62 protein-coding genes and 1 other RNA gene (2 of these 63 running past the window's edge) are annotated in these 53,453 nt (G+C 62.9%); 27 read left to right on the forward strand and 36 right to left on the reverse strand.

All coding sequences use genetic code 11. The features are described 5' to 3' along the window. From nhaA to ABMA32_RS02795, 7 genes are all read right to left on the reverse strand, one after another. A protein-coding gene (nhaA, locus tag ABMA32_RS02765; RefSeq protein ID WP_349012194.1) for a Na+/H+ antiporter NhaA crosses the window boundary here: on the reverse strand, nucleotides 1–699 show its 5' portion. The gene continues 516 nt to the left of window position 1, outside the view; 699 of the gene's 1,215 nt are visible here — the first part of the coding sequence; its start codon is at nucleotides 697–699; its stop codon lies off the left edge, out of view. Nucleotides 700–863: 164 nt separating this feature from the next. Further along, nucleotides 864–1,274 (reverse strand): phage holin family protein, encoded by a 411-nt coding sequence (locus ABMA32_RS02770; RefSeq protein ID WP_349012195.1) that lies wholly within the window; start codon nucleotides 1,272–1,274, stop codon nucleotides 864–866. Between the two features lie 110 nt (nucleotides 1,275–1,384). Further along, nucleotides 1,385–2,128, reverse strand: coding sequence for an MBL fold metallo-hydrolase (locus tag ABMA32_RS02775; protein WP_349012196.1), 744 nt, complete (start codon nucleotides 2,126–2,128; stop codon nucleotides 1,385–1,387). Continuing rightward, nucleotides 2,125–3,216, reverse strand: coding sequence for an ABC transporter ATP-binding protein (locus ABMA32_RS02780; protein ID WP_349012197.1), 1,092 nt, complete (start codon nucleotides 3,214–3,216; stop codon nucleotides 2,125–2,127). The genes ABMA32_RS02775 and ABMA32_RS02780 overlap by 4 nt, the downstream gene beginning before the upstream one ends. Next, a complete protein-coding gene (locus ABMA32_RS02785; RefSeq protein WP_349013313.1) occupies nucleotides 3,213–3,995 on the reverse strand; it encodes an ABC transporter permease in 783 nt (260 codons plus the stop codon). Before ABMA32_RS02785 ends, ABMA32_RS02780 begins: the two co-directional genes overlap by 4 nt. Continuing rightward, complete coding sequence (locus tag ABMA32_RS02790; protein WP_425475491.1) at nucleotides 3,995–4,846, reverse strand: ABC transporter permease; 852 nt, start codon at nucleotides 4,844–4,846, stop codon at nucleotides 3,995–3,997. The genes ABMA32_RS02785 and ABMA32_RS02790 overlap by 1 nt, the downstream gene beginning before the upstream one ends. Continuing rightward, nucleotides 4,846–5,913 (reverse strand): polyamine ABC transporter substrate-binding protein, encoded by a 1,068-nt coding sequence (locus ABMA32_RS02795; protein WP_349012199.1) that lies wholly within the window; start codon nucleotides 5,911–5,913, stop codon nucleotides 4,846–4,848. Before ABMA32_RS02795 ends, ABMA32_RS02790 begins: the two co-directional genes overlap by 1 nt. A 91-nt stretch (nucleotides 5,914–6,004) precedes the next feature. Here ABMA32_RS02795 and ABMA32_RS02800 point away from each other — a divergent pair, with 91 nt between their 5' ends. After that, nucleotides 6,005–6,628: a TetR/AcrR family transcriptional regulator gene (locus ABMA32_RS02800; protein WP_349012200.1), complete on the forward strand. Its 624-nt coding sequence runs from the start codon at nucleotides 6,005–6,007 to the stop codon at nucleotides 6,626–6,628. Nucleotides 6,629–6,635: 7 nt separating this feature from the next. Here ABMA32_RS02800 and ABMA32_RS02805 read toward each other — a convergent pair whose 3' ends face one another. From ABMA32_RS02805 to ABMA32_RS02820, 4 genes are all read right to left on the reverse strand, one after another. Further along, nucleotides 6,636–7,124, reverse strand: coding sequence for an SRPBCC family protein (locus tag ABMA32_RS02805; protein ID WP_349012201.1), 489 nt, complete (start codon nucleotides 7,122–7,124; stop codon nucleotides 6,636–6,638). Nucleotides 7,125–7,149: 25 nt separating this feature from the next. Next, nucleotides 7,150–7,683 carry an SRPBCC family protein gene (locus tag ABMA32_RS02810; RefSeq protein WP_349012202.1) on the reverse strand — a complete coding sequence of 178 codons (534 nt, stop codon included), beginning with the start codon at nucleotides 7,681–7,683 and terminating at the stop codon, nucleotides 7,150–7,152. Beyond that, entirely contained in the window at nucleotides 7,680–8,048 is a 369-nt protein-coding gene (locus tag ABMA32_RS02815) for an ArsR/SmtB family transcription factor (RefSeq protein ID WP_349012203.1), read from the reverse strand. The genes ABMA32_RS02810 and ABMA32_RS02815 overlap by 4 nt, the downstream gene beginning before the upstream one ends. 77 nt (nucleotides 8,049–8,125) lie before the next feature. Further along, the gene (locus tag ABMA32_RS02820) at nucleotides 8,126–8,644 is read right to left on the reverse strand and encodes a GNAT family N-acetyltransferase (protein ID WP_349012204.1); all 519 of its coding nucleotides are present in this window, start codon (nucleotides 8,642–8,644) and stop codon (nucleotides 8,126–8,128) included. 46 nt (nucleotides 8,645–8,690) lie between these two features. Between ABMA32_RS02820 and ABMA32_RS02825 the strand changes: the two genes are divergently transcribed. After that, nucleotides 8,691–9,257 (forward strand): DUF2214 family protein, encoded by a 567-nt coding sequence (locus ABMA32_RS02825; RefSeq protein ID WP_349012205.1) that lies wholly within the window; start codon nucleotides 8,691–8,693, stop codon nucleotides 9,255–9,257. Between the two features lie 56 nt (nucleotides 9,258–9,313). On the opposite strand, the gene nth is transcribed toward ABMA32_RS02825, so the two are convergent. Then, entirely contained in the window at nucleotides 9,314–10,084 is a 771-nt protein-coding gene (gene nth / locus ABMA32_RS02830) for an endonuclease III (protein ID WP_349012206.1), read from the reverse strand. Between the two features lie 22 nt (nucleotides 10,085–10,106). Here nth and ABMA32_RS02835 point away from each other — a divergent pair, with 22 nt between their 5' ends. The 4 genes from ABMA32_RS02835 to ABMA32_RS02850 all read left to right on the forward strand — a co-directional run bounded on the left by ABMA32_RS02835 (nucleotide 10,107) and on the right by ABMA32_RS02850 (nucleotide 13,153). After that, a complete protein-coding gene (locus ABMA32_RS02835; RefSeq protein ID WP_349012207.1) occupies nucleotides 10,107–10,598 on the forward strand; it encodes a DUF2244 domain-containing protein in 492 nt (163 codons plus the stop codon). Nucleotides 10,599–10,668: 70 nt separating this feature from the next. Continuing rightward, the gene (locus ABMA32_RS02840) at nucleotides 10,669–11,562 is read left to right on the forward strand and encodes a methylated-DNA--[protein]-cysteine S-methyltransferase (protein WP_349012208.1); all 894 of its coding nucleotides are present in this window, start codon (nucleotides 10,669–10,671) and stop codon (nucleotides 11,560–11,562) included. Between the two features lie 68 nt (nucleotides 11,563–11,630). After that, a complete protein-coding gene (locus ABMA32_RS02845; RefSeq protein ID WP_349012209.1) occupies nucleotides 11,631–12,533 on the forward strand; it encodes a ribokinase in 903 nt (300 codons plus the stop codon). Then, nucleotides 12,530–13,153 carry a DUF922 domain-containing Zn-dependent protease gene (locus tag ABMA32_RS02850; protein ID WP_349012210.1) on the forward strand — a complete coding sequence of 208 codons (624 nt, stop codon included), beginning with the start codon at nucleotides 12,530–12,532 and terminating at the stop codon, nucleotides 13,151–13,153. Before ABMA32_RS02845 ends, ABMA32_RS02850 begins: the two co-directional genes overlap by 4 nt. Before the next feature lies 1 nt (nucleotide 13,154). Here ABMA32_RS02850 and fabI read toward each other — a convergent pair whose 3' ends face one another. Genes fabI through fabA form a run of 3 tightly spaced genes read right to left on the reverse strand, consistent with a single transcriptional unit; the run spans nucleotide 13,155 to nucleotide 15,751 of the window. Continuing rightward, complete coding sequence (fabI, locus tag ABMA32_RS02855; RefSeq protein WP_349012211.1) at nucleotides 13,155–13,967, reverse strand: enoyl-ACP reductase FabI; 813 nt, start codon at nucleotides 13,965–13,967, stop codon at nucleotides 13,155–13,157. Between the two features lie 11 nt (nucleotides 13,968–13,978). Then, nucleotides 13,979–15,202, reverse strand: coding sequence for a beta-ketoacyl-ACP synthase I (gene fabB / locus ABMA32_RS02860; protein WP_349012212.1), 1,224 nt, complete (start codon nucleotides 15,200–15,202; stop codon nucleotides 13,979–13,981). Nucleotides 15,203–15,232: 30 nt separating this feature from the next. Beyond that, nucleotides 15,233–15,751, reverse strand: a complete 519-nt coding sequence (gene fabA / locus ABMA32_RS02865; RefSeq protein WP_349012213.1) for a 3-hydroxyacyl-[acyl-carrier-protein] dehydratase FabA — start codon at nucleotides 15,749–15,751, stop codon at nucleotides 15,233–15,235. 250 nt (nucleotides 15,752–16,001) lie between these two features. Between fabA and irrA the strand changes: the two genes are divergently transcribed. Continuing rightward, nucleotides 16,002–16,430, forward strand: a complete 429-nt coding sequence (irrA, locus tag ABMA32_RS02870; RefSeq protein ID WP_349012214.1) for an iron response transcriptional regulator IrrA — start codon at nucleotides 16,002–16,004, stop codon at nucleotides 16,428–16,430. A gap of 18 nt (nucleotides 16,431–16,448) precedes the next feature. Here the strand turns inward: irrA and ABMA32_RS02875 are convergent, their stop codons facing one another. Continuing rightward, the gene (locus ABMA32_RS02875) at nucleotides 16,449–17,021 is read right to left on the reverse strand and encodes an SH3 domain-containing protein (protein ID WP_349012215.1); all 573 of its coding nucleotides are present in this window, start codon (nucleotides 17,019–17,021) and stop codon (nucleotides 16,449–16,451) included. Between the two features lie 167 nt (nucleotides 17,022–17,188). Here ABMA32_RS02875 and ABMA32_RS02880 point away from each other — a divergent pair, with 167 nt between their 5' ends. From ABMA32_RS02880 to ABMA32_RS02890, 3 genes are all read left to right on the forward strand, one after another. Further along, entirely contained in the window at nucleotides 17,189–18,190 is a 1,002-nt protein-coding gene (locus ABMA32_RS02880; protein ID WP_349012216.1) for a 2-hydroxyacid dehydrogenase, read from the forward strand. A gap of 13 nt (nucleotides 18,191–18,203) precedes the next feature. Next, nucleotides 18,204–18,461, forward strand: coding sequence for a hypothetical protein (locus ABMA32_RS02885; protein ID WP_349012217.1), 258 nt, complete (start codon nucleotides 18,204–18,206; stop codon nucleotides 18,459–18,461). Nucleotides 18,462–18,528: 67 nt separating this feature from the next. Beyond that, nucleotides 18,529–19,527, forward strand: a complete 999-nt coding sequence (locus tag ABMA32_RS02890; protein WP_349012218.1) for an MBL fold metallo-hydrolase — start codon at nucleotides 18,529–18,531, stop codon at nucleotides 19,525–19,527. A gap of 9 nt (nucleotides 19,528–19,536) precedes the next feature. Here the strand turns inward: ABMA32_RS02890 and ABMA32_RS02895 are convergent, their stop codons facing one another. The 11 genes from ABMA32_RS02895 to ABMA32_RS02940 form a co-directional block, all read right to left on the reverse strand. Further along, entirely contained in the window at nucleotides 19,537–19,944 is a 408-nt protein-coding gene (locus ABMA32_RS02895; protein WP_349012219.1) for an aconitase X swivel domain-containing protein, read from the reverse strand. Further along, entirely contained in the window at nucleotides 19,941–21,197 is a 1,257-nt protein-coding gene (locus ABMA32_RS02900) for an aconitase X (protein ID WP_349012220.1), read from the reverse strand. The genes ABMA32_RS02895 and ABMA32_RS02900 overlap by 4 nt, the downstream gene beginning before the upstream one ends. Continuing rightward, nucleotides 21,194–21,946 carry a molybdopterin-synthase adenylyltransferase MoeB gene (locus ABMA32_RS02905; RefSeq protein ID WP_349012221.1) on the reverse strand — a complete coding sequence of 251 codons (753 nt, stop codon included), beginning with the start codon at nucleotides 21,944–21,946 and terminating at the stop codon, nucleotides 21,194–21,196. The genes ABMA32_RS02900 and ABMA32_RS02905 overlap by 4 nt, the downstream gene beginning before the upstream one ends. Nucleotides 21,947–21,951: 5 nt before the next feature. Then, nucleotides 21,952–22,581 carry an SMI1/KNR4 family protein gene (locus tag ABMA32_RS24280; RefSeq protein ID WP_425475459.1) on the reverse strand — a complete coding sequence of 210 codons (630 nt, stop codon included), beginning with the start codon at nucleotides 22,579–22,581 and terminating at the stop codon, nucleotides 21,952–21,954. Next, complete coding sequence (recF, locus tag ABMA32_RS02910; protein ID WP_349012223.1) at nucleotides 22,578–23,717, reverse strand: DNA replication/repair protein RecF; 1,140 nt, start codon at nucleotides 23,715–23,717, stop codon at nucleotides 22,578–22,580. The genes ABMA32_RS24280 and recF overlap by 4 nt, the downstream gene beginning before the upstream one ends. Before the next feature lie 13 nt (nucleotides 23,718–23,730). Next, nucleotides 23,731–24,849, reverse strand: coding sequence for a DNA polymerase III subunit beta (gene dnaN, locus ABMA32_RS02915; RefSeq protein WP_349012224.1), 1,119 nt, complete (start codon nucleotides 24,847–24,849; stop codon nucleotides 23,731–23,733). Nucleotides 24,850–25,049: 200 nt separating this feature from the next. Continuing rightward, nucleotides 25,050–26,594 carry a chromosomal replication initiator protein DnaA gene (gene dnaA, locus ABMA32_RS02920; RefSeq protein ID WP_349013314.1) on the reverse strand — a complete coding sequence of 515 codons (1,545 nt, stop codon included), beginning with the start codon at nucleotides 26,592–26,594 and terminating at the stop codon, nucleotides 25,050–25,052. Between the two features lie 797 nt (nucleotides 26,595–27,391). Continuing rightward, entirely contained in the window at nucleotides 27,392–27,658 is a 267-nt protein-coding gene (rpsT, locus tag ABMA32_RS02925; RefSeq protein WP_349012225.1) for a 30S ribosomal protein S20, read from the reverse strand. A 148-nt stretch (nucleotides 27,659–27,806) separates the two neighbouring features. Beyond that, the gene (locus ABMA32_RS02930; RefSeq protein ID WP_349012226.1) at nucleotides 27,807–28,580 is read right to left on the reverse strand and encodes an enoyl-CoA hydratase; all 774 of its coding nucleotides are present in this window, start codon (nucleotides 28,578–28,580) and stop codon (nucleotides 27,807–27,809) included. A 33-nt stretch (nucleotides 28,581–28,613) separates the two neighbouring features. Then, complete coding sequence (mutM, locus tag ABMA32_RS02935; protein ID WP_349012227.1) at nucleotides 28,614–29,501, reverse strand: bifunctional DNA-formamidopyrimidine glycosylase/DNA-(apurinic or apyrimidinic site) lyase; 888 nt, start codon at nucleotides 29,499–29,501, stop codon at nucleotides 28,614–28,616. Between the two features lies 1 nt (nucleotide 29,502). Then, nucleotides 29,503–30,732 carry a phosphopentomutase gene (locus tag ABMA32_RS02940; protein ID WP_349012228.1) on the reverse strand — a complete coding sequence of 410 codons (1,230 nt, stop codon included), beginning with the start codon at nucleotides 30,730–30,732 and terminating at the stop codon, nucleotides 29,503–29,505. An 84-nt stretch (nucleotides 30,733–30,816) separates the two neighbouring features. On the opposite strand from ABMA32_RS02940, the gene ABMA32_RS02945 reads away from it, so the two are divergent. Further along, a complete protein-coding gene (locus tag ABMA32_RS02945; protein WP_349012229.1) occupies nucleotides 30,817–31,749 on the forward strand; it encodes a PhnD/SsuA/transferrin family substrate-binding protein in 933 nt (310 codons plus the stop codon). Here the strand turns inward: ABMA32_RS02945 and ABMA32_RS02950 are convergent. The 3 genes from ABMA32_RS02950 to ABMA32_RS02960 form a co-directional block, all read right to left on the reverse strand. Beyond that, on the reverse strand, nucleotides 31,743–32,390 hold the full coding sequence (locus ABMA32_RS02950) for a TadE/TadG family type IV pilus assembly protein (RefSeq protein ID WP_349012230.1): 648 nt from the start codon (nucleotides 32,388–32,390) through the stop codon (nucleotides 31,743–31,745). The genes ABMA32_RS02945 and ABMA32_RS02950 overlap by 7 nt on opposite strands. Then, nucleotides 32,390–32,956 carry a TadE/TadG family type IV pilus assembly protein gene (locus ABMA32_RS02955; protein ID WP_349012231.1) on the reverse strand — a complete coding sequence of 189 codons (567 nt, stop codon included), beginning with the start codon at nucleotides 32,954–32,956 and terminating at the stop codon, nucleotides 32,390–32,392. Before ABMA32_RS02955 ends, ABMA32_RS02950 begins: the two co-directional genes overlap by 1 nt. A 135-nt stretch (nucleotides 32,957–33,091) precedes the next feature. Next, on the reverse strand, nucleotides 33,092–33,502 hold the full coding sequence (locus ABMA32_RS02960; RefSeq protein ID WP_349012232.1) for a pilus assembly protein N-terminal domain-containing protein: 411 nt from the start codon (nucleotides 33,500–33,502) through the stop codon (nucleotides 33,092–33,094). Nucleotides 33,503–33,834: 332 nt separating this feature from the next. Here ABMA32_RS02960 and ABMA32_RS02965 point away from each other — a divergent pair, with 332 nt between their 5' ends. The 9 genes from ABMA32_RS02965 (at nucleotide 33,835) to ABMA32_RS03005 (ending at nucleotide 42,866) form a co-directional block, all read left to right on the forward strand. Further along, nucleotides 33,835–33,999, forward strand: a complete 165-nt coding sequence (locus ABMA32_RS02965) for a Flp family type IVb pilin (RefSeq protein ID WP_349012233.1) — start codon at nucleotides 33,835–33,837, stop codon at nucleotides 33,997–33,999. 158 nt (nucleotides 34,000–34,157) lie between these two features. Next, complete coding sequence (locus tag ABMA32_RS02970) at nucleotides 34,158–34,679, forward strand: A24 family peptidase (protein WP_349012234.1); 522 nt, start codon at nucleotides 34,158–34,160, stop codon at nucleotides 34,677–34,679. Between the two features lie 131 nt (nucleotides 34,680–34,810). Next, nucleotides 34,811–35,620, forward strand: coding sequence for a Flp pilus assembly protein CpaB (gene cpaB / locus ABMA32_RS02975; RefSeq protein ID WP_349012235.1), 810 nt, complete (start codon nucleotides 34,811–34,813; stop codon nucleotides 35,618–35,620). Then, nucleotides 35,617–37,236, forward strand: a complete 1,620-nt coding sequence (locus tag ABMA32_RS02980; protein ID WP_349012236.1) for a type II and III secretion system protein family protein — start codon at nucleotides 35,617–35,619, stop codon at nucleotides 37,234–37,236. Before cpaB ends, ABMA32_RS02980 begins: the two co-directional genes overlap by 4 nt. Nucleotides 37,237–37,247: 11 nt before the next feature. Then, nucleotides 37,248–37,952 (forward strand): CpaD family pilus assembly protein, encoded by a 705-nt coding sequence (locus tag ABMA32_RS02985; protein ID WP_349012237.1) that lies wholly within the window; start codon nucleotides 37,248–37,250, stop codon nucleotides 37,950–37,952. A 27-nt stretch (nucleotides 37,953–37,979) separates the two neighbouring features. Next, a complete protein-coding gene (locus tag ABMA32_RS02990) occupies nucleotides 37,980–39,269 on the forward strand; it encodes a CpaE/TadZ family protein (protein ID WP_349012238.1) in 1,290 nt (429 codons plus the stop codon). A 22-nt stretch (nucleotides 39,270–39,291) separates the two neighbouring features. Then, nucleotides 39,292–40,791 (forward strand): TadA family conjugal transfer-associated ATPase, encoded by a 1,500-nt coding sequence (locus ABMA32_RS02995; RefSeq protein WP_349012239.1) that lies wholly within the window; start codon nucleotides 39,292–39,294, stop codon nucleotides 40,789–40,791. 29 nt (nucleotides 40,792–40,820) lie between these two features. After that, nucleotides 40,821–41,834, forward strand: coding sequence for a type II secretion system F family protein (locus tag ABMA32_RS03000; RefSeq protein WP_349012240.1), 1,014 nt, complete (start codon nucleotides 40,821–40,823; stop codon nucleotides 41,832–41,834). A 12-nt stretch (nucleotides 41,835–41,846) separates the two neighbouring features. Continuing rightward, the gene (locus tag ABMA32_RS03005; RefSeq protein WP_349012241.1) at nucleotides 41,847–42,866 is read left to right on the forward strand and encodes a type II secretion system F family protein; all 1,020 of its coding nucleotides are present in this window, start codon (nucleotides 41,847–41,849) and stop codon (nucleotides 42,864–42,866) included. Nucleotides 42,867–43,301: 435 nt separating this feature from the next. On the opposite strand, the gene ABMA32_RS03010 is transcribed toward ABMA32_RS03005, so the two are convergent. After that, nucleotides 43,302–44,126: a tetratricopeptide repeat protein gene (locus ABMA32_RS03010; RefSeq protein ID WP_349012242.1), complete on the reverse strand. Its 825-nt coding sequence runs from the start codon at nucleotides 44,124–44,126 to the stop codon at nucleotides 43,302–43,304. Nucleotides 44,127–44,258: 132 nt separating this feature from the next. Here ABMA32_RS03010 and ABMA32_RS03015 point away from each other — a divergent pair, with 132 nt between their 5' ends. The 3 genes from ABMA32_RS03015 to ABMA32_RS03025 are packed head-to-tail and all read left to right on the forward strand — an operon-like array spanning nucleotide 44,259 to nucleotide 46,882. Continuing rightward, on the forward strand, nucleotides 44,259–45,641 hold the full coding sequence (locus ABMA32_RS03015; protein WP_349012243.1) for a leucyl aminopeptidase family protein: 1,383 nt from the start codon (nucleotides 44,259–44,261) through the stop codon (nucleotides 45,639–45,641). A gap of 36 nt (nucleotides 45,642–45,677) precedes the next feature. Further along, nucleotides 45,678–46,025: a MarR family transcriptional regulator gene (locus tag ABMA32_RS03020; RefSeq protein WP_349012244.1), complete on the forward strand. Its 348-nt coding sequence runs from the start codon at nucleotides 45,678–45,680 to the stop codon at nucleotides 46,023–46,025. Continuing rightward, nucleotides 46,022–46,882 carry a C40 family peptidase gene (locus tag ABMA32_RS03025; RefSeq protein WP_349012245.1) on the forward strand — a complete coding sequence of 287 codons (861 nt, stop codon included), beginning with the start codon at nucleotides 46,022–46,024 and terminating at the stop codon, nucleotides 46,880–46,882. The genes ABMA32_RS03020 and ABMA32_RS03025 overlap by 4 nt, the downstream gene beginning before the upstream one ends. Nucleotides 46,883–46,888: 6 nt before the next feature. On the opposite strand, the gene ABMA32_RS03030 is transcribed toward ABMA32_RS03025, so the two are convergent. The 5 genes from ABMA32_RS03030 to ffs form a co-directional block, all read right to left on the reverse strand. Continuing rightward, nucleotides 46,889–48,178 carry a lytic murein transglycosylase gene (locus tag ABMA32_RS03030; protein ID WP_425475460.1) on the reverse strand — a complete coding sequence of 430 codons (1,290 nt, stop codon included), beginning with the start codon at nucleotides 48,176–48,178 and terminating at the stop codon, nucleotides 46,889–46,891. Between the two features lie 25 nt (nucleotides 48,179–48,203). Next, a complete protein-coding gene (gene recR, locus ABMA32_RS03035) occupies nucleotides 48,204–48,812 on the reverse strand; it encodes a recombination mediator RecR (RefSeq protein WP_349012247.1) in 609 nt (202 codons plus the stop codon). Between the two features lie 112 nt (nucleotides 48,813–48,924). Then, nucleotides 48,925–49,248, reverse strand: a complete 324-nt coding sequence (locus tag ABMA32_RS03040; protein WP_349012248.1) for a YbaB/EbfC family nucleoid-associated protein — start codon at nucleotides 49,246–49,248, stop codon at nucleotides 48,925–48,927. A gap of 11 nt (nucleotides 49,249–49,259) precedes the next feature. Further along, nucleotides 49,260–51,065, reverse strand: coding sequence for a DNA polymerase III subunit gamma/tau (locus ABMA32_RS03045; protein WP_349012249.1), 1,806 nt, complete (start codon nucleotides 51,063–51,065; stop codon nucleotides 49,260–49,262). A 114-nt stretch (nucleotides 51,066–51,179) separates the two neighbouring features. Next, nucleotides 51,180–51,276: signal recognition particle sRNA small type (gene ffs / locus ABMA32_RS03050), an RNA gene on the reverse strand. Nucleotides 51,277–51,378: 102 nt separating this feature from the next. Here ffs and ABMA32_RS03055 point away from each other — a divergent pair. From ABMA32_RS03055 to ABMA32_RS03070, 4 genes are all read left to right on the forward strand, one after another. Further along, nucleotides 51,379–51,804, forward strand: coding sequence for a hypothetical protein (locus tag ABMA32_RS03055; RefSeq protein ID WP_349012250.1), 426 nt, complete (start codon nucleotides 51,379–51,381; stop codon nucleotides 51,802–51,804). Between the two features lie 74 nt (nucleotides 51,805–51,878). Next, on the forward strand, nucleotides 51,879–52,298 hold the full coding sequence (locus tag ABMA32_RS03060; RefSeq protein ID WP_349012251.1) for an HIT domain-containing protein: 420 nt from the start codon (nucleotides 51,879–51,881) through the stop codon (nucleotides 52,296–52,298). Between the two features lie 38 nt (nucleotides 52,299–52,336). Continuing rightward, nucleotides 52,337–53,290 (forward strand): NAD(+) diphosphatase, encoded by a 954-nt coding sequence (gene nudC / locus ABMA32_RS03065; RefSeq protein WP_349012252.1) that lies wholly within the window; start codon nucleotides 52,337–52,339, stop codon nucleotides 53,288–53,290. Between the two features lie 82 nt (nucleotides 53,291–53,372). Beyond that, nucleotides 53,373–53,453, forward strand: the beginning of a protein-coding gene (locus ABMA32_RS03070) for a nucleotidyltransferase family protein (protein ID WP_349012253.1). It continues 948 nt past the right edge of the window; 81 of the gene's 1,029 nt are visible here — the first part of the coding sequence; the start codon lies at nucleotides 53,373–53,375; its stop codon lies beyond the right edge, outside the window.

The raw sequence follows: 53,453 nt of genomic DNA on the forward strand, positions 1-53,453 counted from the left end.
AATGGTGGCGTGAACGCCGGATTTGAAGACCAGATACCAGAGCACGAGTCCGAGCAGCAGATAGGGCGTCAGCCGCATCACGCCGAGGCGGTTCATGGAGAACAGCGCAATGACCACGCCGGCCGCCAGCGCCAGATAGGGCACCGAGAGATCGCCGGTGTAGAAGAGGGCGATGATGATGACCGCGCCGAGGTCGTCGATGATCGCGAGCGCCGTCAGGAAAAGTTTCAGCGAGGTCGGAACGCGGTTTCCGAGCAGTGACAGCACGCCAAGCGAAAAGGCGATGTCGGTCGCGGTCGGTATCGCCCATCCACGCACCACCAGCGGATCATTCCAGTTGAACGCCAGAAAGATAACAGCGGGCACGGCCATGCCGCCCACCGCCGCGACCCCGGGAAGGATGCGCCGGCTCCATGAACCGAGCTGCCCGTCGATCATCTCGCGCTTTATCTCGAGGCCGACCAGCAGGAAGAACAGCGCCATGAGCGCGTCGTTGATCCAGTGCGAAACGCTGAGCGGGCCTACGTAGGCCTTTAAGGCTGCGAAATAGGTGGGAGCGAGCGGCGAGTTAGCGACCAGGATCGCCAGCGCCGCAGCGCCCATCAGGACAAGGCCGCCTGATGCTGCATTGTCCAGGAATTCTCTGATGACGGAAAGCGGACGCCGGGGGCCCCGGCGATCATAAATTTCGTGCTGCATTGCCTACGGCTCCTCGAAAAATGCCAAAACATTCTCCGTATTGGGCTCGGCCCGGCGCACGCAGCACACGCCTGCCGCAAATTAACGCGCGCGCGCCAGATTGCAACGCGAATCGGGTCGAATTTCCCGCGTCGGCAGCCGTTGGGGTCGCGGCGAAGTAGTCTTTAGACGACGGGCGGGATAGGACGCGGGCTCCTGCGCTCGGCCAATGCCTTCTTGAAGATGACCAGCGGCAGGAAGATCGAGGCGAGCACGCCGCACAGCCAGACAATCAGCGTCGACAGCACCCAGGTGGTGAAGCCGGTGATGACGAGATGTGACGTCAGCCATGTCGTCACCAGCAGTCCGACGAAGGTGATGGCGAGCGCGACGCCACCGTTCAGCGCGCGCACATATTTGAACGACAGCTTGAAGATCAGCGGCCCGAGGATGAACTTGGCGATGGTGAACAGCGCAACCACGATGATGAAGCCGATCACGTCGATCACAAAGCCGGGCAACAGCCAGGCGGCGATCAGCAGCCCGATGGCGTTCGCGGCCAGTTCGATAACTGTTGTTGCGATCAATCGAATCATCAGGTGCTCCGGTAGTGGCTGATCGGCCTGCAATACGGGTCAGCTTATAGGCGATTTCCCCTTGCGGAAAGAGGCGCCATTCTCAGTTTGCGGAGCGATCTTTACCGCATTCAAAGGTGGCAGCCGGGCTTGCGCTTCAGTGCCAGATATTCGTCGATCAACTGACGATAGCGCGTTGGGCCGAAGCTCGGGAAATGCCCGCCATGGACGATCGAGACGTTCAGATCGCGCATCCCCTCCAGCGTCGCCAGATAGTCGCCGATGTCGGAATGATAGGCGTCGTCGATAAGCGGCCCGTCATAGACGATGTCGCCTGACAGCAGGATGCCGGTCTTCGCCTCGTAAAGCGCGATGCCACCCGGCGAGTGGCCGGGGGTGTGGATCACCTCGAAGGCACGGTCGCCGAGATCGATGACATCGCCTGCCTCAAGGATACGGTCGGCGGGCGCGGGCTGTATGTGGTAGCGCGCTGCATCCCAGCCCTCGGGCGGGACGATGAACATCTCGTCGGTCGCGTAGCGGTCGGCGACCGTCCACTCGTTGCGCGGGACGGCGAGGATTTCTGCCTCGGCACGATGCACGCAGCGGTGGGGAAACTCGTGATGGCAGCCGATATGGTCGAAATGGGTGTGGCTGGCGACGCAGACGAGCTTTTTCTCCGCAACCAGCGGAACGTGTTGCCGCAGGCTGAAATGGCCGAGCCCGCTGTCGAAAAGCAGGTCGCGGTCGCGCCCGCGCACATGCCATATGTTGCAGCGGTAGAAAGGCGTGATCCACGGCTCATGGATGAGCGTCACGCCATCGCCGAGCTTGATTGTCTCGTACCAATCGGCTGCCGCGATAGCCCGTGTCATCGCGAGAGCATCACCATGTCGGCAGGCGTCGCGTACAATTCGACCTTGTCGCCGATGGCGACGCCATAACTCGAACGGAGCTTGGCGATGAAGGTGACATCAGGGTCGCGCGTGGAGACCGCCAGGACCCGCTTGAAACTGCCCTGGAAGACGACGTCGGTGACGGCAGCCTCGCCGAGTGAGACGGAGCCGCTTTCGGGGACCAGCGTGATGTGTTCCGGGCGGATGGCGAGCGACACGTCGAAGCCGGGCTCGCCGGCGCCGGCGAGCGACAGCGGACCGACCTGCGTATCGACGCGGATTTCGTCCATGCCGAGGTCGAGAATCTTGCCTGATATCAGCGTGGATTCGCCCATGAAGGTGGCGCTGAAGCGCGACGCCGGCCGCGAATAGACCCGTTCGGCCGGCCCCTGGTCCTCGATGCGGCCTTCGCTCATGACGACGCAGTGATCGGCCAGCGCCATCGCCTCTTCCTGATCGTGCGTGACGTGTATGAAGGCTGTGCCGACGCGCTTCTGCAGGGCCTTCAGCTCGTCCTGCATCTGGCGGCGGAGTTTCAGGTCGAGCGCACCGAGCGGCTCGTCGAGCAGCAGAACGGCCGGCTCGACGACCAGCGCGCGCGCCAGCGCCACGCGCTGGCGTTGGCCACCGGAGAGCTGGTGCGGGCGTTTGTGGATGGCATCGCCAAGGCCGACCATCGCCAGCGCATCGCGCACTCGCGAGGCGCGAGCCGCGCGCGGTACGCCGCGCATTCGGAGCCCGAAGCCGACATTGTTGCCGACGGTGAGATGGGGGAAGAGTGCATAGTCCTGGAAGACGGTCGCCGTGGGGCGTCGTGCCGGCGGCGCTCTGGTAAAGTCATTGCCGCGGATGAAGACGCTGCCTTCGTTCGGATGCACGAAGCCGCCGATGATGGAGAGCAGGGTCGTCTTGCCCGAGCCGGAAGGCCCGAGCAGCACCGTGTAGCTGCCGGGCTCGACAGTCAGCGACACCTCGTTCAGCGCCTTGTGTCCGCCGAAGCTGTGCGAGAGCTTGCGGATTTCGACCAAAGGCCCAGAGAGGGACTGCCCGGGCAGGGGTGCAGTCATCGACGGGTCCTTCGCAGGAAAACAAGTTCGAGCAGCAGCGCCATGACGATGGAGACGCCGAACACCAGCGAGCCGATGGCGTTGGTGCGCGGGTTCAGCCCGGAGCGCAGCAGGTTCCAGATTTCCACCGGCAGCGTCGTGTCGAAGCGCGTCAGCAGGAAGGCGATGACGAACTCATCCCACGAGAAGGTCATCGACAGGAAGAAGCTGGCGAAGATGGCGGGCCACAAGACGGGCACGCTGACGAGGAAAAGCACCTTCCACTCGCTGGCGCCGAGGTCACGCGCGGCGCGCTCGAAATTCACCTGGTTGTCGCCCATCTGGCTGTAGATGATGGCGAAGCAGAGCGGCAGGTTGATCACCACATGTCCGATGCCGGCGGCCAACAGTGACTTCGGCACACCCGCCCAGTTGAAGACGATCAGCAGCCCCATGCCGATGATCAGGTAGCTGACGGTCAGCGGCAGGGTGATCAGGCCACGCATCAGGCTCGAGCGCGGCAGGTGGTAGCGCGCGAAGCCCCATGCCGCGAGGAAGCCAAGCGTCACCGCCATCGCCGAGGACAGGCCAGCGAGCACGACCGAGTTGAACAGCGCCGACATCAGCCGCCGATCGGCAAGCACTGCCTCGTACCAGCGCAGCGACGGCCCGGTGAAGGGCGGGATCGGGAAGGAACTCGCCTGCAGCGAGAACAGCACGAGCACGATGACCGGCAGGAAGATGAAGCCGTAGATGGCGAGCGCATAGGCGGAGACGAGTATCTTGCCAGCGATCCGCATCACGTCCGCTCGATCTTCAGCCAGCGGGAGCAGAGGATGTAGGCAATGGTCACGACCACCATCAGGATGATGGCGAGCGCCGAGGCGAGCGGGAAGTCGCCGCGCCTGCCGATCTGCATCATGATGAGTTGCGGCATTAGCAGCTCATTGTTGCCGCCGAGTATCTGCGGCGTGATGTAGTCGCCGATGGCGAGCACGAAGGTCAGGAACGCGCCGACCATGATGCCCGGCAGCGTCAGCGGCAGGATGACATGCAGGAAGGTTCGCACCGGTCCCGCGCCGAGGTCGGCGGCGGCGCGCCGGTAGCTCGGCGACAGCTGCTTGAGGTTGGCGAAGATGGTCAGCGTCAGCAGCATGACGAAGAAATGCGTAAAGCCGATCACCGTCGCCGCGCGCGTGTTGGCGATCTGAAGCGGCGCGTCGACCAAACCCGAGCCGGTCAGCGCCTGGTTGACGACGCCGTTCTGGGCCAGCACCAGAAGCCAGCTGTAGGAGCGCACGACATAGGACGTCCAGAACGGCAGGATGGCCAGCACCAGCGCCAGCCGCTGCAGGCGCGGCGGCACGATCTCGGCGAGGATCCAGGCGAAGGGATAGGCCAGCAGCACCGAGATAGCGGTGACGATCAGCGTCACCTGCAGCGAGTTGACCATGGCTCGCCAGTAGCTCGGATTGTCGAAGAACTGGCGGTAGTTTTCGAAGGTCGCCCGGCCATCGTCGTGATGAGTCAGGCTCAGCACGACCATGGCCGTGAAGGGCAGGACGAAGAACACAAGCGTCCACAGAAGCGCTGGCGTGACCAGCGCCCAGGGCAGGAGCCGTACGGGCTGCGATTCGCTCACAGCTCGGATTATTGCGCCTGGAGCATTTCTGTCCAGATGTCCTGCATCTTCTTGTCGAGATCGGCGTCCGGCGACGGGTAGGGCTGTGCGCGGGCCAGGAAGCCCGGCTGCTCGTCGAAACGCAGCGTCTTCTTTTCCTCAGCGCTCAGCGCCGCTTTGGTGCTGGCGGGCATGCCCCAGTAGCATGACGAGGTGGCGAGGCGTGCCTGGCCCTCGGGGCTCATGATGTACTGGATGAACTTGAGCGCCAGATCCTTGTTTTTGGAGGCCTCGAACATGGCGAGCGCTTGCGACCAGAGCACAGCGCCTTCCTTCGGAATCGAGAAGTCGAGCGCCGGGTTCTCCTTGGCGAGACCCGCCGTCACCCATTCGCCGCCGCCGACGAGGATATCGACCTCGCCGGTCGCGAGCGCCGTCTGGCTGGCGGTGACCTCGCCGACCAGCTTGGCGTTGGCCTTCATCTTCATCAGTTCGTCGCGGATGGCCGGCAGGTCGGCTTCGGTCAGCTTGGCGGTTTCCTTGCCGAGCGCCAGCGCCGCCATGCCGATGACCGGTAGGTAGTAGTCATAGATCGCGATGCGGCCCCTGTATTTCTCGTCGGTCAGCGACGCCAGCGACTGCATGTCGGCCGGATCAACCTTCGTGTTGTTGAAGCCGATCGTGTTGTAGCCGAACTTTTCCGTGATGCCGTAGCGCTTGCCGTTGACGACCGTTGAGCCGTCCATCTTCACTTCCGGGAAGATGTCGGCGATCGGCAATTGGTCCTCGGGCAGTTCCGCGAACAGGCCCTTCTCGACGCCGCGCGGGATGTCGATCGTGTCGATCACCATGACATCCCAGTCGCCGGGCTGCGACTGCTCGACGATTGCGAGGCCCGCGCCGGTGCCTTCGAATTCCTTGACGTTGACCTTGACGTTGTTGGCCTCCTCGAAGGGCTGCAGCAGCGCCGGGTCGGCGTGATCGCACCAGATCAGCGCGTTGAGCTCCTGAGAAAGAGCGGGCGATGCGGCGAACAAGGCGACTGTCGCCGCGGCGAGCGCTGACGCGCGGACATGCTTCCTAAGGATGGACTTCATCGTGAGGCTCCCATTGCCATTTTGGCTGTTGGGAAAAAACTGAACCAGTTCTAAACTTGAGTCAATTCCAAAATCAGTGCAGTGTTACCCAATGAGCGGGTTGCGCGAGAGACAGAGAGCTGACCGGCACCGCCGCATCCTGGAGGCGGGCGCCTCGCTGTTTCGCCAATCCGGCTACGAGGGCGCTAAAATAGAGGCGATCGCTGCAGACGCCGGCGTCTCGGTCGGCACGATCTACAACTACTACCGAAACAAGGGTGACATCCTCGTCGCAATCGTATCGATGGAAGTGAACGAGGTGCTGAATGCCGGGCGCGGTGTCGTGGCGATGCCGCCGGCGAACGTCGCTGACGCGATCGATACGCTGATCGGCATCTATATCGACCACGCACTGATCTACCTGTCGAAGGAGATGTGGCGTCAGGCAATGGCGACCTCGACACAGCAGCCCGACAGCCCTTTCGGCAAGACCTATACGGGGCTCGACCGGGGCCTCGCCGACCAGACCTGCGAACTGGTGGAGCGTCTGAGGGCGCTTGGCCTTGTGCGGCCCGACATGGATATCCGGTCCGCCGGACAGATCATCTTCAACAACATGAACATGATGTTCATCGAATTCGTGAAGGATGACGCCATGACGCTTGGCGACCTTCGCACCGCGATCCGCCGCCAGAACAAGGTCCTGGTCGACGCCATCGCGGCACGGGATGGATAGGGTCGAGTCAGAGCGTCTCTTCGGCGAGCGCCCGTTCGGTTTCGTTCCTTGGTTCGCCGACATTGGGCTCGCCTTTGCCCGTCAGAATGAGGGCACGCAGGCTGCCATTGATATAGGTGGTCCATCCCGCCGAGCAGGCCTCCCAGCATTCATAGTCCGGAACGAGCCCGACATGGGTGAACGTCAGTTCGGCGCCTCCCTTTGCCGGGCGGATGTCGAACACGACCTCCGTACCCTTCCATTCGCTCTTGTCCTCGGTGAAGTTGAAATAGTTATCCACGATACTCCAGACGACTTTCTCGCCGGGAACCGACGTCTTGATCTTGATCGTGCAGCGGTGAATGTCTCGAAAGCGGTAGTTGAAGATATCGCCGGCCTTTTCGGACTTGCCCTTGATGTCTTCCGACCACCATCCCCGGACATTGATGACGGCGGCGTAGACCTCCGCCGGCTTGCGGTCGACGGTGAAGCGGGTGGTGAAGTTCTCTTGTGTCATGATGCTCTCCCTTTCAAGAGGTGCGTCAGGCCGGCAGCCGCCGGTCATATTCCTGTCTGAGTCTGCTCCACCGATCCCAGAACGGCTCGGTTTCATCGCCGCTCATGCGCGCGGCCAGCACGTCGAGATGCACATGCCAGCCCGGGCTGACGTTGAGCATGATCGACCGGTCCGGGATGCGGTGGTGCGTCACCGTCAGCAGGACCTTGTCGCCAGTCGGCTCCAGATCGAAGGTTACGCCGCCCGTGCTGCCCCAGGTGAAGGATAGCTTGCGCAGGAGTACAAGCTCGGTGATCTCGCTGCGCATGCTGTGTTCTTGGCGGATAGTGTCGGGACGCTTGCCGGGAGGCGTAGTCAGCTCGTCGTTGCGCCAGGTGAGCTCGAACGGCGCGCCGACCGAAAGTTGCATGTCGCCGGAGGCCAGCCATTTGCGGCGCAGGTCGCTTTCCGTCAGATAGGCCCAGACGCGCTCGACCGGCCCCGGCAGGACGCGCTTGATGGTCAGCGTCGTGGGTTCGGTCAGCACGCCGAATGCGCCCGGACTGCCGATATCGTTCATTCTTCATCTCCCTTTTTGGAATCGGTGCGCCGGCGTGCGTCTTCCTCGCGCAGCAGGCGGTCGAGTGCGTCGAGGCGGTCGGTCCAGAAGCGCTCGTAGAAGCCAAGCCATTCATGCGCGCTGGCAAGCGGCCCCGGCTCGAGCCGGCACATATGGATGCGACCGCGCACCTCGCGACGGATCAGGCCAGCAGCCTCCAGCGTCTTGATGTGCTTGGATGCGGCCGCGAGCGAGATCGCGAAAGGTTCGGCGAGCTGGCCGACTGTCTGTTCCCCATCCGCCAGCCGGCGCAGCATGCTGCGCCGCGTGGCGTCGCCGAGCGCGTGGAAGACGGGATCGAGTGCGGGAGCAAGATATTCAACCATAAAGTTGAATATAGCCACACACTCTTAATAATCAACCCATCGGTTGAATGTTTTTGGAAGTGGGAACAGATTTGGTCTCAGCGCTCGAGCAGGATCGTCGGCGCACCGTGATAGGTCGTCTGTGCCTTTTCGCGATAACCGCACTTGCGGGCAACGGCCAGCGAGGCACCGTTCTCGGGATCGATGATGCACGCAGTCTTCTCGAAGCCCGGACGACCCTCTGCCCATGCGAGCATGGCCGTGACCACTTCGGTCGCGATTCCTCGACCCTGTGCCGTCGGGGCAAATATCCAGCCCGCCTCCGGTGTTCCTTCGAAGGATGGCGTGATGTCGCGCTTCATCTCATGGAAACCCGCCACGCCGATGAATTTTTGCGATGTGCGGTCCACCACGGTCCATAGGCCATAGCCGAGCAACTGCCACATGCCCGTGATCAGCAGGAACCGGCCCCAGCTTTCCTCGCGGGTCCGGGCTTTTCCTCCGATGAAGCGCATGACGGCGGGGTCGGCCCACAGCGTCGCGTAGCTGTCGAAATCGTCAAGCACGGGAAGCCTGAGGATCGTGCGTTCGGTTTCGATGCCTGGTGTTTCGGCCATTACATTCGTCCTGTGTCGGCACGGATTGTCGGAATTCTCGTCCCGGGTGGATAGGGCCAAGCTAGGTCTGCCTGCTGTCTGGCAGGAAATGGCAGCTATCGGCGTGCCGTTCGTCGTGGCAGTTTCTATCTATCGCAGGCAACCTCAAGCGAACGAGAGCCAGAGGACAATGGACGTCGTCGATCTTCTTCTCGCCATCCTGCATCATTTCCTCGTCTTCACCCTCGCCGGCCTGCTGGCAGCCGAGCTGGCGCTGGTGCGCCCCGGTCTTTCGGGCTCGAACCTCGCTTTGCTCGGGCGCATAGACGGCGCTTATGGCGGCGTAGCGATGGCGGTGATCGTGGTCGGCATCTGCCGGGTAATCTTCGGCCTCAAGGGCTGGGAATATTACCTGTCCAACCACGCCTTCTGGGGCAAGATGGTCGCCTTTGTGATCGTCGGCCTGCTTTCCATCCGGCCGACCCTGCGCATCCTGGCCTGGCGCAGGAGCGGTGCGGCGCCGGTTCCGGACGGCGAGATCGCCGCTGTCCGCTCCTGGATCAGGGGCGAGGTGTTTTTCCTCGCACTGGTGCTGGTGTTCGCCGCCGCCATGGCGCGCGGGATTGGCGCCTGAAGCATGGTCCCGAAAAGTTGCATGACTTTTCGGATAAGATCATGCGTTCTTGCGGCTTAAGGCACAGCGCCCGGCGCAAGCTCCACCAGCGGTGCGGGAATATCGGTCGTCTTCTCCGCAGACTTGCAGATGTCGGCGATGACGCAGCGCTCGCATTCCGGCCGGCGCGCCTTGCAGACATAGCGCCCGTGCAGGATCAGCCAGTGGTGCGCGTGGCGCATGTATTCCGGCGGGATGACACGAATAAGCCCTTCCTCGACCTGTTCCGGTGTCTTGCCCGGCGCGAGCCCGAGCCGGTTGCCGATCCGGAAAATATGCGTGTCGACGGCCATCGTCGGCTGGCCGAAGGCCATGTTGAGCACGACATTGGCGGTCTTGCGGCCGACGCCCGGCAACTTGGTCAGTTCGTCGCGGTCGCCGGGAACCTCTCCGCCATAGTCGCGGATAAGAGCCTCCGACAGGGCGATCACGTTCTTCGCTTTGTTGCGCCAGAGCCCGATCGTACGGATATGCTCGCCGACCTTCACCTCGCCGAGAGCAAGCATCTTCTGCGGCGTATCGGCTATCTTGAACAGTGCACGGGTCGCCTTGTTGACGCCGGCATCGGTCGCCTGCGCCGACAGCACCACGGCAACCAGCAAGGTGAATGCGTTGACGTGCTCCAGTTCTCCCTTCGGCTCCGGCCGCTGGACAGCGAAGCGGCGGAAGATCTCATGCACCTCCGTCGGCGTGTAAAGCGAATAGGGCCTCACCGGGCGCGGCCGCCGCTTGGCGTTCGAACCGTCCCGTAGCGCGGGTGCGGCGGTTTTTCGCTTGGGCTTTTCCATCGCCCTTCTATAATTATTCGCCATGAGCGACACAAACGCGGCCGCGGCCGACGAACCGTTCTTTCAGGCTCTGTTGACCCCGCACCGTTCGCTGGGGCGGACTGGGTTCGCCATCCTGATGGGCGCGCTTCTCTTCGGCTGGCTCGTGACAGGGCTCTTCTTCCTGTCGCACGGAGCCTGGCCCATTTTTGGCTTTCTCGGCCTCGATGTCCTGCTCGTCTATGTCTGCTTCACGCTGAACTACCGGGCTGCCCGCGCCCGCGAGGAGGTTTCCGTCTCGCGAACGAGCCTCGACATCCGCAAGATCGCCCCGTCGGGCCGCTCGGAGGATCATCACTTCAATCCGTTCTGGGCGAAATTCGCGGTGGCGCGTCACGACGAGATCGGCATCACCCGCATGGCGGTCGAGGGGCAGGGGCGCTCGGTGTCGATCGGCGGGTTCCTCAACCCGGACGACCGCGAAAGCTTCGCCACCGCCTTCTCCCGCGCGCTGGCGACGGCGAAAACGCGTTAGGCTGGGCGGCAGGAATCGGGTGGCGAAGGCTCCGGCGACATCGGATATTGGCGGACAAGGAGAGTCTGCCATGAATGCCCATTCGTCCATCAAGCCCACAGCGGTGCTGAGCCGCGACGTCACCCCCGAAGGCGGCGACTACGAGATCGTCCGCCGGGTGATCGAGAAGATCAGCCTCGATTATCGCGACCAACCATCGCTGGAGACGCTCGCCGACGATGTCGGACTGACGCCGACGGCGCTGCAGAAACTGTTCACGCGCTGGGCCGGCCTGTCGCCGAAGGCCTTCCTGCAGGCGGTCACCCTCGACCACGCACGCAGGATGCTCGACAGCGGCCTGCCTCTGCTCGAAACCTCGTTCGAGCTTGGCATGTCCGGCCCCGGCCGCCTGCACGATCTCTTCGTGACGCACGAGGCGATGTCGCCGGGCGACTACAAGACGCGCGGCGCGGGTCTCGTCATCCGCTACGGTTACCACATCTCGCCCTTTGGCCTCGCGCTGGTCATGGCGACCGATCGCGGCCTCGCCGGCCTCGCCTTCTGCGATCCGGGCGAGGAACGCGCTGCGTTCGCGGATATGTCCGGCCGTTGGCCGAACGCGTCCTTCGTCGAGGACATGGGCGCGACCGGCCCCTATGCGGCGCGCATTTTCAACCCCTCGCGCTGGCGCGCCGACCAGCCGCTGCATGTCGTGATGATCGGCACCGACTTCCAGGTTCGCGTCTGGCAGGCTCTGCTGCGCATCCCGATGGGCAAGGTGCGCAGCTACGGTGCGATCGCAGGCGAGATCGGCTCGCCGTCGGCCAGCCGCGCCGTGGGTGCCGCCAACGGTGCAAATCCGATCTCATTCGTTGTCCCCTGCCACCGCGCCATCGGCAAATCCGGCGATCTCACAGGCTACCACTGGGGCCTGACGCGCAAGCGCGCGATACTCGGCTGGGAGGCCGGCCAGCTTTCGGGCTAGTCACAAATCGCGGCTGGAAATGGCCGGCCACAAGAGCTAGCTTCCCGGCCAGACTCGGGAGGCTGTTCTTGATCACTGTTGTAGGCTCCATCAATCTCGATCTCATCGCCAATGTCGACCGGCTGCCTGCGCCCGGGGAAACCCTCCGCAGCAGCGGCTTCACCACCGCCCCCGGCGGCAAGGGCGCGAACCAGGCGCTCGCGGCGGCCCGCGCAGGTGGCGAAGTCCGCATGCTCGGCGCGGTCGGCCGTGACGGCTTCGCCACCGAGGCGCTTGCCTGTCTCAGGCAAGGCGGTGTTCAACTGTCGAGCGTGCGCGAGGCGGCGGCTGCGACCGGCATCGCGTTGATCTTCGTCGATGGAAAGGGCGAGAACGTCATCGTCATTGCCCCCGGCGCCAATGACACCGTGCTGCCCGGCGATCTTGCCCGTGCCGCTTTCCGCCAGGGCGAGGTCGTGCTGCTGCAGCTTGAGATCCCACTCGCGACGGTCGAGGCGACGCTTGCCGCCGTCGCTCAAACCGGCGGCGTGAGCGTGCTGAACACAGCGCCTTTTCGTGCCGAGGCAGCCAAATTGCTTCCGATGGCGGATTTCGTCGTCGCGAACGAAACCGAGTTCGATCTCTATGCCGATACATTGAAACTGGAAGGCGGTGACCGCAAGACCCGCATGGCCGATTTCACGAAACGCACCGGACGTACGGTCATCGTGACGCTGGGCGCAGATGGCGTGATCGCCGCCTCTCCGGAAGGCGAGCTTGCGGTTCCGGCGCTTGCCATCACGCCGGTCGATACGGTCGGCGCCGGCGACACCTTCTGCGGTTATCTCGGGGCCGGTCTGGCCGATGGCCTTTCCCTCGAACACGCGCTGCGCCGGGCCGCTGCCGCCGGCTCGCTGGCCTGCCTGAGCCCGGGTGCGCAGCCGGCCATCCCGCACGCGAAGGAAGTCGACGAGGCTCTGGCCGGCGCATGAAAAACGTCGTTCCAGGCAGAAGCACTGGCGGCTTCCGGCTGCTGCTCGCCATCGCCCTGTCCGGGTTCGGCATCGCCGGCGCACGCGCCGACTGGAAACCAATCGAACAGGTGCAAGCCTACTCGATATCCGGCACGAGCGGGCCTGAGCTTTATGCGTCGATCGGCGAAAACGGACCCAAGGCTGGCGTCGGTCGCGTGGTGGCCTTCACCAATTTCAAGCTGACATGGCAGCGCGACTACCGCCCGCAGGCCGATGGGTCATGCAAGCTGGTTTCGGCGCGCCCAAAGCTGATCCTCATCTATACGCTGCCCAAGCCGGCCAACAAGCTCGCCGAACCGGTCGCGAGCAACTGGAAGACTTTCTACGAGGGCGTCCGCCGTCATGAACGCGTCCATGGCGACATGATCATCGACATGGTGAACGAGATCGTCGCCTACAGCGTCGGCCTGACGGTCGAGAACGATCCGAACTGCAAGAAGGTCAGGACGACGCTCACCGATCGCCTGTCGCAGATTTCACAGGCGCAGCGCCAGCGAAGCCGGGACTTCGACCGCACCGAGATGGCGGACGGCGGCGCCGTCCACCAGCTCATCCTCAACCTCGTGAACGGCGGCTAGGCTACTCCCGGCCTTCCTCGAAGCGCCGCAACTCGTCCAGCACCGGCATCGAGACGATGTGATAGCCGGAATCGACGTAGTGGATTTCGCCGGTCACGCCCGACGACATGTCCGACAGCAGATAGAGCGCCGAGCCGCCGACCTCGTCGATGGTAACAGTGCGTCTGAGCGGCGAGTTGCGCTGCTGGTAGGACAGCATCTGGCGCGAATCCGCGATGCCCGCGCCGGCGAGCGTGCGGATCGGCCCGGCAGATATGGCGTTGACGCGAATGTTGCGCGGACCGTAATCGCTGGCGAGGTAGCGCACGCTGGCCTCAAGCCCCGCCTTGGCAACGCCCATCACGTTATAGTTCGGCATGATGCGCACGGAGCCGGCATAGGTGAGCGTGAGCATCGCGCCGCCGTCGTTCATGAGCGACGCCGCGTGGCGCGCGCATTCCGTGAACGAATAGCAGGAGATGACCATGGTGCGGATGAAGTTCTCGCGCGTGGTGTCGGCGTAGAGGCCCTTCAGCTCGTTCTTGTCGGAAAATCCGATGGCGTGGACCAGGAAGTCGATCCCGTCCCACTCCTGCTTCAGCGCCTCGAAGGTCGCGCGGATCGACGCGCTGTCCTCGACATCGCAAGGCAGCAGCAGCTTTGAGCCGAGCTTGTCCGCAAGCGGCTTCACGCGCTTGCCGAACGCCTCGCCCTGGTATGTGAAAGCAAGGTCCGCGCCTGCCGCGGAAAGTTTCTGGGCGATACCCCAGGCGATCGAGTGGTCGTTGGCGACGCCCATGACGAGGCCGCGCTTGCCCTGCATAAGCTGACCCATTCCCGGGCCCCCTATGCGGTGTAGCGCTGGAAGACCAGCGTCGCGTTGGTGCCGCCGAAACCGAACGAGTTGGACAGCACGGTGTCGATCTTTGCATCGTCGATGCGCTTGCGCACGATCGGCATGCCCTCGAACTCGGGGTCGAGGTTCTCGATATGCGCGCTTTCGCCGATGAAGCGCCCCTGCATCATCAGGATCGAGTAGATCGATTCCTGCACGCCGGCAGCACCCAGCGAGTGACCGGTCAGCGACTTGGTCGAGGTGATGTTGGGAATGTTCGCCCCGAACACCTCGCGGATCGCACCCATTTCCTTGCTGTCGCCAACCGGCGTCGATGTGCCGTGCGTGTTGATATAATCGACCGGCGCCTTCACCGTGGCCAGCGCCTGCCGCATGCAGCGGATAGCGCCCTCGCCCGAAGGCGCGACCATGTCGTAACCGTCGGAAGTCGCGCCGTAGCCGGTCAGCTCGCAGTAGATTTTCGCGCCACGCGCCTTTGCGTGCTCCAGTTCCTCAAGCACCAGGACGCCCGCGCCGCCGGCGATGACGAAACCGTCGCGATTGACATCATAGGCGCGGCTGGCGACCGATGCCCGGTCGTTGAACTTGGAGGACATAGCGCCCATGGCGTCGAAGAGATTGGACATCGTCCAGTCGAGGTCTTCGTGACCGCCTGCGAACATCACGTCCTGCTTGCCCCACTGGATCATCTCGGCGGCGTTGCCGATGCAATGCGCTGACGTCGAGCAGGCCGACGAGATCGAATAGTTGACGCCGTGGATCTTGAACCATGTCGCCAGTGTGGCCGATGCCGTGGACGACATCGCCTTAGGCACCGCGAACGGGCCGATGCGCTTTGGGCTGTTGTTCTTCAGCGTGGTCTCGGAAGCTTCGACGATGGTGCGGGTCGATGGTCCGCCCGAGCCCATGATTATGCCAGTACGCTCGTTGCCCGACACATCGCTCTCTTCGAGGCCGCTGTCGGCGATCGCCTGCTTCATGGCGACGTGATTCCACATGCCGCCCTGCGACAGGAAGCGGGCGGCGCGCCGGTCCACCTGGTCGGTCGGATCGAGCGTCGGCGCACCCCAGACCTGGCAGCGGAAACCATGCTCCGCAAACGAGTCCGAAAAGCTGATGCCGGATTTCGCATCGCGCAGGGAGGCGGCTACCTCTACGGCATCGTTGCCGATCGAGGACACGACTCCAAGGCCGGTGACGACCACACGTCTCATAGGGAAGCTCCTTGTCGTCGAGCGCGGCCGTCAGGCAGCCGCTGCCTCCTTGAACAGGCCGACTCGCAGGTCGGTGGCCTTGTATATGGTTTCGCCGTCGGCCTTAAGCCAGCCATCTGCTATGCCGAGCACGAGGCGGCCGCGCATCACACGCTTGAAGTCGACGCCGTATTCCACCTTTTTTGTGGCAGGGGTCACCATTCCGGTGAACTTGACCTCGCCCGTGGAGAGCGCGCGGCCCTTGCCGGGCTCGCCCAGCCAGCCGAGATAGAAGCCGGTCAACTGCCACAGCGCATCGAGGCCGAGACAGCCCGGCATGACGGGATCGCCGATGAAATGGCAGGGGAAGAACCAGAGGTCGCGGTGGATGTCCAGTTCGGCGCGGATGAAGCCCTTGTCGAACTCGCCGCCAGTCTCGCTCGTCTCCGTGATGCGGTTGAACATCAGCATCGGCGGATAGGGCAATTGGGCGTTGCCAGGGCCGAAGAGTTCGCCGCGGGCGCAGGCCAGCAATTCCTCGTAGTCGTAGCTGGACTTCGATACCGCCATCAATTCGCCTTCCCGTTCCTCCGGGCGAACCGCCCCTCATATCGTTGCGTAGCTATCACAGCCGTTATTGGGCGGAAAGCGAAGTCAGCGATTATCGCGGCCTCTGTCTCCGGTCAATCCGGGCGCGACAGAGGGTGAAGTGTCGCTATTGATCGGATTTGGCCGACAGAATATATCTGCAATGGTTGGATTTGCTGGATTTGCGCTCAACCTCGGGTGCAAAAAGGGCTTTTAACGGATTCGAGGCTTGATGGATCACCGGGTCCGGAAAGATTGGCTGGCTATAGACGAGCGGGTGCGTGACGCAGGCTTAAGGCCGACGCGTCAGCGTGTCGCGCTGGCGGAATTGCTCTTTGCCAAGGGCGACAGGCACCTGTCAGCCGAGGAATTGCATGAGGAGGCCATCGCCGCCGGCGTGCCCGTCTCGCTCGCAACCGTCTACAATTCGCTGCATCAGTTCACGGATGCCGGGCTGTTGCGCATCCTGGCCGTCGAAGGCGCGAAAACCTATTTCGACACCAACACCTCGGACCACCACCACTTCTTCGTGGAAGGCGAGAACAGGGTGTTCGACATCGAGACCGGCCCCGTTTCGGTCACCAACCTTCCGGACCCCCCGGAAGGCATGGAGATCGTCAATGTCGACATCGTGGTGAGGCTGCGCCCCAAGCGCGCCTGATACGCCGGTGCTTCCGGCTCAGTCCTTCACGAGTTCGCCCGGATAGGCGCCCCAGACCTGCGACTGGCTGACCCAGCCGGATTGCCCGCCAAAAGCCATCTCGCACCAGCTGCCGTCGCAACTGCGAATGCTGCCGATCGCGCCCGGCTCGACCACGGCGACAATACGCGCATCGCCGTTGGGGCGCGCCAGCAGGTTAATCCTGGCGTCCTTGCCCTTCTGCCAAGGCGCGGCGATCGCTGTGCGGCGGCCGGAAAGCAGCGACTGGTTGACCCAGCCCTCTGCGCCGTCGGCGTCACGCACGCGTCGCCAGTTGTCATATTCCTGGATGATTTCCATCGGCAGGCCGGGCTTCAGGTAGAGCCAGTCGACGGCGTAGTTCACGCCGGGTCCGATGCGCGAGTTCACGCGGCCCGATTTCAGGCTGACGAAACGCGGAAGCGGCAGGCCGCTAGGTCCGCGCCGGGCGTCGGCCGCGGCGGCGGGTTGCTGCTCGGCTGGCGCTGCGGCGGCCTCCAAGACAAGCGTTGGCATGGCGATGACGCCGGCAGCAAGCGCGGCGATCAGGCGGAGAGACGAAAAACGGTACACCTTCGTTCCTCTACGGACAGGAGGTCCGCCTGCGCCACGGCGGAGTGCTCCCTTTTTCTTTGTCATCGGCGGGGCGTCTTGTTACACAGGCAGCCGGCCGGGGCCTGTTTCCAGTTTCACCTCTCTTGGTTAAAGAGGTCTGAAGCAGGACCGCAGTTGAGGGAATAATGGCCGGCAGGAAAAAACCTCTCGTCGTCATAACGCGCAAGCTGCCGGATCAGGTTGAGACCCGCATGCGCGAACTGTTCGACGCGCGGCTGAACATAGACGACCGTCCGATGAGCCGCGAGCAACTCGCTGCGGCCGTCCAGGAGGCTGAGGTCCTCGTTCCGACGATCACCGATCGCATCGACGGCACGCTGATTGCCAGCGCGGGAGAAAACCTCAAGCTGATCGCCAATTTCGGCAACGGCGTCGACCACATCGACGTTGCCGCCGCCGCCAAGAGGGGTATCACCGTCACCAACACGCCCAACGTGCTGACCGAGGACACAGCCGACATGACGATGGGCCTGATCCTCACCGTGCCGCGTCGCATAGTCGAAGGAGCAAACACCCTTGCCGGAGATGGCAAATGGGCCGGCTGGTCGCCGACCTGGATGCTCGGCCGCCGCATCTGGGGCAAGCGCCTTGGCATCGTAGGCATGGGCCGCATAGGCACCGCGGTGGCGCGCCGCGCCAAGGCGTTCGGCCTCTCCATCCACTACCACAACCGCAAGCGCGTGATGGACTCGCTCGAGGACGAGCTGGAGGCCACCTATTGGGAAAGCCTCGACCAGATGCTGGCGCGCATGGACATCATCTCGGTCAACTGCCCGTCGACGCCGGCCACATTCCATCTGCTGTCGGCGCGCCGGTTGGCGCTGCTGCAGCCGACAGCCTATCTCGTCAACACCGCGCGCGGCGATATCATCGACGAGGATGCGCTGATCAAGCTCATCCACGAGGGCAGGATCGCCGGCGCCGGCCTCGACGTTTTCGAGCACGAGCCGGCAATCAACCCGAAGCTCTTGAAGCTCGCCGCGCAGAACAAGGTCGTGCTGCTGCCGCATATGGGTTCGGCCACGATCGAAGGCCGTATCGACATGGGCGACAAGGTCATCATCAACATCCGCGCCCATCAGGACGGCCACCGGCCGCCGGACCGGGTTCTGCCCGTGCGTGTGTGAGTCGATGCACCGCGTGTATTTCGACGAAAACGAACTGTTCGATCGGCGAGAGCAAGACGGCGCGCTGGTCGATTGGTTCTGCCTCGATATGGGCGCATCCCAGGCCGACCTAGCTGCGATTCCAGGCGGGCCGCGAGAGGGCCTGCGTGTTATTCTCTATGAGGATGGATTGGAGATGGAAGCCGAGCTCGAATATCGCCAAGAAGACCAGCTTTGGGTTGGTAGATACATCCCGGGTACCGTTCGCGATATTCCCTATTCGGAAAGCTGACGCTGTTTCGGCTGCTTCTGTCACATGTGACTAGCGTGGCCGTGCGTCGAGCATAGGATCCAGTGGCATGAGACCGATGTCAGGCAGATTCCCGGCAGTTGCCATTACTGTTCTGTCGACGCTTTCAGCAGCTAATGCCGGTGTCGGCTTCGACGTGGTCGTGCTCGGCGCGCGCGGCGGCATCGAGGACGGCAATCTGAGCGCCTTCATGGTTGCGCCGGCAGGCGACAACCGCGCCGTCACCTGCGACGCGGGTTCACTGGTGAACGGACTGCGTGTCGCGGACGCGAAAGGCGCGTTCGATGCTGTCGAAGTCCCGGCAGACTCGCCCTATACGCGCATCGGCTATGTGCTGACGGAGACCATCAAGGGATATCTGGTCAGCCACGCCCACATGGACCATGTGGCCGGCATCGTCATCGCGTCGCCCGACGATTCGAAGAAGCCGATCTACGGGCTTCCGTCGGTGACCGCCGCGATCCAGGACACCTACTTCAACTGGCAGGCCTGGCCGAACTTCGCGTTCGGCGGTAAGGCGCCGCAGTTGAAGAAATACGCGCTGACAGACCTGACGCCGGGCGAACAGCGCATGCTCGATGGCACCGCAATGGAGGTCACCGCCTTCCCGCTATCACACGGCGGCACCGAGTCCACCGCTTTCTTGATCGAGAGCGGCGACGACGCGCTCCTCTGTTTCGGCGATACCGGGCCGGACGAGGTCGAGAAGTCCACACGCATGCGTGACCTCTGGGCCGCTGTAGCAAAGCGCGCGAAGGCCGGGCATCTCAAGGCCATCATCATCGAGGTGTCCTACACCAACGCGCAGCCGGACGAATACCTGTTCGGCCACCTGACGCCGGAATGGCTGCAGAAGTCTCTGGCCGAACTGGAGGCATTGGCGGGGGCGGGTTCGCTGAAGGATCTTCCCATCATCGTCAGCCACGTCAAATATTCGCTGAAGAAGGGCATGCAACCCACCGAGGCGATCCTCGGCGAACTTGAGGCAGGCAATACGCTCGGTGTGCGCTACATCATGCCGGAGCAGGGCATGAGCTTCCGCTTCTGAGCGGGGCAGTCACGACAGACTTCCATCCGCCTCCACCGTGACGTGGCGTCCGGCGAACGTGCCAAACCGACTCCGGTCGAGACGCAGCGCCAGGGGAGTCTCCCAGCCCATCTCACGCGCGACGATCAGACCGAGCAGCAGGATCGCGTCCGGCTCGTGCAGGACAAGGGCGGCCGGCGCACGTCCACTGTGAACCAATTCCATCAGCACGGCCGAAGCCGAGGAGGAGCCGATTGTGCCGGGCAGGAACAGTACGCTGCCTGCAATGCTTAGGCCATGCTCGGGATGGCGCACATCGGCGATGTGGCCCGTTTTCGGATCGACACCGCCCCAGAAACTGATCGGCGCGGACAACGCCAGCGCGGGGCCGCTGGCTGGCCTCCCGGGAACCAGGATTTCAGCTAGCATCGCGCTCATCCGAAATCCGTAAGTATAGGCTTACCTGTTGCGGCAGTCTCGACGCAGTCGGCCAGCGAGCCGTAGATCACTGCATATCCGGTGTTTCCGGGCGCATAATGCGCGAACTTGCCAGAATTGGTCATCAAGACACCTTCGGGTCTGTCGGGCAGGATCGGCGTCACCACCACGCAGGTGTCGGCGACGACAACTACGCCTGCGGCTTCCAGCGCGCCGCGCCGGCCCTGCCGGTCGAGTTCGGAGACGACATGCCGGCCCGTGCAGGCGTAGATGGGCACACGGAGCCTGCGCCCATCGATCAGCGCTTCCAGCCTGTCGAATTCGGCCAGCGACAGATGCGGACTGCCGATGGCGACGGCATCGATCTTGTCATCCGACACAGCGGTGGAAAGCGACATGCGAGCGTCGGCCACCATCTGCGGCGTGACAACTAAAGTTGTTTCCGGTTTATGCCCGCCAAGTGCGGTCTCCAGCATTGGTGCCTCCGGCGTTACGCCGGCCATGTGAAAAAGCCCGACCGCACCCGAGGATGCGGCTGTGGCTCCGAAAGCCTTCAGCGCATCCTCGCCGGGATGGCGTGTCACACCAACGACGACACCGACCGCGTTGCCGACTTCGCGACCGTAGAGATTGCCGAGTATTGGCCACGCGACTTCGGACTCGAGAAATTTCGCCGGCAAAGCGGACACGTCGAAGACGAGCGTGGCGCGACGGTTTTCCGGTCGGTGCAAACCGTAGTCGGGAGCGCGGCCAGCGATCGCGCAGGCGATGTCGAGAAAATCGCCATAGCGGTTGGTGCGTGCGCCGAGAACCGAATTGCAGAACGCCACCGCATTGGATTCACCCCAGGCGACGTCAGTGCCGGCAGCCGGCCGGTGGCCTGCCTGATAGGGCGCGCAGGTCCAGTTCTGCTCGCAGCCGAGCCTGCGATAGGCGTCCATCATGCGCCGCGCCATGCCGCGCGCCGGCTCTTCCAGCCGTACGCGCGAGCAGCCCGTCAGGTCTAGCGCGCCGACGTTGAGCGTCGAGCGCACCGAGACTTGCGCGCCGCCTTCGAGCAGCCGTTCGGCAAAGAGTGTGCCCGAATCGCCGTGATAAAGCGCGCCGTCTATGTGCGCGGACGCAATCGGGATGAGACGAGGCGCGCCGAGCAACTTGGCGCTCTCGGCGAGGATGCGCATCGCCATGGCGGACCCATCGCCGGCGTCGCCCGCAGCGATGGCGCGCTCCTCGGCGGTCAGATGCACGCTCATCTACGGGCCTTGTAACTGATCGTGTCGAAGCGCGCGGCCAGAGCATCGTACAGCAGCAGCCGGCCGACCAGCGGCTCGCCGATCCCGGTGATCAGCTTGATCACCTCCATGGCTTGCAGAGTGCCGACGACACCGGTTAGCGCACCAAGAACGCCAGCCTCCGCGCAGGATGGTACCAGCCCGTCCGGCGGTGGCTCCCGAAAAAGGTCGCGATAGGACGGATTGGGCGTGCCGTCGCTTCCGGTTTCATAGGGCTTCAGCACCGTAATCTGGCCATCGAAACGGCCGACAGAGGCATGCACCAGAGGCCGCCTACCGGCTTCACAGGCGTCGGCCACCGCATAGCGCGTCGCGAAATTGTCCGACCCATCCGCGACGACGTCATATTGCGCAACAAGCGCCCCAGCATTTTCAGCATCCAGCCGCACGTTATGTAAGTCAACACTTACATACGGATTGGTTCGCCGGATAGCCTCAAGCGCGCTGTCGAGCTTGGGCCGTCCGACCGATGCGCTGTCGTGAATCACCTGCCGCTGCAGGTTCGACAGCGACACTGTGTCATCATCAACGATGCCGAGCGTGCCGACGCCCGCTGCAGCCAGATATTGCAGGATCGGCGAGCCCAGTCCTCCCGCACCGACGACGAGCACGCGCGCACGCTTTAGCTTCTGCTGGCCCGCGCCGCCGATCTCCGGCAGCACGATATGGCGCGCATAGCGTTCGAGTTCATCCGGCGAGAGAGGGGCCATCCCGTTCAATTCCAGTGCTTGGATCGAAATCGCGGTGCCGTTTCACTCAAGGGAACGGTGCATCTCCCTGACTGATCAAAGTACCCACCTACTCGGGCGAATTCCGAGGCCATCCACGCCTCGAAACCACTCCATTCATTCAGCACTGAACGCGAGAAATCGTCAGGCGTGCGAACTACTCTTCCATCCGGTTCTATGAATACCGGAGACTTATCTTGGTAAGTGCATATACATAGTCCCTGACCTGAAGGACTCATGTTTCTCCTTGTGACGGCAGGAGTCACCAGATCGAAGGGGCTACAGGCCATCGTATCGAAATCTGCCCTATCGTAGCTCTTTCTAAAACCAAAGACCACGATACTGCGCCGAAAGAGGTCGCATCCGTTGTGATGAAGGTAGAAGTGCCTCAAGCTTTCCGGAATTGGTTGCATGACAATCCGCGCCAACTCGTCGACCTCGGCCTCGCTAAGGGGTCCGTACCAATTGTGCAGGTAAGCTTGGCTACCGTGTTTTGATAGGTGCCCTATTCGCGCGGTGCCATCGAGATAATGCTTTTCTCCCAGACTGGACCATTGCCCGGTCTTCGCTTTCAAGTCTTCGATATATGAGGCCAAGAGGGCACCGTTTGAAATCAAGGTTCAAATGTATGCCGGACACTACCATGATCGACCGTCAGAAACTGCGCATGACCGCGGATGCTGGAAAAAAGCTCCGCCTCGGTGCCGGTCATGAAAGTCTGGCTGCCGAGTTCGTCGAGAATCGAGAAGAGCGCGGCCCGACGACCGGCGTCCAGATGGGCCGCGATTTCGTCCAGCATCAGGATCGGCGCACCACCCGCCATCTCGCCGCAAAGTCGTGCGTGCGAGAGCATGATGCCGACCAGCAGCGCCTTCTGCTCTCCGGTGGAGCAGAGTTCGGCCGGCATCGATTTCGGGCGATGCCGGACGATGAGGTCCGAGCGATGCGGCCCGTCGAGAGTGCGCCCCGCGGCGCGGTCGCGCTCGCGGCCGGAAGCCAGCGCCGCCCGAAAGCGTTCCTCGATCTCGATGGCCGGAGACGACCCGACCATCGCTTCCAGAAATCCGTCGAGCGCAAGGTCAGCCTGCGGGAACGGGCCGTCCGGCAACCTGTCGATCATCGCTGATAGCAGCCGCACCATCTCCACGCGGGCGGCGGCAATCGCCGTGCCGGTTTCCGCCATCTGCACCTCGATCGCCTCGAAGTAGGCGCGGTCGCGCGAGCCGTCCGAAAGCAGTCGGTTGCGGTTGCGCATCGCCTTCTCGTAGTCCTGCGCTCGGCGGCCATGTCCGGGATCGACCGCCAGCACCAACCGGTCGAGATAGCGACGGCGGTCTCCGGCCGGCCCCGTGAAGAGCGAATCCATCGCGGGCGTCAGCCAGAGCACCCGCAGCCATTCCAGCAGTTCGTCCGCAGTGGCCCGCGCAGCATTGATGCGTACGCGCCGCCCGGTATCGCCGGGGTCCAGACCCGCGGTGCCGGTTCCGACATCGAAGGTTCCGGTCGGCCCGTCCATCTCAGCATGGACGGCGAAGCCGTTTGTGCTTCCCTCCCGCGCGACATCCGCGTAGGGCGCGCGGCGTAAACCCCGACCCGGCGTCAGCAACGAGATCGCCTCGAGGAGATTGGTCTTGCCCGCACCGTTCTCGCCGCTGAACACGACGAGGCCCGGGCGAAGATCGAGCGAAAGAGCGGAATAGTTGCGAAAGTCCGTAAGCGCAAGGTTACGGATATAGGGTCCGCCGACGGTCAAGGCCGATGCTGTCTCAGACGCGCATCGGCATAAGAACGTAGAGCGTGTTGTCGTCGCCGGTGTCCTGGATCAGCGTGGGCGAGCCGGAATCGGCCAGCATGAAGCGGGCGTCGCCGCTCGACAGCTGGCCTGACACGTCGAGCAGGTAGCGGGCATTGAAGCCGATCTCGATCGGATCGGAGGAATAGTCCGCCGCCAGTTCCTCGGTCGCGCTACCGGAATCCGGATTGTTGACGGTGAGCGTGACCTGCCCGTCAGCGATCGACAGCTTCACCGCGCGGCCACGTTCCGACGAGATGGTGGAAACGCGATCGACGGCAGAGGCAAAGGTGGCGCGGTCGATGATGAGCGCCTTGTCGTTACCGGTCGGGATGACGCGCTGGTAGTCGGGGAACGTCCCGTCAATCAGCTTCGAGGTCAGCACCACGCTGCCGATGGTGAAACGGATCTTGGTGTCCGAAAGCTCGGTCGCCACCGCCACATCTGGCACGTCGACCAGCTTCTGCAATTCGGCCACGGTCTTGCGCGGGATGATCACGCCGGGCATGCCTTCGGAGCCGGCAGGCGCGTCCATTTCCGCACGCGCCAGGCGGTGGCCGTCGGTCGCAACCGCGCGCAGCTTCAGCTTGCCGCCGGTCTCGATCGTGTGGAGGTAGATGCCGTTGAGGTAGTAGCGGGTCTCTTCGGTCGAGATTGCGAACTGCGTCTTGTCGATCAGCCCCTTCAGCGCTGCCGAATCCAGACGGAAGATGTGCGAGAAGGAACCAGCGGTGAGTTCGGGGAAATCGGACTGCGGCAGACACTGCAGGCGGAAGCTGGAGCGACCGGAAATGACAGACATCGCGTTGCCGTCCTCGTCGGTCCGCAGCATCACCTCCGCTCCATCAGGGAGCTTGCGCACGATGTCGTAGAGCAGGTGCGCCGGCACCGTGGTCGCGCCGGCCTGCTCAACGCTGGCAGGCGTCGCCTCGGTCACTTCGAGGTCGAGATCGGTAGCCTTCAGTTCAAGCACAGCGCCCGAAGCGTTGAGCAGCACGTTCGACAGGATCGGGATCGTATTGCGACGCTCCACGACACGGTGGACATGGTTCAGCGACTTGAGAAGGTTCGACCGTTCGAGAATGACACGCATGACCGCACGAGCTCACTTGTAAGATAGAACCGGACTTCCGGACCCGGAATCCGCCACAGGCCTGAAACACTTAAGAATCGGCGCAAAATGACAGGAAAACCGCCGGGAAGGCAAGCCCGACCGGCCCTGCGAGCGCCTTTCGGCGGGCTTTCCGGGGGATAAGCCGGCCGGTTGCGTGAAACCGGCCGGATAGGGGATTTTCAGGCCTGGTCGTTGATCAGGCGGCGCAGCAGTTCAAGTTCCTGCGCCAGCGTGTTGTCGTTGCCGGAAAGATCCTCGATCTTGCGCACGGCGTGCAGCACGGTCGTGTGGTCGCGACCGCCGAAACGCCTGCCGATCTCGGGCAGCGAGCGCGGCGTCATCACCTTGGCGAGATACATGGCGATCTGCCGCGGCTTGACGATGGTCCGGGTGCGCCGGTTGGACAGAAGCTCGGTCTTCGACACGTTGTAGTGCCGCGCGACGATGCGCTGGATGTCCTCGATGCGTACGCGCTTCGGCTCGCCGGAGCGATAGATGTGGCCGAGAATCTCGTCGATGCGCTCCAGCGTGATCTGCGGCTCGAAGCTCTGGCGGAACAGCAACTGGTTGAACGCACCCTCCAGTTCGCGGCCGCTGCCGGTCACGGTGCGGGCGATATAGGCGAGGATGTCCTCCGAGATGTCGATGGCCGCGTCCTCCGCCTTTGCCGCGTCGTGGCGGAGCTTCAGCATGCCGAGGCGCATCGTGTAGTCTGGCGCCGACATTTCAAGCGCGACGCCGCCATTGAGGCGTGAACGCACGCGCGGCTCTAGCGATTCCAGTTCGGAAGGCGGCCGGTCGGCGGCGACGACAACCTGCTTGGCGCTGTCGAGCAGCATGTTGATGAGGTGGCAGAACTCGTGCTGGATCGACTTGCCCTGCAGGAACTGCATGTCGTCGATGATCAGCAGGTCGATGTCGCGCAACTGCTCCTTCAGCGTCAGGGCGTTGTTGTCGCGGATCGCGGTGGCGAAGCGCCACATGAAATATTCGGCGGTCAAGTAGACGACGCGCGATTTCGGATTCTGCCTGAGCGACTCCGCCGCGATGGCCTGAAGCAGATGGGTCTTGCCGAGCCCGACTGTCGCGTGGAGGAACAGCGGATTGAAGCGCGACGCGGATTCAGCCACTGCACGCGCGGCTGCAAGCGCCACGCGGTTGGACGGTCCCTCTACGAAGGACTGGAAGGTGTAGCGATGGTCGAGCGGCGAGCCGAGCACGCCCTGGCGGAACTCCGGCGCCGGCGCAGCGGACCCCGTGCGCGGCAGGGAAGGGCTTTCGCCCCTGACATTGGCGATCGTTCCAGACCCCAGTGCGGTCTGCACAGGGCGGCTCGCCTTGCGCGGCTGTTCCACCTCGCTGTCGACCGCAGGGCGCGTCTGGCGCGTGGCGCTGCGCACGACGATCTCGACGCGCAGCAGGCCCGGCTCATCCTGTCGCCACAGCTCCGTTATCAGGTCGAGATAGTGTCCGTTGATCCACGACTTCAGGAAGGCGGTCGGCACCGAAAGACGCACGACGCCCTTGGACGCTTCGTCGAGCTTCATGCGGCCGAACCAGCTTGAATAGACTTCCGCTCCCAGCCTCGCCTTCAACTGTGCCTTCGAACGCTCGAAAATCTTCTCCGCATCGTTCGAAGCCGCCGCCATGTCGTTACCCCCGATCATTTGGATAGGAAAGGGAACCCCGCCCTGGGTGTCCCTCTCGATGATGCCGCTTTGCATTTTCAACGTTCCGTTCCTCGCATTCCGGCTGCCAGGCCGCATACCCGACAGGTCATTCTTCCAGAATGGGTCAACAGTTCTCCTGCGCTGTTGCCGCGTCGACTGACGCAAGCAAAAGACACCTGCCCGGCACAACTGCCAGGCTCTGACTGTTACGCGCTGCTGCTAACCCCACTTGGCGTCGAAACGGACAAAACTTCCCCGCACACGGAATCGTCCATGTTGCAAACTTTGCCTTATCTGGCTGGTTTGTCGGAGGCTGCCGCCCGTCCGTCTTGACGATCTGACCTTACAAAAATCGCGGACCGCAGGGCAAGGGCGGCACTAACCGATTTTTAATGAATCGGGCCTCCGGATGACCCGATTCAGGCGACCGCGAAGATGGTCGGATCGACAAAGCCTTTGTGATTCAAAACCTTTTCGCAAAGCTGTCAAAATTGCCTGCCGTGGACGAAATTTTTTCAAATTATTCGCTTGACACCGACTTGTCCCCGGAGCGGAGGACGCGCCTTGCGCAACCTGTGGATGACCATCTGCAAGATATTGATAAATATGAATTATTTTTGACAGGCGTAAAGTTGCTTCTGGCCGGCGCGACGGCCTTCTAATTGAGAAATTGCGCATATGTCGGCAAAGAAAAACGGGCGGTCGACAACGACGTCGAAAAGCAGTCCCAAGGCCTCGTTCCAGACCGCGGAGAAGGCTTCGGCGAGTGCCGTCCAAGCCATTGTCCGGCAAACAAAAAACCCGGCGTGTGACGCCGGGTTTTTGGGTAGAGTTTGAAGCTCAGTATCGCCTCAGGCGGAGAGCGATTTTACCCGCTGCGCCAGGCGCGAAACCTTCCGCGAAGCCGTGTTGGAATGCATGACACCTTTGGTCGCTGCCCGCATCAACTCGGGCTGTGCGGCCTTGAAGGCTTCAGCGGCGGCAGCCTTGTCGCCCGCTGCAAGAGCCTCTTCAACCTTGCGCACATAGGTGCGGACCCGCGAACGGCGGTTCTTGTTGATGGCAGTCTTGCGCTCCATCTTGCGCGCCGCCTTTTTGGCCGACGATGTATTGGCCATGATGCCTCTCTTCGTATCTGTTCGATAAGCGCTGTGAGATAATGACCAGCGCAAAAATAAACGGGCAGCCGTCAGGCCGCCTCGGTTGGTGCGGGCTTATAGTTCAGCTTTTCCGGTGCGTCAACGAGGATTGCGCAGATTCTGCCACTCATCGGTTGCGGAATTTCGCGGGACGTTTCTCGGCGAACGCCGCCATGCCTTCCTTCTGGTCTTCCAACGCGAACAGCGAGTGGAAGAGACGCCGCTCGAAGCGCAGCCCCTCGGCCAGCGTCGTCTCGAAGGCGCGGTTCACCGCCTCCTTGGCCATCATCACGGCAGGCTGCGAGAACTCCGCGATCTTTGTGGCCGCCTTCAGGGCCTCCTCCACGAGATCCGCCGCCGGCACCATCCGCGAGACCAGTCCGCAGCGCTCGGCTTCCGCAGCGTCCATCATGCGGCCGGTCAGCACCATGTCCATCGCCTTCGACTTGCCAACATAACGAGTCAGCCGCTGCGAGCCACCCATGCCCGGTATCACGCCGAGCGTGATTTCCGGCTGGCCGAACTTCGCCGTGTCGGCGGCAATGATGAAATCGCACATCATGGCGAGTTCGCAGCCGCCCCCGAGCGCATAGCCGGAGACTGCCGCGATGATCGGTTTGCGCGACCTTGCGAACTCCTCCCAGCCGGAGAAGCGGTCGGTGAGGTAGGCCTCGACATAATCCATCGCGGCCATCTCCTTGATGTCCGCGCCGGCGGCGAAGGCCTTTTCCGAGCCGGTCAGCACCGAGGCCGAAATCTCCGGGTCGGCGTCGATCTCGCCAAAGGCCGCCAGAAGGTCGGCGAGCACCTGGCGGTTCAGCGCATTCAGCGCCTTCGGCCTGTTTAGCGTCACCAGCGCAACCTTGCCGCGCTTCTCCAGGATGATAGTTTCATAGCTCATGGTTCGGTTCCTGGTCTCTGGTCGGACTGTGCATCAGCGCTGGCAGGCAGGGCAATAGAATGTCGACCGCCCGCTCTGGACAATGCGCTGGATCGTGCCGCGGCATCCCGGTCGCCTGCAGGGTTCGCCTTCGCGGTCATAGACCGAGAAGGAATGCTGGAAGTAGCCGAGCGAGCCGTCGGCGTGAACATAGTCGCGCAGCGACGACCCGCCGGCCTCGATTGCGTCCGCGATGACGGAGCAGATTGCGTCGGCAAGCTTTTCGGCCCGCACACCCGGCCCGCCCTTGGCCGACACGATGGAGCCGGCTGATCGGCGCGGCGAAAGGCCGGCGCGCCACAGGGCCTCCGAGACATAGATGTTGCCGAGGCCGGCGATCAACGTCTGGTCGAGCAACGCCGCCTTGAGCGGCGCCTTCTTGCCGCGCAGCAGGTCGGCCAGCAGTGCGCCGCCGAGCGCGTTCCCTGTCGGCTCCACGCCGAGGCCGGCAAGCATCGGGTGTTCGTTGCCTGCGTCTGCGAACAGCATGAAACCGAATCGGCGAGGGTCGTTGAAGATGACTTTGGCTTTGCCGCCATCGGGCGAGGCAAGATGAAAGATGACGTGATCGTGCGAGGATAATTTCGAGCGCTCGTGGTGGAAGACACCCGGTGTCGAACCGCCGTCCTCTTCCTCGATCCGGAACGAGCCGGACATGCCGAGATGGCAGATCAGCAGCGGCCCGCCCTCGATGTCGGCGGTGAGATATTTTGCGCGTCGTCCTAGCGAAATGATCTTCCTGCCCGACAGACGTTCAGCGAAATTTGGTGGAAAGGGAAAGCGCAGGTCGGGCCGCCTTGTCTCGACAGACAGGATGCGTGCGCCTTCCATGACCGGCTGGAGTCCCCGGCGGACGGTTTCGACTTCCGGTAGCTCGGGCATGTCAGGCGATCGTCCGGTAGAACGAGGCACCGTGCCGTCCTGCTGGCAGCCCCAGATGTTCGGCGATGGTCTCGCCGATATCCGCATAGGTCGGGCGCAACCCTACATCTCCGCCGGGCAGGGCTGCGGCAAAGCCGAAGATCGGCACGCGCTCGCGCGTGTGGTCGGTGCCTGTCCAGGTGGGATCGCAGCCGTGGTCTGCGGTCAGCAGCAGCAGATCGCCCGGCATCAGCAAGGCCAGGGCCTCCGGCAGCCGGCGGTCGAAGGCCTCCAGCGCGGCGGCATATCCCGCGACGTCGCGCCTGTGTCCGTAGAGCGTGTCGAAATCGACGAAGTTGGCAAACACGAGGTCGCCGTCGCCCGCATCGCGCATGGCCGATAGCGCAACGTCGAACAGCGCCATGTTGCCGGCCGCCTTGCGTACCTCTGTGACGCCGCGATGTGCGAAGATGTCGCCGATCTTGCCGACACCGATAACTTTCGAACCGCGCGCGGCGAGGCGGTCGAGCAGAGTTGGCTCGGGCGGCGGCACGGCGAAGTCACGACGGTTCGCGGTACGCTCGAACGTGGCTGTGCTTTCGCCGACGAAGGGGCGAGCGATCACCCGGCCGATGTTGAGTGGATCGACCAGCCTGCGCGTCGTCAGGCACAGCTCATAGAGACGCTCCAGCCCGAAATGGGTTTCATGCGCCGCGATCTGGATGACGGAGTCGGCCGAGGTGTAGAGGATCGGCTTGCCTGTCCTTATATGCTCCTCGCCATATTTCTCGATGATCACGGTGCCGGACGCGTGGCAGTCGCCGAGTATGCCGGGCAGATCCGCCTCGCGGATGATCGCTTCGGTCAGGCTTGCGGGAAAGGTCGGAGTCGTCTGGGGGAAATAGCCCCAGTCGAAGGGGACCGGCAGCGCCGCGATTTCCCAGTGGCCGGATGGCGTGTCTTTGCCGGACGAGACCTCTTCGGCCGCGCCGTAAACGGCCGCTGGCCGGAGTGTGACAGCATCGACGGCCGCCTCGTGCCCCGCTGCGAGCGACGCCCGTCCGAGCCCAAGCGACATCATGTTCGGGATATGGAGCGGTCCCGATCGGAGACCTGCAACGTCGGCGCGCCCCGAGGCGCATTCCTCGGCTATGTGACCAAACGTGTTCGAGCCTGCGTCGCCGAAGCGCGCAGCGTCACCGGCGCCGCCAATGCCGAAAGAGTCGAGGACGAACAGGAACGCACGCGACATTGGAAAAGTACTGGCCCCTGTTGCCGGATCGATGAAGGCAGACATAGGGTCTGGCAGGAACATTGGCAATTCGGAAGCGAAACGATGCGTCGCCCTGCGACATGGAAGGCATTGGCTGTGTTGACGGCGACGTGGCCGCTGGCCCAGCCGGCAATGGCCGGCTGGCGTGAGGATATCGGAACGTTCAGGGTGGGCATCGTGGCAGAGCCGGGTGCGGGAAACGCGATCCCAGGACTGACGGAGCTCAACGAGGCCTTCGGCGAGGCGCTCGGCATGAAGGTCGAGTTCTTCGTTGCTCGGAGCTATCCGGCGCTGATCGACGCGCAGGTGTCCGGCCGGATCGACTATGCCGTCTACAGCGCCTCAGCCTATGCGGCTGCGTCCCTGCGCTGCGAATGCATCGAACCGCTCGTCGCCCCGACAGGCGAGGACGGTTCGACGGGCATTCGGTCAGTGCTTATCGTCCTGGACGGGAAGATCAGCACCACGGACGATCTGACCGGACGCAAAATAGCCCTGTTGCCGCCTGACAGCGTAGCGGGTCATCAGGTGCCGCTCGCAATGTTTCGGCCGGGCGGCAGGTCGCTTAGCGGTACCGAGGACTTTCTGCTGCAGGCCGGATCGGCGGAGGCTGCCGAAACTTTGCTGATTGACGGCGCGGCGGACGCGATCTTCGGCTGGATCACCGCCATGCCTCCCAATGCGCCGGACGCAACACCAAGCGGCGGAACCATCGCCCGGCTGGAGGCCGCGGGAATAGATCGCTCGAGGCTGACTGTCGTCTGGCAGTCGGACACTCTCCGCTACGGCCCGCACGCCGTCTCGATCGCGCTCGATCCCGACCCAAAGGGCAGGCTGACGGAGTTCCTGACCAGGATGAAGCTCGCCGACCCGGAGATGTACGAAAGGCTGGAGGCCTATCGCCTGGGCGGCTTCACACCCGCCGCGGCATCGGACTACGCGCTTGCGCTGGAGGTGGCACGGTCGATGGCTGCACCGGCCTCAGATGCTCAGTAGCAGTCCGTGCAGGGGATCGTCATGCTCATGCGAGGACGCAGGTAGTAGGTCTCCGTCATGGGGATATTGTCGAACGCAGACATGAGCCCCAGTGTTTCCTTGGCAGACGCCGCCCAGGTTATGACTGGCCGATAGTCCAGCTTTCCCTCCACGCGGATCAGGAAGCTTCCCTTGATCCTCAGCGCGGGTGGAATGGTGACCGGCGTCCCTTTGGCAGAACCGGCCAGGAATGAGCCGTTGACCAGCTTTCGCGCCCATACGACCTGGACCTTGGGTGTCGTTTCGTCGGTCACCTCGATGGCGGTTATTTCGATGTCGGGCGCGCTGCGATTGTAAGGTTGCAGCGTCGATTCGCCGAGGCGCATGATTCCCTCGAGTTCGCTCTTTGACATCTGCTGCTGCTGCGTCACGAGATCCCCGACCATGCTGCCGACGCGACCGACCTTCTTGTTGGCCTCGATGGCTTGCGCCACCTCCATCGTGACGAAGTACAGCATCAGCAGGAGCGGAACGACGAGCGCGAACTCCAGCGCCGCGACGCCCCTGCCGTCGCGAGCGAACAGCCTGACCCGCGCAAGAAAGGATGCCCTGCCCGATACGAACATTTCCTGTCCTTCCTGACGTCCCGCGCTTTTCGCCATCAGTCGTCGAACGGTTCGTTCTGCCACGTCACCGTGGCGAACAGCAGCGTCTTGCCGCCCTTGAGGTTGGAAATCATCTTCGCCATGAAATCGGTAATGACCGGCCACTTGTAGAATACGCGGATCATGTTCTTCGACATGGAGAGACCGGGCTTCACCGCGAATTCGCTGGTGTCGAGGTCCCTGTCGGCCGTCAGCTTTATCCTCACCGCCGACGCTGCCGCGAAGGTCGGGAATTCGCGCAGGTCGACCTCGAGTCCGGGGCAATCCTTTGCGACGAGAATTTCCAGCCTGTCGCAGATCTTCTCCTTCAGCGATTCCGTGCTGATGGCGGCGGGCTTCAACTGGCCGGTGCGGATTTCGCGTGCGACGTCGTCTGTGATGTTTGCTAGGAGTTGCTGGCCGGCAAAAGAGATGCAGCTCTCCAGGATCGCGAAGACAAGCATCGCGAAGGGAATCGACAGCAGCGTGAATTCGATGGCGACGCTGCCCTGCCGATTACGGCCGAAGCGCCTGAAAAAGCCCCCACTACGCGTTGGTCCTGCGTTGCCGCATGGCGTGCTCATCTTAAGCCCCGACTACAATTCCGTATCGGCTGACCATAAGCCATGCGGGTTGAAGGCGCGTTTTGTTGTCGCCGTTAATCTTAACGAGCGTATTAAGCTGTCGTTAACTCTGGTCTTCGGCGAATACGGCGCGCCTTAGTTGCCGCTCATCTCGCTTTCCGAGGTGCGCTCCGCTTCGGACTTGAAAGAGCCTTCGCAGAACGGCGTGCAGGACATGGTCTGGATTTCCGCACGGCGATAGATGCGGACCGTGGAGGCGGTGGAACGGCTGACCGTAATCTGCTCGTCGATGATCGGGCCGCCCTCAGCGTCGAGAACGACGAGGTTGGTCACCCCAAAACCCTTGCCGGTGAGAACAATCGTGGACGCGTCCTGGACAGAAGCGTCGGCGATCTCGGGATTGCCGACGATGATGGTATCGGCCTCGCGGGAGAGCTTGATCACCTTTGCCTGGTTCATGGTGATGTCGATACCCGTTTCGGCGGATGCGGGCATAGCCGACGCAACAAGAAGCGCGAGCCCCACTGACAGACCAAGCTTCGCCATGACGAACACCCCCGACGCGATTTAGGTTCAACGGATCATGAAGGAGATTGGTGAACCAAGCGTTAAGCGATCTGAGCCATGATCGGGAGAGGCCGTCGAATTCGATCGTCTGCGCCACCGATCTCCAGCATTATTGTATATAGGGCACGGCTCGATCCTGGTTGTGCTGGATGTTTCGCTGTTGTTAACCAAGGTTACGATCGAAACCGGAAACGTTTCGGTAAGGCTGTTTCTTAAGCCGTTTGAAAGAGCTCCTCCGTACAGTGTGCTCATCCGATCAACCGGTCACAGAAGTTGACGGAAGTGCTGTAACACGGAGTAGGAGCTCTACCATGTCGAAGCTTTTTGCACGTTTTGTGAAGGACGAGTCCGGCGCAACCGCTATCGAGTACGGCCTGATCGCCGCCCTCATCGCTCTGGCCATCATGGCTGGCGCTGGCGCCGTCGGCAACCAGATCGGTGCGCAGTTCAACACGATTGCTGACGAACTGAAGTAATCGCTTACCGGCTAGCCGGTTGGAAAAAGGCCGCCGGAAACGGCGGCCTTTTTTGTATCCGGGAATCTTGAACTCTGCCTTCACGAGCGATTAAGGGCGCCCGCGTAAGGTTCTGAGCCTGGGTATCGCTATGGTGGCAGTCATGCAGGGAGCCCTTCATGCTTGAAGCGCTGATCTTCGTCGTCTTTCCGTTCTGCATGGTCTTCGCTGCGCTTTCCGACATGCTGTCGATGACGATCGCGAACCGGGTTTCGCTGCTTCTTGTCGCGGTCTTCGCAATCGTGGCGCCGCTAACCGGAATGGATTGGGTCGCCTTTGGCTGGCACTTCGCCGCCGGCGCTCTGGTGCTCGCAGTCACATTCAGCCTTTTTGCGCTCGGCGGAATGGGCGGCGGCGACGCCAAGCTGATGTCGGCCACCGCGGTATGGATGGGCCTCAATTTCCATCTTCTGGAATACCTTGTCATTTCTTCATTCATAGGCGGCGCCCTTACGGTCGCGCTGCTCGGTTATCGCAATTCCGCGCTCGCGCTTTACACTGGCCAGAATATGTTCCTGCGCCATCTGGCCAACAGCAAGGGAGGTGTGCCTTATGGCATCGCGCTCGGGCTCGGGGGGCTCATCGTTTATCCGAGCACCCCTCTGATGGTGTGGGCGCTAGGCCGCCTTGCCGGCCAGTAAGGCTGGCGCCCGACGGTCGTGTAAACTTTAAATTAATCACGATCGTAAGCAATCCATTAACTCTAATTTGACGATTTCCGCCGCATTGTCCGGCCTGGCTTGAGGGTTTGCCAGGTAACGAGGTTGGACAAATGGCAGCATCCCGTTTGATTATTCTTGGGGTGGCGGTGGCGGCGGCGGGTGGTGCCGGCTACGTCGCAAAGAACATGATGGCTCCTCCTCCTCCCAAGGTCATCGTGGAGGACAAGGGACCGGCGATCGATCTTAGTGACGTCCTGGTGTTGAGTGCGGATGTGCCCATGGGTGCCGCTCTGCAATCCTCCCTGGAATGGCAGGCCTGGCCTTCCGATGGACTGAACGAAAACTTCATTACCCGGACCGCCGACCCGGAAGCGCTCGAAAAGTACAAGGGATCGATCGCCCGCGTGGCGATGTATTCCGGCGAGCCGCTGCGCAAATCGAAGCTTGTCGGTGAGGGCCAGAGCTTCATGTCGTCCATCCTGCCGACGGGGCGCCGCGCAGTAGCGACCCAGATCGCGGCCGACACCTCGGCCGGCGGCTTTATTCTTCCAAACGACTATGTCGACGTCATCATGACGCGACGCTCCGACACCGCGACCGCCACGGCCGGTTTCGTCACCGAAACCATCTTGGAGAACATCCGCGTGCTCGCCATCGACCAGGCGATCCAGGAGGACGAAGAGGGGCGTCGCGTCAAGGTCGGCCAGACCGCGACGCTCGAACTTACGCCGCAGCAGGCTGAGATCATCACGGTCGCCCAGCAGATGGCCGACCGGCTGACCCTGGCGCTGCGCGCCGTCGTGGATGCGCAGGAAGAGGCGACCAAGGAAGCCGATTACCTCGTTTCCGGCAACGGCCGCCGCGGTACCATCAGGATGATAAGAGCCGGCGCGGTTACCGAAGAGGGAGCAAGGAAATGAGCGTGACTGAAGCCTTGCGTAAGCCAGCCGGTACAAAATCCGCCTTCGGTGTGGTTGCGGCATTGGCGCTGCTGCTTGCCGGCGGCGGCCTGCCAGCCGGCTATGCTCACGCCGGTGGCCAGCTCAACGGCAGTGGGAACCAGGCCGGCGTGGGATCGGCTGTCGCCACGCAGAACGTGAGGCTCGGCCTCAACAAGTCTGTGGTGATCGACCTTCCGGCCGATGCCTACGACATCCTGGTCGCCAATCCCGCTGTCGCCGACGCAGTTACGCGTACGGCGCGCCGCATCTATCTCTTCGGCAAGGCGGTCGGCCAGACCAACATCTTCGTCTTCGGCGCCGGCGGCGAGCAAATCGTCAACCTCGACCTGCAGATCGAACGTGACACCGCTGGTGTCGAGGAAAGCATCAGGCGCTTCATCCCGACTTCCGACGTGAAGGTCGAGCTCATCAACGACAACGTCGTCCTGACCGGGACGGTCGATACGCCGCTCGACTCGGCGCGCGCCGCCCAGATCGCCTACATGCTGGTGCGCGGCGGCGAAGCAACCACCGGCCAGTACTCGCAGACGGCTGCTGCCAGCAGCGATGGCGGCGGCGTAGACATCAACAATCCGGACTCCTCGCGCCAGCTCAGCGGCATCGTCAACCTGATCGAGATCATCGGCGAAGACCAGGTAATGCTGAAAGTGACGGTGGCTGAGGTCAGCCGAAACGTCATGAAGCAGCTTGGCGTAAACCTCATTGCCGGCGGAAGCAGCAACGGTATCTCGTGGGGCGCGATCAGCGAGGCTGCGTACGGTTTGGGCAAACCCCTTTCAGCATCGGGCGTGGGGCTGGCGACATCGACGGTTGACGCCTACTTCAACGCCATGGAACAGGCGGGCGTGATGAAGACGCTGGCCGAGCCGACGCTCACCGCGGTATCCGGCGAACAGGCGACGTTCCGGGTCGGGGGGGAATTCAACCTCGTGACCGGCCGGAGCAGCGCTGTTTCGGACGACAATCAGACCGGTCAGGTCACCTACGACGTCGAAAAACTCGAATATGGCATCGGCCTGGAGTTCAAGCCGGTCGTCCTGTCTGCCGGGCGCATCAGTCTGAAGATACGCACGTCGGTGTCCGAGCCGACCAACGAAGGAATGGTGACGCTCGAGGGCGGTCCTGCCTGTAAAAACAGCCTGACCTGTCTTTTGGGTATGCCCGATCCCCGCAACAACCTGCCTGGCATGACTGCCTTGTCGATCCGCAAGCGTCTGGCCGACACGACTGTCGAACTTCCATCGGGCGGATCGATGATGATCGCCGGTCTCGTCCGCGATGACATCCGCCAGGTGATGAACGGGTTGCCGGGTCTGTCGAAGCTGCCGGTTCTCGGCACGCTGTTCCGCAGCCGTGACTTCATCCGCAACGAGACCGAACTGGTCATCATCGTGACGCCCTATATCGCCCGGCCGACGGCGCGCAACCAGCTCGCAAAGCCGGATGACAATTTCAATGCCCCAAGCGACGGCGCCGGCATGTTCCTCGGCCGCGTCAACCGCGTCTACGGCACAATGAAGACTGATCTTCCCGACGGCCGCTATCATGGCGTCGTCGGCTACATCTACAAGTGAGGGTTGCGGGGATGTCTGACACAATGTTCAGGACCAAGCCGATCGGGACGCCGGCCATGATGCGTCTCGTGCTTGCCGTCGCTGCGGTCTCGCTCATGTCGGGATGCGCCATGCAGAAGCGCGACTCGGTGGTCGTCGGGGCTATCCCGGACGATTATCGGACCAATCATCCGATCATCATCGCGGAAAAGGAAGAGAAGCTCGACCTTCCCGTCGCAGCCAGCGACAGGGGAGCGACGGCCTCGCAGCGCGCCACGCTCGAAGGCTTCCTGTCGAGCTACGACCGGTCCGCCGCGCCGACGCTGAACATCATCAAGCCATCGGGCTCCGCCAACGCAGTCGCCGCCGGCGATGCCGCGAAGGATTTTGCCCGCATAGCCAAGAACAGCGGCGTTCCCGCAAGCCGCATCATGTTCTCCTCCTACCAGGCCAGTCCGGAAGAAGTCTCGGCGCCGGTGCGCATCTCCTATGTCGGCATGGACGCGCAGACGGGCAAATGCGGCAGGTGGCCGGAAGATGTGCTGAACACCAGCGACAACAAGCACTACGCCAACTTCGGCTGTTCCTATCAGAACAACCTGGCGGCACAGGTCGCCAATCCGACCGATCTGCTCGGTCCGCGCAAGCAGACCCCGATCGATGCTGAGAACCGCGGTCGCGTGATCCGTGATTATCAGACCGGCGATTCAAGCTTCAACGAAAACGTCGGTTACTAAGCCGAACGAACTTGGGGTAAGGGCAACATGACCAATCTGGCTTACGACAGCCCCGCCGGCAGCGAAAAAGAGCCGGAAGTGGCCGCCATGCAGGCCCTGCGGCCTGTCCCGCGCATTTCCATACAGGCGTTTTGCGAGACGGAAGGCGTCGCCCAGCCGATCGAGCGTGCCAGCGAGGACCGCCGCATGGCCAAGGCGCATCTGAAGATACACATGGGCGGTGCGGCCACCGCGGTCGAACTCTACAAGTCCGCGCCGACGCCTAACCTGATTATCCTGGAGTCGCGCAAGGAGCCGCGCGAGATGCTCCAGTCGTTGAACCAACTGGCCGAATATTGCGACCCGAGCACCAAGGTGGTGGTCGTCGGCCACTACAACGATGTCGGCCTTTACCGCGAACTGATCCGTTCCGGCGTGTCCGAATATGTCGTGGCGCCGATCTCGATGGCGGACGTCGTCAGCGTCATCTCGACAATCTTCGTCGATCCTGATGCCGAGCCGATCGGCCGGGCGGTCGCCTTCATCGGCGCCAAGGGCGGCGTCGGCTCCTCGACCATCGCGCACAACATCGCGTGGACGATGTCGGATCTCTTCAAATCCGACGTTGTCGTTGCGGATCTCGACCTTGCCTTCGGCACCGCCAACATCAATTTCGACCAGGACCCTGCGCAAGGCATCGCCGAGGCCGTATTCTCGCCGGAGCGCATCGACGAGGTCTATCTCGACCGACTGCTGGCGCAGTGCTCCGATCATCTGTCGCTGCTGGCCGCGCCTTCGACCCTGGAGCGTGTGTACGATTTCGACCAGGACGCCTTCACCCAGATCATCGACACCGCGCAGCGCAGCGCGCCGATGCTTGTCCTCGACGTGCCGCATGTATGGACCGCCTGGTCCAAGATGACGCTTTCCAAGGCGGATGACGTGGTCATCACCGCGACGCCCGAACTGGCCAACCTGCGCAATACCAAGAACATCGTCGATATGCTGAAGCGCTTGCGGCCTAACGATCCGCCGCCGAAGCTCATCATCAACCAGGCCGGTGTGCCCAAGCGTCCCGAGATCAAGGCGGAAGACTTCACCGAGCCGCTCGATATCACGCCCATGGCAGTCATCCCGTTCGAGCCGCTGTTGTTCGGTAACGCGTCCAACAATGGCCGCATGCTGGGCGAGATGGATGCTGCGCATCCGGTAGTCGGCGCCTTCAATGAGATCGCGCACGTCCTGACCGGGCGAAGCGAGATGAAGACCAAGAAGAAGGCCGGATTGGCTGGGCTAGGCGGCCTGCTTGGCAAACTCAAGTCGAAGAAGAAGTCGTAGTCCGACGGAGTGGTAGGGGCACATGTTCGGTAAACGAGGTAACGACGATGGATCGCGGGCGACGCACGAGTTCCGCGCGCCGGCGCAGACGGTAGCACCGGAGCGGGTAGCGCCCGAGCCTCCGCGCACCCCGGCGTCTGCCCCCGCCCAAGCTGCGCCGGCCGCACCGGCCGCGCGCCGCTCGGTGGAGGCTCCGCCGATGGCGGCCGAGCCGCCGCGCAGGATGCAGCGCGAGCGCAGCGAGACCTACTACGACACCAAGAGCCAGGTCTTCTCCGCGCTGATCGACACGATCGACCTGTCGCAGCTCGCCAAGCTCGATCCCGACAGCGCGCGCGAGGAAATTCGCGACATCGTCAACGACATCATCGCGATCAAGAATTTTGCAATGTCGATCGCCGAGCAGGAAGAACTGCTCGAGGATATCTGCAACGACGTTCTGGGTTACGGCCCGCTCGAGCCGCTGCTTGCCCGCGACGACATCGCCGACATCATGGTGAACGGCTCGCGCAACGTCTACATCGAAGTGAACGGCAAGGTCGAGCAGACGGGCGTTCGCTTCCGCGACAACCAGCAGCTCCTCAACATCTGCCAGCGCATCGTCAGCCAGGTCGGCCGCCGCGTCGATGAATCGAGCCCGATATGCGACGCGCGCCTGCCCGACGGCTCCCGAGTCAACGTGATCGCGCCGCCGCTCGCCATCGACGGCACCGCGCTCACCATCCGTAAGTTCAAGAAGGACAAGCTGACGCTCGACCAACTCGTCAAGTTCGGGGCCATCTCGCCGGCGGGTGCCGAAGTGCTCAAGATCATCGGCCGCGTCCGCTGCAACATCATCATCTCGGGCGGTACCGGTTCGGGCAAGACGACCTTGCTCAACTGTCTGACCAACTATGTCGACCGCGAGGAGCGCGTCATCACCTGCGAGGACTCCGCTGAACTGCAGCTACAGCAGCCGCATGTGGTGCGCCTGGAAACCCGTCCGCCCAACCTCGAGGGTGAGGGCGAGGTCACCATGCGCGATCTCGTGAAGAACTGCCTGCGTATGCGTCCCGAGCGGATCATCGTCGGCGAAGTGCGCGGACCTGAGGTGTTCGACCTCCTGCAGGCGATGAACACGGGTCACGACGGTTCGATGGGCACCATCCACTCCAACAGCCCGCGCGAATGCCTGAACCGTATGGAATCCATGATCGCGATGGGCGGCTACACGCTGCCGCAGAAGACGGTGCGCGAGATCATCGTTGGTTCCGTTGACGTGATCATCCAGGCCGCCCGTCTGCGCGATGGTTCGCGCCGCATCACACACATCACCGAGGTGATCGGCATGGAAGGCGACGTGATCATCACGCAGGACCTCGTCCTCTACAACATCAAGGGCGAAGACGCCGGCGGAAAACTGCTCGGCGAGCATGTCTCGACGGGTGTCGGCCGGCCTCACTTCTGGGACCGCGCGCGCTACTTCGGCGAGGAGCAGCGCCTGGCCGTTGCCCTGGAGTCCATGGAGAAGCGGGCGAGCTGATGCCCAGGCGAAGAGGACGCTGACCCCTGATGTTCGGCATCGACACCACGGTACTGGCTTTCATCGCGCTCGCCGGCTTCAGCGCCGGCGCGGTGGCCTATGCGTTCCTCTTCAACAGCATCGCTGAGGAGAAGACCACCGAACGCCGCCTCGACACCATCAAGAAGGCCGAGACGGACAGGTCCGTCGTGAAGGCCAATCGAGACCGCGTCGCGGAGGCAGCAAAGCGCAGGAAAACAGTCTCGGATTCTCTGAAGGAACTGGATGCCAAGCAACTGGCTGCGGACAAGAACATCAAGAAGCCGCCGCTAAGAATCCAGCTCAAGCAGGCAGGCCTGCATATCTCCGTGGAGCGTTTGTACATTTATTCTGTCGTCTGCGGCGTCGTTCTGACGATGGTCGCCTACTTCCTTGGCGCGCCGCTGCTCATACTGCCGGGCGCCTTCGCCGCCGGCGCCTTCGGTCTACCGCGCTGGGTCGTGGGCTTTCTGCGCGCGCGACGGGTCAAGAGGTTTCTCAACGAATTTCCGAACGCGCTCGACATCATCGTGCGCGCGGTCAAGTCAGGCCTGCCGCTCAATGACGGCATCAGGCTGATCGCATCTGAGGCGCCGGAGCCGGTCAAGTCCGAGTTCCGACGTATCGTGGAATCCCAGCAACTCGGCATGTCCATACCCGAAGCCACGCTGCGCATGCCCGAAACCATGCCGTGCCCCGAAGCAGGCTTCTTCGGCATCGTCATCCAGATTCAGAGTCAGGCCGGCGGCAATTTGTCCGAGGCGCTCGGCAACCTGTCGCGCGTGCTGCGCGACCGAAAGAAGATGAAGGCCAAGGTGCAGGCGCTTTCGATGGAAGCCAAGGCCTCGGCCGCCATCATCGGCGCGCTGCCGTTTATCGTGGCATTTCTCGTCTACCTCTCCAGCCCGAACTACATCATGCCGCTTTTCACCACGAGCACGGGCCACCTGATCCTGGGTGTCTCCGGGATCTGGATGTCGATCGGCATCTTCGTGATGCGCAAGATGATGAATTTCGAAGTTTAAGGTGTCGACCGCATGACCGCTCAAGTCGTCAAGGCTCTGACAGACCCGGCATTCCTGATCGCCATGCTGGTGGGAATAGCGGTCTTTGCGACCTTCTTCACGTTGATGCCGTCGCTGTCCGGCAACGTCTTGAAGTCGCGCATGAAGTCGGTCGCGCTCGAGCGCGACGAGTTGCGCATGAAGCAGCGTGCGCGGCTCGCTGCGGAGGCCGACCGTCGCAGGAAGGGCCTGCGCGAAGAGCAGTCACACGGCATGCGCGCTATCGTCGACCGGCTGGATCTGAGACGCCTGCTCGCCGACGAAAGCACGGTCGCGAAGCTGAAAGTGGCGGGCTTCCGCGGCCAGAACCCGCTGACCCGTTTCCTCTTCTTCCGCTTGGTTCTGCCCTTCGTCTTCTTCGCGGCAACGGCGGCCTATGTTTTCCTGCTCGGCGGGTTGCCCGAGCAGCCCCCGATGATCAAGGGCTTCGTCTGCATCGTCGGCGCCTATGCGGGCTTCTACGCGCCGGTTGTCTACGTCAACAACAAGGCGAGCAAGCGCAAGCAGTCGATTCAGATGGCATGGCCGGACGCGCTCGACCTGATGCTGATCTGCGTGGAATCGGGCATGTCGATCGAGGCGGCGATCCGCAAGGTGGCCGACGAGATCGGCGGCCAATCGATCGGCCTTGCCGAGGAACTCATCCTCACCAACGCGGAACTGTCCTATCTGCCGGAGCGCAAACAGGCCTATGAGAATCTCGCTGCGCGTACCGGACTGGAATCGGTGAAGTCCGTTGGTCAGGCGCTCATTCAGGCTGAACGCTACGGTACGCCCATCGCGCACGCGTTGCGCGTGCTTGCCAACGAAAGCCGCGACATGCGCATGAACGAGGCCGAGAAGAAGGCGGCCGCGCTGCCGCCGAAGCTCACCGTGCCGATGATCCTGTTCTTCCTGCCGGTGCTTTTCGCCATCATCCTGGGGCCGGCCGGCATTCAGGTCAGCGCGCGTGGCGGCTTCTTCGGTACAGGCGAGAAAGTCGACCACCAGTAGGCCGCTGGCCGAGTCGCCTGCGCAACCCCTGCCCGAGGTTGGATTTCGAGGGATAGTCCCGATTGACTATCCCTGAAAATTTGCTTCCTTTGTAGCGTCTCGGCCAATCGGAAGAGACGAACATGAATCAAACTTTCCTTGCACCTGACAGACGCCTCATGACCTGCGATCCGTCACCAAGAGCATAGTCGGCCTGCTCTACGGGATTGCGCTGGACCGTGGGTTGGTCCCGGACCCCGCCGCTCCGCTTCTGTTGCAACTCCCGGAATATGCCCGCGGTCTGCGGACGCCGAACGCCACGGCCTGACGATCTCGCACGCCCTGACCATGACCCTTGGCATGGAATGGGATGAGGAGCGACCCTACACCGATCCGCAAAACGCGAGATAGCGATGGAAAACGCGCAGGTATGCCATTCAAAGAAAGTAGAACGCTCTAGTTGGTCGCCTTCTTCTTTTTCTTGTCTTCGTCCTTGAGCTGGCTCCAGGCGTTCTGCTGCGCCAGCATGCTCCTGAGATAGGCGACGTTCGCCTTGGCCTGGTCGGGCGACAGCTCGTGGCTAGCGATCTGCTCGGCTTCCTCGAAGCGGCCCTGCAGGCCGACGACGAGCGCGAGGTTCTGCCGCACGCGGCTGTCGGCGGAGCGCTGCTGCGCTGCCGAGCGCATGTAGGTCTCGGCGGTCTTCAGGTCACCTTCCAGCACATAGGACATGCCGAGGTTCGACAGGATCGTCGGGTCGTTCGGCTTGATGTCGAGCGCCTTGCGATAGGTTGCGCGCGCCTCGTTCGACTTGCCCATCTGGTCGAGGATAGCTCCCTCGGCCGAAAACAGTTTCCAGTCCGGATATTCAGGTGTCTGGGCGCGGCGCACGGCGTCGAGCGCCGGCTCCAGGTCGCCCGCGCTGGCGAGCGCCTTGCCGTAGGCGGCCAGCACCTCCCTGTCCTTGGGGTTCTCGATGGCGAGCTTGCGCATGACGGCCAGAGCCTGGTCCGTGCTGCCGTTCATTTGCAGAGCCTGCGCGTATTTGAGCGCGGTTGCCTTGTCGGTTGGCTTGGCGGCGTATGCCTTGCCGAGCGAGCCGCTGGCGTTGGCGAGTTCGCCGGCCGACATCTCCTCGACCGCCTTGCCCGACGATTTCGAAATGGACCCGGTCGTCATCTTGCTGGTGCCGCATCCGGCCAGGCTCATCGCGATGGCGATGGCGGCGGTCGCCCGGAGCAGGTTCTTTCCCGTTGCGTTCATCGAGCGGCTGGTCAACATCTGTCCCGGATCTCCCAATCTGTTCGCTCGGGCCCACTGGGCCAAGCGCCGGACCTGAAAAGCAATATTCCGTTAACCCTAACGGATGGTTAATTACGGAAGCCGACAACGCGGCGAGCAAGGATTTGAAGCATGCCTGTTGAACTGATCGACAAGAAATCGCGGTCCTCGCGCCCCATTCATCTGGTGAGTAAAAACGGGCTGTCGGATGTGGGATTGGACGCGACTGCGATTGCCTGGGCCAAGGCGTCGGGCTTCAACGGCGAGGCCGGCAAGACGCTGCTGCTGCCCGATCCGCGCGGCGCGGTCGTCGGCGCGCTTTTCGGCGTCGGAGTTGCCAAGGACCATGCCGTGCTCAGCGCCGGCGCGCTGGCAAAGGCACTTCCAGGAGGCGACTGGCATTTAGCCACGACACCGGAAAAGCCACAGCTCGCAGCGCTTGGCGTCCTGCTTGGTGGCTATGTCTTCACGCGCTACGGAAAGAAGCCGGGCCGCGACCTCAGGCTGGCTGCTCCAGCCGGGACCGACGTCGATCGGCTGCGGCGGACGGCCGACGCGATCTCTCTGACGCGCGATCTCGTCAACACGCCGACCTCCGACATGGGGCCGGAACAGCTCGAACAGGCGGCAAGGGCGCTGGCGGGCCGGTTCAAGGCGAAGATCTCCGTCGTGAAAGGCGACGATCTGCTGGCGAAGAATTTTCCGATGATCCACGCCGTCGGCCGCGCGTCGCCCGATGCGCCCCGCCTAATCGATCTCACCTGGGGTCCGAAGTCTGCACCGAAGGTGACACTGGTTGGAAAGGGCGTCTGCTTCGATACTGGCGGCCTCGACATCAAGCCCGCCGCCAGCATGCTGACCATGAAGAAGGACATGGGCGGCGCGGCCAATGTGCTGGGCCTCGCCTCCATGATCATGGCGTCGGGCCTGAAGGTCAGGCTCCGCGTGCTCATTCCGGCGGTCGAGAACGCGATCGCCGGCAATGCCTTCCGGCCGGGCGACGTGCTCACCAGCCGAAAGGGACTGACCGTCGAGATCGGCAACACCGATGCCGAGGGTCGGCTGGTACTGGCCGACGCGCTGGCGCTGGCCGACGAGGAAGCGCCGGACCTTATCATCGACATGGCGACGCTGACAGGAGCCGCCCGTGTCGCGCTTGGTCCTGACCTGCCGCCCTTCTACACCGACGACGAAGCACTGGCCTCGGCCGTTTCTGCTGCTGCGGCTGAAGAGGAAGACCCGCTTTGGCGCATGCCGCTCTGGCGTCCCTATGACGCGAAGCTCTCTTCCAAGGTGGCCGACATGAACAACGTTACCACCGACGGTTTCGCCGGCTCGGTGACGGCGGCGCTGTTCCTGCGTCGCTTCGTCGACAAGGCGAAAAGCTGGGTGCATTTCGATATCTTCGCCTGGAATCCCTCTGACAGGCCTTGGGGACCGACAGGCGGCGAGGCGCAGGGCATCCGCGCGCTGGAACGGATCATTTCGGACCGATATCGTTCGTCAGGAAAATGAAACGCATACGAAACGATTGTCGCGTAACCTCGCGCCATGATCGTTTTGCGCCCCCTGCAGGCTTTGCGTCTGTGGCAGCAGGTTTCGCTGTCCGAGGTGCGCGATGACGCACCGGACCTGACCGTCCGCCAGATGGCGATCCTGCTGACCATCTATCTCGACCAGCCGCCGCATACGGTGCGCGGACTGGCCGCGAGGCTCAACGTGACCAAGCCCGTCATCACCCGTGCGCTCGACACGATGGGTGCGATGAAGCTCGTCTCGCGTCACCGCGACGAGAAGGACAAGCGCAACGTCCTGATCCGTCGCACGGTCGAGGGCGCGCTCTATGTCGAGCGGTTTGGCGATGCTATCATCGCCAAGGCACAGGAGCTTCCGCTTTGACGGCATATGACAGGAGATTGCACGCCTTCCGGCCCGACCTCGCCGATGTCAGGCTGGAGGGCGCGGTCGAGGCCGCACGGTTCGTACCCGGCCAGCCGGCGCGGGTCGTAGCCCACGTTGCCGACGTGCTGCGGGAACCGCGCGTCGGAGCCGGACTCGACACCCAGCTCCTCTATGGCGACGACGTGGAAGTCTTTGACGAAACGGGCGGCTGGGCATGGGTGCAGTCTGCGCGCGACGGCTATGTCGGCTATGTCCCCTCACCGTCGCTAGGCAAGCGTTCGGAAGCCGCCACGCATCTGGTCAACGTGCCGCGCACCTTTCTTTACCCAGCCCCCGACCTGAAACTGCCGCGGCGCGGCGAACTCTCGCTCGGTTCGGCCGTTGTGGTCACGGACTTCGCCGAAACGCGCGGCACACGCTATGCGCTGCTGTCAACGGGCGAGGCTGTCATCGCCGCCCACCTGCGTCCCGTTGGCGAACACGCGTCCGACTATGTCGCCGTCGCCGAGACTCTCCTGATGACGCCCTATCTCTGGGGCGGAGCGACCGCTTTCGGCATCGATTGCTCTGGGCTGGTGCAACTGGCCATGCGCATGACCGGCCGCGACGTGCTGCGCGATTCCGACATGCAGGCCGCCGGTCTCGGCGAACCCATCGAACCCGGCACGGATCATTCTGGCCTGCGCCGTGGCGACCTCGTCTTCTGGAAGGGCCATGTCGCGATCATGACCGACGAGCGCACCATGATCCACGCCAACGGCCACACGATGATGGTCTCGCGCGAGGGATTGGCTGAAGCGGTCGACCGCATCGGCTATCTCTACGGCGGCCCGACCGGTTACCGCCGCCCCTGACGCAAGCTACCGTAGCGCGTTCACGATCTCCGCATCGGGAAAGCAGGTCGGCGCGATACCATGCTTCGCCTGCCAGTCGCCGATCGAACGACGCGTCTTGAAGCCGGGCAGGCCGTCTGCGCCGCCGACGTCGTAGCCGGCCTTTTCCAGTCCGCGCTGCATGGCGGCGACATCCGAACGGTAGAGCCCGCCGACCTTGCCCCATTTGCCGGCAAACTGTTTGTCTCCTCCCGCGATGCGGTCGGCGCCGTGGCCGATGAACAGCGCGTATAGGTCGCTTTCGTTATATTCCTTCAGCACGTAGAAATTCGGCGTCACGATGAAGGCAGGCCCGCTGCGCCCGGCCGGCATCAGCAGGAAACCATCAGCCTTCAGCTCGTTTTGCGGGAACGGCTTGCCGCTGACTCTCTCGACGCCGAGCGACGCCCATTCGGAAATCTTCTTGCCCTGGTCCGGTCCTTCCAGCGAACAGGAAATGCCATCTGGAACGGTGACCTCGAAACCCCAGTCGCGGCCTTTCACCCATCCGTAGTGGACGAGGTAGTTGGCGATGGACGCCAGGGTGTCCGGCGTCGAGTTCCAGATGTCGGCGACGCCGTCACCGTCGAAATCCACGGCATGGTCGAGGAATGACGTCGGCAGGAATTGCGGCTGCCCCAGCGCGCCGGCCCAGGACGACTTCATTGCGCCGCGCGACACCTTGCCCTGCTCGACCATCACAAGAGCGGCGATGACCTCCTTGCGGAACATGTCCTTGCGCGTGGCGAGGAACGCCTTCGTTCCCAGCACCTCGAACGCATCGTAGGGAATCTTCGCCGCGCCGAAGCCGGACTCTCGACCCCAGATCGCCAGCACCACGCCGACCGGAACGCCATACTGCTTCTCGATCGCCGCAAGCGTCTTCGCATGGCGCCCGGCCCGCGAACGGCCGCCCGAAGCCACCGCGCCGATTGTCTTCTCGGCGAAATAGTTGCCCGGCGAACCGAACTCCGCCTGATGCTGCTTCTTCGGCGTTTCCGCCTTCTGACCGGGCAGCACGAGGTCGGGCAGCTTGCGGTTGGGCGAGACGCCGGCAAACGCCGCGTCGAATGTCTTCTTCGACACGCCCTTGGCCTTGGCCTCTGGCCAAAGGTCGTTGGCCAGCCACGCGCGGAACTGCGCGTCGATGTTTTGGGCGGAAGCCGGGGATGCACCGATGAGCAACAGAAGGAAAGCGAGAATGGCGAAGGCCGATCTCCCCCCTTGTGGGGGAGATGTCCGGCAGGACAGAGGGGGGCAACGTGGAGAACTGGTCATCGCGATCTTCTCCACACAAACCGTGTCAAAAAGCTGTCCGCGACTTCAGCGCTGCCGATAGCGTCCCCTCGTCGAGATAATCGAGTTCGCCCCCGACAGGAACGCCGTGCGCCAAACGAGTCACCTTCACCCCGAAGCCGGCAAGCTGGTCGGTCAGGTAATGCGCCGTCGTCTGGCCCTCGACGGTCGCATTGACCGCCAGGATGATCTCCTTCACCGCGCCCCCCGACACCCTGTCGATCAGGCTGCGGATGTTGAGCTGGTCGGGACCGATCCCGTCGAGTGGCGACAGCGTGCCGCCCAGCACGTGGAAAAGCGCGTTCATCGAGCCTGCCCGCTCCAGCGCCCACAGATCGGAGACATCTTCCACCACGATGATGGTCCCGGCATCGCGTCGCGCATCCGTGCAGATCATGCAGGGGTCGCTGGTGTCGACATTGCTGCAGACCGAACAGATTCGGACCTTGTCGAGTGCCTCCCCCATCGCGGACGCCAGCGGCGCGAGAAGCTGGTCCTTCTTCTTGATGAGGTGCAGCGCGGCACGCCGTGCCGAGCGCGGCCCAAGCCCCGGCACCTTCGCCAGAAGCTGGATCAGACGCTCGATTTCGGGGCCAGCGATTCGTTTGGAGGACATCGGCTAGATATAGGGAGTAGTGAGTAGAGAATAGTGAGTAGGAAGCGGGCAGCTGAATACGAGGCGTCAGCGCCTTTTTTCACGACTCACTATCTCACCATTCCCTAACCCCTCAAAACGGCAGCTTCATGCCCGGCGGGATCGGCAGGCCGGCGGTCAGTTCGCGCGTCTTCTCCTGCACGGTCGCGTCGACCTTGGCCTTGGCGTCGTTGTGCGCGGCCAGTAGCAAATCCTCTAGAATCTCGACTTCCTCTTCCTTGAAGAGCGACGGATCGATCTTAAGCGACTTCATCTCGCCCTTGCCGGTCAGCGTGACGCTGACCAGCCCGCCACCCGCAACGCCGGTGGCCTCAAGCGTAGAAATGTCTTCCTGCATGGCCTGGAACTTGGCCTGCATCTCCTTCGCCTTGCCCATCAGGCCGAGAAGATCCTTCATACTTGCCTCCGTCAGATATCTGTTTCGTCGTCATCCACGCCCAGATCGGGCAGCGGGTCGGTCTCTGTCTGTGGTTCGTCGGCCGGCGCGTCCGGAATGCTTATGTTGACGATCCTCGCGCCGGGAAACCGCGACAGGATCGCAGCGACTGCGGGATCGTTCTTGGCGTCGAGGATGGCGTCGTTCTTCTTCGCGGCTTCCGCCTCGGCCAGCGTCGGCCCGCCATCCTCGCGCGACACGGACACCAGCCAGCGCCGCCCGGTCCATTTTTCCAGGCGGTTGCTGAGGTCGTTGGCTATGGTCCTTGGCGCGTCCTGTGTCAGGCTCACCGAGAGCTTGCCCGGCTCTATGCCGACAAGCCGGACACAGGCCTTGAACTGCGTCTTGAACAGCATGTCGCGATTTGCATCGGCAAGCGCCGCGATATCCTCAAGCGACCTCACCGGAACTGCCGGTGCAGCTTCCGCAACCGGCAGCGGCGGCGCCACATAGTCCACCGGCGCGCTCTCGACCAGCCGCATCGTCTGGCCGCCCGACGTCACTGGCGCGCGGGCGACGGAGACGGCATTCGTCACGCCATTGCTCGGCGAGGGGGCAGGGCCGGAGGGCCGGCCTGGCAAGCCACCGCCTTGAGGCGCATTGCCAAGCGACTTCAGCGCCTCGTCCAGCGTCGGCAGTTCCGCCGCGTGCGCGATGCGGATCAGCACCATTTCGGCAGCACTTGCCGGACGGTTGGAGGACTGCACCTCCGGAATGCCCTTGAGCAGCATCTGCCAGGTGCGCGACAGCACGCGCACCGAAAGACCGGTGGAGAACTGCGCGCCGCGCCGCCGTTCTTCTTCCGACAGCGACACGTCGCTTGCCGCCGACGGCACGAAGCGCAGGCGCGTCACCAGATGATTGAACTCGGCAAGGTCGGTCAGCACGGCTGCCGGGTCCGCGCCGACGTCGTATTGTGCGCGAAACTCGGTCAGCGCGGCAGCCGTATCGCCCTTCATCAAATGCTCGAACAGATCGACGACGCGCCCGCGATCGGCGAGCCCCAGCATCGAGCGGACCTGTTCGGCCGTGACGGTGCCCGCACCATGCGCGATCGCCTGGTCGAAGATCGAGAGCGCGTCGCGCACCGAACCTTCCGCCGCGCGGGCGACCATCGCCACCGCCTCGTCCTCGACCGAAATGCCTTCCAGTCCTGCGATACGGTTCAGATGCTCCGTCAGCATGCCTGCATCGACACGCCGGAGGTCAAAGCGCTGGCAGCGCGACAGCACGGTGATCGGCACCTTGCGGATTTCGGTGGTGGCGAAGATGAACTTCACATGCGGCGGCGGTTCCTCCAGCGTCTTCAGCAGGCCGTTGAAGGCCTGCGTCGAGAGCATGTGGACCTCGTCGATAATGTAGACCTTGTAGCGGGCCGAGACCGGCGCATAGCGCACCTGCTCGATGATCTCGCGGATATCGTCGATACCGGTGTGCGACGCAGCGTCCATCTCGATCACATCGACATGGCGGCCTTCCATGATCGCCTTGCAATGCTCGCCGAGTACAGAAAGATCGACCGACGGCTGGTTGATTTCGTCAGTCTTGTAGTTGAGCGCGCGCGCCAGAATGCGCGCTGTGGTCGTCTTGCCGACCCCGCGCACGCCGGTCAGCATCCAGGCTTGGGCAATCCGCCCGGTTGAAAAGGCATTGGTTAGCGTACGGACCATCGGCTCCTGGCCGATAAGGGAAGAAAAATCCGCGGGACGGTATTTGCGCGCGAGAACCCGGTAGCCGCCGGCGGCCTTGCCTTCCAGTTCCTTGCCGGCGTCGCTCATCGGCGCGTTCGAAACTCCCTTGCCGCCTCGGCGGGCGATTCCACACTCCGACTTTCGCCCGCGCGGCTTTGCTGCGTCAATGACGCGGTAGTCCGGCGGGCAGTCGAAGAGAAGGCGGGAGGCTGGAACAATGACCCGTTCCGTGCTCGTTAGGGCTGCTTCCTTCCGGACCTGACCCGGTTGGCGAGTGGCGCGTCCAACACCAACCTCCCGCGACCCATATCGGAAATTTGCACGCCGATTGCAAGAGCGCGAATTGCCTCAACACCTTGACAGAAATTTTAGCTGAAGCCGTTTATCTTAAGCCTCAGTGGTGGCATCGAATGAGCAACCAGCTGTGTATTTAAGATTTGTCAGGCTGAAAACGGTCAAAGGCACCAGATCACGTGCCGGCTTTTTCACGGCAGCCTACGAACTGCAAAGGGCTGTAGAGATCGACGCCAACAGCAGCGCCCGGCTGAACAACATCTTGGTTTGGTTTCAAAAAAACCTGGCGATTCCGACGGACTTCAATAAGTCCAAGTCGAAGGGGGCGTCCCGTCGAACTGATACTAAGGGACTTAGCTGGTTCAAACCAACGGCGGAAATGCATTTGGCAAAGGCCTTTGAGCTGACCGATCTGCTTTCGCAGCACGGGTTTCATATCGAAGTGCTCAAAAGTGCCCGGCCGGGTCACGTGATCTATGAAGATGACATCCAGATTGTCGCCGAGCCCTTTGCGGATACTCCCGGGGGCTAGCCAAACTTGGATACACTCCGCGCTTGCAGGCGTTCCGGCGCCGCTCTAGCTTCGTCCGAAACGAGGGAAACGCCATGTTGCCGGGCCTCAAGGCCGGATTTTCACTGGATGCGCGGCTTGACGCCGACACCGACCCGCTGATGTGGCTCGGGCTGTGCGAACTGCGCATCATGAACGACCGGCGCTGGCCGTGGCTGATCCTCGTTCCGCAGCGCCCGGAAGCCGTGGAAATCCACGACCTAACCCCGCTGGACCAGGCCATGCTGACCTTCGAGACGAACATGGTCGCGCAGGCGCTCAAGAACGTCACCGGCTGCACCAAGATCAACACCGGTGCGCTCGGCAATGTCGTGCGCCAGCTTCATGTGCATGTCATCGCCCGCAACGAGGGGGATGCCGGGTGGCCGGGACCTGTCTGGGGCCACGGCGTACGCGAGCCCTATGACCGGGCGGACCTGCACCGGTTTGCCGAAAGCGTAAAGGCGGCGTTATAAGCGTCCGATTCTCCAGCCAGCCCCGCCAGAGCCGCTCCATGACCTTTCGCCTTTTCGACGCGCCGCAAGCCGAGCCGAGCCAGTTCGTCGGCTTCGCCGGCAATGTCATCGACAGGCAGGCGGAGAAGCGCTCCGACGATTCCGCGAAAACCGCGCTGGCCGATCCTTCGGCGCGACTGCTGTTGATGGGCGGTGGGCGCATCCTGCTGAAATTCAACGGCAATGCCGGTAACGATTCTGGCGCAGCCTGCTATTTTTCCGTGGCGGAGGCGCAGGCCCTTGGTGCGGATGTCGGTAGCGCCGTGCTGCTTGGCGTCGACGGGCAAGGTCCGGTGCTCGCGGTATCCGTCGCCGTGGAAGGCGATGATCTGCCTGAACCCCTAAAAGCCATCGATTATCGTTCCGTCTATATGCAGAATCTGGTCGACGGCTCGGCGCTCGGCGCACTGGCGCAGGGCGCAAGCCTGCTTGCCTGGCACGCCAATCACGGTTTCTGCGGCAAATGCGGTCAGCCGAGCGCAATGCGGATCGGCGGCTATAAAAGAGTGTGCACGGCCTGCGCCACCGAACACTTTCCGCGCACCGACCCCGTCGCCATCATGCTCACCGTTACGAAGGAAAGGTGTCTTCTCGGTCGCGGCAGGCATTTCCCGCCGGGCATGTATTCGGCGCTGGCAGGTTTCATCGAGCCCGGCGAGACGATCGAAAATGCCGTACGCCGTGAGACCTTCGAGGAATCCGGCATCCGGCTCGGACGCGTCGTCTATCACGCCAGCCAGCCCTGGCCGTTCCCCTATTCGCTCATGATCGGCTGTTTCGGCGAGGCGCTGAACGACGACATCACACCCGATACAGTCGAACTCGAGGACTGCCGCTGGTTCGACCGCGCCGAGGTGCTTTCGATGCTCAACAAGACCCACCCGACGCTTTTCACGCCGCCACCCGGCGCGATCGCCCACCATCTCATCCGCGCCTGGGCAGAGAGCGCGTGAGGGATACCACACAAGAATTTTCTTGCGTGGTAAGTGCGAAATAGTTATTGTACCACGCTAGAAAATTTTCGTGTGGCAAATTATGCGGCCGGAAGTCCAACGCCATTCTGCTACGGCGCAAGCCGCATACATTGACCTTGTCTCGCTTCTTCTCGACGAGGCG

The sequence above is a fragment of the Mesorhizobium quangtriensis genome (genome assembly GCF_040081925.1).
In the GTDB taxonomy this organism is placed as follows: domain Bacteria; phylum Pseudomonadota; class Alphaproteobacteria; order Rhizobiales; family Rhizobiaceae; genus Mesorhizobium_K; species Mesorhizobium_K quangtriensis.

Bases quoted from the DNA above. Each gene is read 5' to 3' on its own strand.
- ABMA32_RS02770 (WP_349012195.1), bottom strand. From the start codon at position 1,274: ATGATTCGATTGATCGCAACAACAGTTATCGAACTGGCCGCGAACGCC.
- ABMA32_RS02775 (WP_349012196.1), bottom strand. From the start codon at position 2,128: ATGACACGGGCTATCGCGGCAGCCGATTGGTACGAGACAATCAAGCTC.
- ABMA32_RS02780 (WP_349012197.1), bottom strand. From the start codon at position 3,216: ATGACTGCACCCCTGCCCGGGCAGTCCCTCTCTGGGCCTTTGGTCGAA.
- ABMA32_RS02785 (WP_349013313.1), bottom strand. From the start codon at position 3,995: ATGCGGATCGCTGGCAAGATACTCGTCTCCGCCTATGCGCTCGCCATC.
- ABMA32_RS02795 (WP_349012199.1), bottom strand. From the start codon at position 5,913: ATGAAGTCCATCCTTAGGAAGCATGTCCGCGCGTCAGCGCTCGCCGCG.
- ABMA32_RS02800 (WP_349012200.1), top strand. From the start codon at position 6,005: ATGAGCGGGTTGCGCGAGAGACAGAGAGCTGACCGGCACCGCCGCATC.
- ABMA32_RS02805 (WP_349012201.1), bottom strand. From the start codon at position 7,124: ATGACACAAGAGAACTTCACCACCCGCTTCACCGTCGACCGCAAGCCG.
- ABMA32_RS02810 (WP_349012202.1), bottom strand. From the start codon at position 7,683: ATGAACGATATCGGCAGTCCGGGCGCATTCGGCGTGCTGACCGAACCC.
- ABMA32_RS02815 (WP_349012203.1), bottom strand. From the start codon at position 8,048: ATGGTTGAATATCTTGCTCCCGCACTCGATCCCGTCTTCCACGCGCTC.
- ABMA32_RS02820 (WP_349012204.1), bottom strand. From the start codon at position 8,644: ATGGCCGAAACACCAGGCATCGAAACCGAACGCACGATCCTCAGGCTT.
- nth (WP_349012206.1), bottom strand. From the start codon at position 10,084: ATGGAAAAGCCCAAGCGAAAAACCGCCGCACCCGCGCTACGGGACGGT.
- ABMA32_RS02835 (WP_349012207.1), top strand. From the start codon at position 10,107: ATGAGCGACACAAACGCGGCCGCGGCCGACGAACCGTTCTTTCAGGCT.
- ABMA32_RS02840 (WP_349012208.1), top strand. From the start codon at position 10,669: ATGAATGCCCATTCGTCCATCAAGCCCACAGCGGTGCTGAGCCGCGAC.
- ABMA32_RS02850 (WP_349012210.1), top strand. From the start codon at position 12,530: ATGAAAAACGTCGTTCCAGGCAGAAGCACTGGCGGCTTCCGGCTGCTG.
- fabI (WP_349012211.1), bottom strand. From the start codon at position 13,967: ATGGGTCAGCTTATGCAGGGCAAGCGCGGCCTCGTCATGGGCGTCGCC.
- fabB (WP_349012212.1), bottom strand. From the start codon at position 15,202: ATGAGACGTGTGGTCGTCACCGGCCTTGGAGTCGTGTCCTCGATCGGC.
- fabA (WP_349012213.1), bottom strand. From the start codon at position 15,751: ATGGCGGTATCGAAGTCCAGCTACGACTACGAGGAATTGCTGGCCTGC.
- irrA (WP_349012214.1), top strand. From the start codon at position 16,002: ATGGATCACCGGGTCCGGAAAGATTGGCTGGCTATAGACGAGCGGGTG.
- ABMA32_RS02880 (WP_349012216.1), top strand. From the start codon at position 17,189: ATGGCCGGCAGGAAAAAACCTCTCGTCGTCATAACGCGCAAGCTGCCG.
- ABMA32_RS02890 (WP_349012218.1), top strand. From the start codon at position 18,529: ATGAGACCGATGTCAGGCAGATTCCCGGCAGTTGCCATTACTGTTCTG.
- ABMA32_RS02895 (WP_349012219.1), bottom strand. From the start codon at position 19,944: ATGAGCGCGATGCTAGCTGAAATCCTGGTTCCCGGGAGGCCAGCCAGC.
- ABMA32_RS02900 (WP_349012220.1), bottom strand. From the start codon at position 21,197: ATGAGCGTGCATCTGACCGCCGAGGAGCGCGCCATCGCTGCGGGCGAC.
- ABMA32_RS02905 (WP_349012221.1), bottom strand. From the start codon at position 21,946: ATGGCCCCTCTCTCGCCGGATGAACTCGAACGCTATGCGCGCCATATC.
- dnaN (WP_349012224.1), bottom strand. From the start codon at position 24,849: ATGCGTGTCATTCTCGAACGGTCGAACCTTCTCAAGTCGCTGAACCAT.
- dnaA (WP_349013314.1), bottom strand. From the start codon at position 26,594: ATGCAAAGCGGCATCATCGAGAGGGACACCCAGGGCGGGGTTCCCTTT.
- rpsT (WP_349012225.1), bottom strand. From the start codon at position 27,658: ATGGCCAATACATCGTCGGCCAAAAAGGCGGCGCGCAAGATGGAGCGC.
- ABMA32_RS02930 (WP_349012226.1), bottom strand. From the start codon at position 28,580: ATGAGCTATGAAACTATCATCCTGGAGAAGCGCGGCAAGGTTGCGCTG.
- mutM (WP_349012227.1), bottom strand. From the start codon at position 29,501: ATGCCCGAGCTACCGGAAGTCGAAACCGTCCGCCGGGGACTCCAGCCG.
- ABMA32_RS02940 (WP_349012228.1), bottom strand. From the start codon at position 30,732: ATGTCGCGTGCGTTCCTGTTCGTCCTCGACTCTTTCGGCATTGGCGGC.
- ABMA32_RS02945 (WP_349012229.1), top strand. From the start codon at position 30,817: ATGCGTCGCCCTGCGACATGGAAGGCATTGGCTGTGTTGACGGCGACG.
- ABMA32_RS02950 (WP_349012230.1), bottom strand. From the start codon at position 32,390: ATGGCGAAAAGCGCGGGACGTCAGGAAGGACAGGAAATGTTCGTATCG.
- ABMA32_RS02955 (WP_349012231.1), bottom strand. From the start codon at position 32,956: ATGAGCACGCCATGCGGCAACGCAGGACCAACGCGTAGTGGGGGCTTT.
- ABMA32_RS02960 (WP_349012232.1), bottom strand. From the start codon at position 33,502: ATGGCGAAGCTTGGTCTGTCAGTGGGGCTCGCGCTTCTTGTTGCGTCG.
- ABMA32_RS02965 (WP_349012233.1), top strand. From the start codon at position 33,835: ATGTCGAAGCTTTTTGCACGTTTTGTGAAGGACGAGTCCGGCGCAACC.
- ABMA32_RS02970 (WP_349012234.1), top strand. From the start codon at position 34,158: ATGCTTGAAGCGCTGATCTTCGTCGTCTTTCCGTTCTGCATGGTCTTC.
- cpaB (WP_349012235.1), top strand. From the start codon at position 34,811: ATGGCAGCATCCCGTTTGATTATTCTTGGGGTGGCGGTGGCGGCGGCG.
- ABMA32_RS02980 (WP_349012236.1), top strand. From the start codon at position 35,617: ATGAGCGTGACTGAAGCCTTGCGTAAGCCAGCCGGTACAAAATCCGCC.
- ABMA32_RS02985 (WP_349012237.1), top strand. From the start codon at position 37,248: ATGTCTGACACAATGTTCAGGACCAAGCCGATCGGGACGCCGGCCATG.
- ABMA32_RS02990 (WP_349012238.1), top strand. From the start codon at position 37,980: ATGACCAATCTGGCTTACGACAGCCCCGCCGGCAGCGAAAAAGAGCCG.
- ABMA32_RS02995 (WP_349012239.1), top strand. From the start codon at position 39,292: ATGTTCGGTAAACGAGGTAACGACGATGGATCGCGGGCGACGCACGAG.
- ABMA32_RS03000 (WP_349012240.1), top strand. From the start codon at position 40,821: ATGTTCGGCATCGACACCACGGTACTGGCTTTCATCGCGCTCGCCGGC.
- ABMA32_RS03005 (WP_349012241.1), top strand. From the start codon at position 41,847: ATGACCGCTCAAGTCGTCAAGGCTCTGACAGACCCGGCATTCCTGATC.
- ABMA32_RS03010 (WP_349012242.1), bottom strand. From the start codon at position 44,126: ATGTTGACCAGCCGCTCGATGAACGCAACGGGAAAGAACCTGCTCCGG.
- ABMA32_RS03015 (WP_349012243.1), top strand. From the start codon at position 44,259: ATGCCTGTTGAACTGATCGACAAGAAATCGCGGTCCTCGCGCCCCATT.
- ABMA32_RS03020 (WP_349012244.1), top strand. From the start codon at position 45,678: ATGATCGTTTTGCGCCCCCTGCAGGCTTTGCGTCTGTGGCAGCAGGTT.
- ABMA32_RS03030 (WP_425475460.1), bottom strand. From the start codon at position 48,178: ATGACCAGTTCTCCACGTTGCCCCCCTCTGTCCTGCCGGACATCTCCC.
- recR (WP_349012247.1), bottom strand. From the start codon at position 48,812: ATGTCCTCCAAACGAATCGCTGGCCCCGAAATCGAGCGTCTGATCCAG.
- ABMA32_RS03040 (WP_349012248.1), bottom strand. From the start codon at position 49,248: ATGAAGGATCTTCTCGGCCTGATGGGCAAGGCGAAGGAGATGCAGGCC.
- ABMA32_RS03045 (WP_349012249.1), bottom strand. From the start codon at position 51,065: ATGAGCGACGCCGGCAAGGAACTGGAAGGCAAGGCCGCCGGCGGCTAC.
- ABMA32_RS03060 (WP_349012251.1), top strand. From the start codon at position 51,879: ATGTTGCCGGGCCTCAAGGCCGGATTTTCACTGGATGCGCGGCTTGAC.
- nudC (WP_349012252.1), top strand. From the start codon at position 52,337: ATGACCTTTCGCCTTTTCGACGCGCCGCAAGCCGAGCCGAGCCAGTTC.